The 46,332-nt window shown below is 68.0% G+C and carries 48 protein-coding genes and 2 pseudogenes; 31 read left to right on the plus strand and 19 right to left on the minus strand.

Annotated elements, in window-relative coordinates:
• Nucleotides 1–97: 97 nt before the first annotated feature.
• Nucleotides 98–415, minus strand: a complete 318-nt coding sequence (locus tag ACSHSS_RS21565) for a hypothetical protein (protein WP_261532395.1) — start codon at nt 413–415, stop codon at nt 98–100.
• A 396-nt stretch (nt 416–811) separates the two neighbouring features.
• On the opposite strand from ACSHSS_RS21565, the gene ACSHSS_RS21570 reads away from it, so the two are divergent.
• From ACSHSS_RS21570 to groL, 3 genes are all read left to right on the plus strand, one after another.
• Complete coding sequence (locus ACSHSS_RS21570; RefSeq protein ID WP_006397622.1) at nt 812–1,462, plus strand: hypothetical protein; 651 nt, start codon at nt 812–814, stop codon at nt 1,460–1,462.
• Between the two features lie 161 nt (nt 1,463–1,623).
• The gene (locus ACSHSS_RS21575) at nt 1,624–1,941 is read left to right on the plus strand and encodes a co-chaperone GroES (protein WP_006404526.1); all 318 of its coding nucleotides are present in this window, start codon (nt 1,624–1,626) and stop codon (nt 1,939–1,941) included.
• Between the two features lie 80 nt (nt 1,942–2,021).
• On the plus strand, nt 2,022–3,644 hold the full coding sequence (gene groL, locus ACSHSS_RS21580; RefSeq protein WP_006397624.1) for a chaperonin GroEL: 1,623 nt from the start codon (nt 2,022–2,024) through the stop codon (nt 3,642–3,644).
• A gap of 123 nt (nt 3,645–3,767) precedes the next feature.
• On the opposite strand, the gene ACSHSS_RS21585 is transcribed toward groL, so the two are convergent.
• Nucleotides 3,768–4,637, minus strand: coding sequence for an MBL fold metallo-hydrolase (locus tag ACSHSS_RS21585; protein ID WP_006410230.1), 870 nt, complete (start codon nt 4,635–4,637; stop codon nt 3,768–3,770).
• Nucleotides 4,638–4,708: 71 nt separating this feature from the next.
• Nucleotides 4,709–5,614, minus strand: a complete 906-nt coding sequence (locus ACSHSS_RS21590) for a manganese catalase family protein (RefSeq protein WP_105843519.1) — start codon at nt 5,612–5,614, stop codon at nt 4,709–4,711.
• A gap of 370 nt (nt 5,615–5,984) precedes the next feature.
• Between ACSHSS_RS21590 and ACSHSS_RS21595 the strand changes: the two genes are divergently transcribed.
• Complete coding sequence (locus tag ACSHSS_RS21595; RefSeq protein ID WP_060111940.1) at nt 5,985–7,322, plus strand: Nramp family divalent metal transporter; 1,338 nt, start codon at nt 5,985–5,987, stop codon at nt 7,320–7,322.
• 65 nt (nt 7,323–7,387) lie between these two features.
• Here the strand turns inward: ACSHSS_RS21595 and ACSHSS_RS21600 are convergent, their stop codons facing one another.
• Both ACSHSS_RS21600 and ACSHSS_RS21605 read right to left on the minus strand, forming a co-directional pair.
• Nucleotides 7,388–7,822: a hypothetical protein gene (locus ACSHSS_RS21600; protein ID WP_006397628.1), complete on the minus strand. Its 435-nt coding sequence runs from the start codon at nt 7,820–7,822 to the stop codon at nt 7,388–7,390.
• Nucleotides 7,823–8,148: 326 nt separating this feature from the next.
• The gene (locus ACSHSS_RS21605; protein ID WP_261532396.1) at nt 8,149–9,507 is read right to left on the minus strand and encodes an NAD(P)/FAD-dependent oxidoreductase; all 1,359 of its coding nucleotides are present in this window, start codon (nt 9,505–9,507) and stop codon (nt 8,149–8,151) included.
• Between the two features lie 103 nt (nt 9,508–9,610).
• Between ACSHSS_RS21605 and ACSHSS_RS21610 the strand changes: the two genes are divergently transcribed.
• Nucleotides 9,611–10,564 carry a LysR family transcriptional regulator gene (locus ACSHSS_RS21610; protein WP_006397631.1) on the plus strand — a complete coding sequence of 318 codons (954 nt, stop codon included), beginning with the start codon at nt 9,611–9,613 and terminating at the stop codon, nt 10,562–10,564.
• 27 nt (nt 10,565–10,591) lie between these two features.
• On the opposite strand, the gene ACSHSS_RS21615 is transcribed toward ACSHSS_RS21610, so the two are convergent.
• Nucleotides 10,592–10,771: a hypothetical protein gene (locus tag ACSHSS_RS21615; RefSeq protein WP_006397632.1), complete on the minus strand. Its 180-nt coding sequence runs from the start codon at nt 10,769–10,771 to the stop codon at nt 10,592–10,594.
• Nucleotides 10,772–10,967: 196 nt separating this feature from the next.
• Here ACSHSS_RS21615 and ACSHSS_RS21620 point away from each other — a divergent pair, with 196 nt between their 5' ends.
• The gene (locus tag ACSHSS_RS21620; RefSeq protein ID WP_035953593.1) at nt 10,968–11,906 is read left to right on the plus strand and encodes an AraC family transcriptional regulator; all 939 of its coding nucleotides are present in this window, start codon (nt 10,968–10,970) and stop codon (nt 11,904–11,906) included.
• 160 nt (nt 11,907–12,066) lie between these two features.
• Nucleotides 12,067–12,948, plus strand: a complete 882-nt coding sequence (locus ACSHSS_RS21625; protein ID WP_261532397.1) for an NmrA family NAD(P)-binding protein — start codon at nt 12,067–12,069, stop codon at nt 12,946–12,948.
• A 60-nt stretch (nt 12,949–13,008) separates the two neighbouring features.
• Here ACSHSS_RS21625 and ACSHSS_RS21630 read toward each other — a convergent pair whose 3' ends face one another.
• Entirely contained in the window at nt 13,009–14,205 is a 1,197-nt protein-coding gene (locus tag ACSHSS_RS21630; RefSeq protein ID WP_059940690.1) for a benzoate/H(+) symporter BenE family transporter, read from the minus strand.
• A gap of 116 nt (nt 14,206–14,321) precedes the next feature.
• A pseudogene (locus ACSHSS_RS21635) lies at nt 14,322–15,346 on the minus strand (fatty acid desaturase).
• A 326-nt stretch (nt 15,347–15,672) separates the two neighbouring features.
• On the opposite strand from ACSHSS_RS21635, the gene ACSHSS_RS21640 reads away from it, so the two are divergent.
• On the plus strand, nt 15,673–16,497 hold the full coding sequence (locus ACSHSS_RS21640; protein ID WP_105825140.1) for a phosphate/phosphite/phosphonate ABC transporter substrate-binding protein: 825 nt from the start codon (nt 15,673–15,675) through the stop codon (nt 16,495–16,497).
• Nucleotides 16,498–16,583: 86 nt separating this feature from the next.
• Here ACSHSS_RS21640 and ACSHSS_RS21645 read toward each other — a convergent pair whose 3' ends face one another.
• Together ACSHSS_RS21645 and ACSHSS_RS21650 are read right to left on the minus strand one after the other, a co-directional pair.
• The gene (locus ACSHSS_RS21645) at nt 16,584–17,339 is read right to left on the minus strand and encodes a GntR family transcriptional regulator (protein ID WP_105843512.1); all 756 of its coding nucleotides are present in this window, start codon (nt 17,337–17,339) and stop codon (nt 16,584–16,586) included.
• A 1-nt stretch (nt 17,340) separates the two neighbouring features.
• Nucleotides 17,341–19,029: a sigma-54-dependent Fis family transcriptional regulator gene (locus ACSHSS_RS21650; RefSeq protein ID WP_006397639.1), complete on the minus strand. Its 1,689-nt coding sequence runs from the start codon at nt 19,027–19,029 to the stop codon at nt 17,341–17,343.
• 124 nt (nt 19,030–19,153) lie between these two features.
• Between ACSHSS_RS21650 and ACSHSS_RS21655 the strand changes: the two genes are divergently transcribed.
• The 17 genes and pseudogenes from ACSHSS_RS21655 to ACSHSS_RS21735 all read left to right on the plus strand — a co-directional run bounded on the left by ACSHSS_RS21655 (nt 19,154) and on the right by ACSHSS_RS21735 (nt 33,112).
• The gene (locus ACSHSS_RS21655) at nt 19,154–19,546 is read left to right on the plus strand and encodes a phenol hydroxylase subunit (protein WP_261532399.1); all 393 of its coding nucleotides are present in this window, start codon (nt 19,154–19,156) and stop codon (nt 19,544–19,546) included.
• A gap of 16 nt (nt 19,547–19,562) precedes the next feature.
• Entirely contained in the window at nt 19,563–20,561 is a 999-nt protein-coding gene (locus ACSHSS_RS21660; RefSeq protein ID WP_261532400.1) for a phenol hydroxylase, read from the plus strand.
• Nucleotides 20,562–20,589: 28 nt separating this feature from the next.
• Nucleotides 20,590–20,859, plus strand: a complete 270-nt coding sequence (locus ACSHSS_RS21665; RefSeq protein WP_445545535.1) for an MmoB/DmpM family protein — start codon at nt 20,590–20,592, stop codon at nt 20,857–20,859.
• A gap of 38 nt (nt 20,860–20,897) precedes the next feature.
• Nucleotides 20,898–22,452, plus strand: a pseudogene (locus tag ACSHSS_RS21670) (aromatic/alkene/methane monooxygenase hydroxylase/oxygenase subunit alpha).
• A 67-nt stretch (nt 22,453–22,519) separates the two neighbouring features.
• Nucleotides 22,520–22,876, plus strand: coding sequence for a phenol hydroxylase subunit P4 (locus ACSHSS_RS21675; protein WP_006397644.1), 357 nt, complete (start codon nt 22,520–22,522; stop codon nt 22,874–22,876).
• A 25-nt stretch (nt 22,877–22,901) separates the two neighbouring features.
• Entirely contained in the window at nt 22,902–23,966 is a 1,065-nt protein-coding gene (locus ACSHSS_RS21680) for an NADH:ubiquinone reductase (Na(+)-transporting) subunit F (RefSeq protein WP_006413997.1), read from the plus strand.
• A 1-nt stretch (nt 23,967) separates the two neighbouring features.
• Nucleotides 23,968–24,324 (plus strand): 2Fe-2S iron-sulfur cluster-binding protein, encoded by a 357-nt coding sequence (locus ACSHSS_RS21685; RefSeq protein WP_006397646.1) that lies wholly within the window; start codon nt 23,968–23,970, stop codon nt 24,322–24,324.
• 17 nt (nt 24,325–24,341) lie between these two features.
• Nucleotides 24,342–25,286 (plus strand): catechol 2,3-dioxygenase, encoded by a 945-nt coding sequence (locus ACSHSS_RS21690; protein ID WP_060040118.1) that lies wholly within the window; start codon nt 24,342–24,344, stop codon nt 25,284–25,286.
• Nucleotides 25,287–25,310: 24 nt separating this feature from the next.
• Complete coding sequence (locus ACSHSS_RS21695; protein ID WP_217264255.1) at nt 25,311–25,760, plus strand: GlcG/HbpS family heme-binding protein; 450 nt, start codon at nt 25,311–25,313, stop codon at nt 25,758–25,760.
• Between the two features lie 76 nt (nt 25,761–25,836).
• Complete coding sequence (locus tag ACSHSS_RS21700) at nt 25,837–27,348, plus strand: 2-hydroxymuconic semialdehyde dehydrogenase (protein WP_261532401.1); 1,512 nt, start codon at nt 25,837–25,839, stop codon at nt 27,346–27,348.
• Between the two features lie 28 nt (nt 27,349–27,376).
• Nucleotides 27,377–28,159: a 2-oxopent-4-enoate hydratase gene (gene dmpE / locus ACSHSS_RS21705; RefSeq protein ID WP_200032105.1), complete on the plus strand. Its 783-nt coding sequence runs from the start codon at nt 27,377–27,379 to the stop codon at nt 28,157–28,159.
• A 40-nt stretch (nt 28,160–28,199) separates the two neighbouring features.
• Nucleotides 28,200–29,123, plus strand: a complete 924-nt coding sequence (locus ACSHSS_RS21710; protein WP_006397651.1) for an acetaldehyde dehydrogenase (acetylating) — start codon at nt 28,200–28,202, stop codon at nt 29,121–29,123.
• 55 nt (nt 29,124–29,178) lie between these two features.
• On the plus strand, nt 29,179–30,225 hold the full coding sequence (gene dmpG / locus ACSHSS_RS21715; RefSeq protein WP_176000876.1) for a 4-hydroxy-2-oxovalerate aldolase: 1,047 nt from the start codon (nt 29,179–29,181) through the stop codon (nt 30,223–30,225).
• Nucleotides 30,222–31,010: a 2-oxo-3-hexenedioate decarboxylase gene (gene dmpH / locus ACSHSS_RS21720; protein ID WP_176000875.1), complete on the plus strand. Its 789-nt coding sequence runs from the start codon at nt 30,222–30,224 to the stop codon at nt 31,008–31,010. The genes dmpG and dmpH overlap by 4 nt, the downstream gene beginning before the upstream one ends.
• A gap of 28 nt (nt 31,011–31,038) precedes the next feature.
• On the plus strand, nt 31,039–31,230 hold the full coding sequence (locus ACSHSS_RS21725) for a 2-hydroxymuconate tautomerase (RefSeq protein WP_006397654.1): 192 nt from the start codon (nt 31,039–31,041) through the stop codon (nt 31,228–31,230).
• 33 nt (nt 31,231–31,263) lie between these two features.
• The gene (locus ACSHSS_RS21730; protein ID WP_006397655.1) at nt 31,264–32,085 is read left to right on the plus strand and encodes an alpha/beta fold hydrolase; all 822 of its coding nucleotides are present in this window, start codon (nt 31,264–31,266) and stop codon (nt 32,083–32,085) included.
• A 124-nt stretch (nt 32,086–32,209) separates the two neighbouring features.
• Entirely contained in the window at nt 32,210–33,112 is a 903-nt protein-coding gene (locus ACSHSS_RS21735; protein ID WP_445545536.1) for a SphA family protein, read from the plus strand.
• 95 nt (nt 33,113–33,207) lie between these two features.
• Here the strand turns inward: ACSHSS_RS21735 and hndA are convergent, their stop codons facing one another.
• Nucleotides 33,208–34,158 (minus strand): 2-hydroxy-1-naphthoic acid nonoxidative decarboxylase, encoded by a 951-nt coding sequence (hndA, locus tag ACSHSS_RS21740; RefSeq protein WP_088621905.1) that lies wholly within the window; start codon nt 34,156–34,158, stop codon nt 33,208–33,210.
• Nucleotides 34,159–34,279: 121 nt separating this feature from the next.
• Between hndA and ACSHSS_RS21745 the strand changes: the two genes are divergently transcribed.
• Nucleotides 34,280–35,164, plus strand: a complete 885-nt coding sequence (locus tag ACSHSS_RS21745) for a LysR substrate-binding domain-containing protein (protein ID WP_176000874.1) — start codon at nt 34,280–34,282, stop codon at nt 35,162–35,164.
• 36 nt (nt 35,165–35,200) lie between these two features.
• Here ACSHSS_RS21745 and dbpA read toward each other — a convergent pair whose 3' ends face one another.
• From dbpA to ACSHSS_RS21765, 4 genes are all read right to left on the minus strand, one after another.
• Nucleotides 35,201–36,595 (minus strand): ATP-dependent RNA helicase DbpA, encoded by a 1,395-nt coding sequence (gene dbpA, locus ACSHSS_RS21750; protein ID WP_006397659.1) that lies wholly within the window; start codon nt 36,593–36,595, stop codon nt 35,201–35,203.
• Nucleotides 36,592–36,789, minus strand: coding sequence for a hypothetical protein (locus ACSHSS_RS21755; protein ID WP_006397660.1), 198 nt, complete (start codon nt 36,787–36,789; stop codon nt 36,592–36,594). The genes dbpA and ACSHSS_RS21755 overlap by 4 nt, the downstream gene beginning before the upstream one ends.
• A 441-nt stretch (nt 36,790–37,230) precedes the next feature.
• A complete protein-coding gene (locus ACSHSS_RS21760) occupies nt 37,231–37,818 on the minus strand; it encodes a DUF4410 domain-containing protein (RefSeq protein ID WP_039223232.1) in 588 nt (195 codons plus the stop codon).
• Between the two features lie 497 nt (nt 37,819–38,315).
• Nucleotides 38,316–39,245, minus strand: coding sequence for a LysR family transcriptional regulator (locus tag ACSHSS_RS21765; RefSeq protein WP_261532402.1), 930 nt, complete (start codon nt 39,243–39,245; stop codon nt 38,316–38,318).
• Between the two features lie 97 nt (nt 39,246–39,342).
• Here ACSHSS_RS21765 and ACSHSS_RS21770 point away from each other — a divergent pair, with 97 nt between their 5' ends.
• The 3 genes from ACSHSS_RS21770 (at nt 39,343) to ACSHSS_RS21780 (ending at nt 42,156) form a co-directional block, all read left to right on the plus strand.
• Nucleotides 39,343–40,566 carry a Zn-dependent hydrolase gene (locus ACSHSS_RS21770; RefSeq protein WP_261532452.1) on the plus strand — a complete coding sequence of 408 codons (1,224 nt, stop codon included), beginning with the start codon at nt 39,343–39,345 and terminating at the stop codon, nt 40,564–40,566.
• Nucleotides 40,567–40,723: 157 nt separating this feature from the next.
• Nucleotides 40,724–41,191 (plus strand): cupin domain-containing protein, encoded by a 468-nt coding sequence (locus ACSHSS_RS21775; protein WP_006397669.1) that lies wholly within the window; start codon nt 40,724–40,726, stop codon nt 41,189–41,191.
• Nucleotides 41,192–41,316: 125 nt separating this feature from the next.
• Complete coding sequence (locus ACSHSS_RS21780) at nt 41,317–42,156, plus strand: SDR family NAD(P)-dependent oxidoreductase (RefSeq protein ID WP_261532403.1); 840 nt, start codon at nt 41,317–41,319, stop codon at nt 42,154–42,156.
• A 118-nt stretch (nt 42,157–42,274) separates the two neighbouring features.
• On the opposite strand, the gene surE is transcribed toward ACSHSS_RS21780, so the two are convergent.
• From surE to ACSHSS_RS21795, 3 genes are all read right to left on the minus strand, one after another.
• On the minus strand, nt 42,275–43,054 hold the full coding sequence (gene surE, locus ACSHSS_RS21785; RefSeq protein WP_012217716.1) for a 5'/3'-nucleotidase SurE: 780 nt from the start codon (nt 43,052–43,054) through the stop codon (nt 42,275–42,277).
• A gap of 294 nt (nt 43,055–43,348) precedes the next feature.
• Nucleotides 43,349–43,648 (minus strand): AzlD family protein, encoded by a 300-nt coding sequence (locus ACSHSS_RS21790; RefSeq protein ID WP_261532404.1) that lies wholly within the window; start codon nt 43,646–43,648, stop codon nt 43,349–43,351.
• Nucleotides 43,641–44,375: an AzlC family ABC transporter permease gene (locus tag ACSHSS_RS21795; protein ID WP_006397673.1), complete on the minus strand. Its 735-nt coding sequence runs from the start codon at nt 44,373–44,375 to the stop codon at nt 43,641–43,643. Before ACSHSS_RS21795 ends, ACSHSS_RS21790 begins: the two co-directional genes overlap by 8 nt.
• A gap of 124 nt (nt 44,376–44,499) precedes the next feature.
• Here ACSHSS_RS21795 and ACSHSS_RS21800 point away from each other — a divergent pair, with 124 nt between their 5' ends.
• A complete protein-coding gene (locus ACSHSS_RS21800; RefSeq protein WP_261532405.1) occupies nt 44,500–44,958 on the plus strand; it encodes an Lrp/AsnC family transcriptional regulator in 459 nt (152 codons plus the stop codon).
• Nucleotides 44,959–45,089: 131 nt separating this feature from the next.
• Entirely contained in the window at nt 45,090–45,659 is a 570-nt protein-coding gene (locus ACSHSS_RS21805) for a hypothetical protein (RefSeq protein WP_006397675.1), read from the plus strand.
• Nucleotides 45,660–45,795: 136 nt separating this feature from the next.
• Here ACSHSS_RS21805 and ACSHSS_RS21810 read toward each other — a convergent pair whose 3' ends face one another.
• Nucleotides 45,796–46,128, minus strand: a complete 333-nt coding sequence (locus tag ACSHSS_RS21810) for a DUF2322 family protein (RefSeq protein ID WP_006397676.1) — start codon at nt 46,126–46,128, stop codon at nt 45,796–45,798.
• Between the last annotated feature and the right edge of the window lie 204 nt (nt 46,129–46,332).

Below are 46,332 nucleotides of genomic sequence, written 5' to 3' on the forward strand. Positions count from 1 at the left end.
TCCTCGGCTACGTCTGCGATGACCGCCGAGCCGAATAAATCAGCGTTTCCTTAAAGGAAATATTGCCGCGTGCCTGTGCCTGCGGCGCGCGGCGCATTCACGCGCTGCTTTCCGATACGCCGTCGTTGGCCGGGTTCGCGGCGATGCGCGCGTGCGGCGGCGGCGCATCGTCGGCCACGTTGACTTCGAGCGGCGGCGGACGTCGGCGTGCGGGCGCCGGCGGCGTCGGATCGAACGCGTCCAGCAGCGAGCGGCCGCGCGCGGTCAGATGCGCGCGCCGCGTACCGCCGGCGGCATGTTCGAGCATCACGAGCTGGCGTTCCAGCAACGTGTCCAGTTCGGCGCGGGTCATATCGAGCTGATCGGGCGCATGACGGACCAGCATCAGTGTCGCGAATTCGTGAGGGCTGAGCATGTTCGTCTCTCGGGTTCGATCGTCGGAAATGAACGCGGCGGCGCGCAGTGCAGCGACGTGCGCGGTTCGATCGGTCGGCGTTCGGCGTTCGGCGTTCGGCCCGTGGCGCGATCGCGGCAAGCGCAACGGCGCGCGCCGCACGGCGGTCGGCGCAGGAACGATGCGCCGGCTTGCGACACGAAGAGGGCGGGCGTGGCTCGTCGCGGGCTTCCGATCGAGCCGCGCGTCGAACGGCAACCGGACGACGCGTGACCGTTCGTCCGTCCGCGACCGCTTCGTCGACACACCGATCGAAACACGCAGCGCGCAAACAGCGGCTGCCTTGAGCGACACCTAAAATAGATCGGCAAACGCGAATTTCAAGAGGCTCTTCGACCCAGCACATACGGAGGCTTCATGGATCTATTCGACATCGTGGAAGAGCAGATGGACGCGATGCGGCTGCCGCTGTACGCGGTGACCGTGACGGCGGCGGCACGCGTGAACACGCCGCTGATCGCGATCCTGCACTGGCACGGCTTTCGGCGCGAAACGCCGCTCGAGTTGCCGGGCATCGCGATACCGCCGCGCCCCGTGCCGGGCTGCGCGATCCAGATCGGCAGCGCGTGGCACGCGTTCGAAGCGGTCGACGCGATGCTGCTCGACGCCGCGTGGCGGCTCGGCGCATGGGAGCTCGAACGCATCGAGCGGCGCGCGTGCACCGAGATCGGCGCGCCGGCATCCGAAGCGCTCGCGTGCCGCCAGGCATTCGGCGACTACGACAGCGGCGCACCGGCCGAGCACCATCTCGTCGACGGCGCGCCCGATCGCGGCGAGCTGATGCAGCTGGCCGCGCGCAAGGGCTACCTGCGGTGGATGTTCCGGCCCGTGAAGGGCGGGTTGTGGCGTGCCCTCGACGAGCGCGACGACACGCTCGACGCCGACGGCGGCCGCCGCCCGCCGTGTCCGATCGCGCCACGGCCGATCGTGCCGCGCCCGCGTCGCGTGGCCCGCGCGGCGCGCACCGTGTACCGCCTCGGCGACGTCCGCGGCATCCTGCTGCGCTGAAACATTTTGTTACGTATTCGCGATTCGTCGGCCTCTTGAAGCGCGCGGCGGGCGCCACTATTTCGCTTTCCGCCAATCGACGGCACGACCGCACGCGAGCCATGCGCCCCGCGTGCGCGGTCGGATTCCTTTTTGGTGATCTCATCGCTCAGGAGATGAAAATGCAGATTCGTCCCCTCTACGACCGGGTTATCGTCAAGCGAATCGAACAGCAGCGGACGACGGCCTCGGGCATCGTGATTCCCGACTCCGCCGCGGAAAAGCCCGAGCAGGGCGAAGTCATCGCAGTCGGCAGCGGCCGGCTGCTCCAGGACGGCTCGCAGCGCCCGCTGCAATTGAAGGTCGGCGACCAGGTTCTCTTCGGCAAATATGCAGGCCAGACCGTGAAGGTAGACGGCGAGGAACTGCTCGTGATGCGCGAAGAGGACGTGATGGGCGTACTCGAACCTGAATCGTCCGCCGCACGCAAGGCGGCCTGATCCCCCGATTCGACCGCGGCGCACGGCGCGCAGCCGGAGCGCGCGGCATTTCGTACAACGACATTATCCGGAGCAACAACATGGCAGCAAAAGACGTGAAGTTCCACGACGGCGCGCGTAGCCGGATCGTGAAGGGCGTGAACGTACTCGCCGATGCGGTGAAGGTGACGCTGGGCCCGAAGGGCCGCAACGTACTGATCGAGCGCAGCTTCGGCGCGCCGACGATCACGAAGGACGGCGTGTCGGTCGCGAAGGAAATCGAGCTGAAGGACCGCTTCGAGAACATGGGCGCGCAGGTGGTCAAGCAGGTCGCGTCGAAGACGGCCGACGTCGCCGGCGACGGTACGACGACCGCGACCGTGCTCGCGCAGGCGATCGTGCAGGAAGGGATGAAGCACGTCGCGGCCGGCATCAACCCGATGGACCTGAAGCGCGGCATCGACAAGGCGGTCGGCGCGGTGCTCGACGAGTTGCGCAAGCTGTCGCGTCCGATCGCGACCAACAAGGAAATCGCGCAGGTCGGCGCGATCTCGGCGAACTCGGACGAAGCGATCGGCAAGATCATCGCGGACGCGATGGAGCGCGTCGGCAAGGAAGGCGTGATCACCGTCGAGGACGGCAAGTCGCTCGAGAACGAGCTCGAAGTCGTCGAAGGGATGCAGTTCGATCGCGGCTACGTGAGCCCGTACTTCATCAACGATCCGGAGAAGCAGGCCGCCTATCTCGACGACCCGCTGATCCTGCTGCATGACAAGAAGATCTCGAGCATCCGCGATCTGCTGCCGATCCTCGAGGCCGCATCGAAGGCCGGCAAGCCGCTGCTGATCGTCGCCGAGGACGTCGACGGCGAAGCGCTCGCGACGCTCGTCGTCAACGCGATGCGCGGCATCCTGAAGGTCGCCGCGGTGAAGGCGCCGGGCTTCGGCGATCGCCGCAAGGCGATGCTCGAGGACATCGCGATCCTCACCGGCGCGACCGTCATCTCCGAGGAAACCGGCAAGCAGCTCGAGAAGGCCACGCTCGAGGATCTCGGCCGCGCGAAGCGCGTCGAGGTGCGCAAGGACGACACGATCATCATCGACGGCGCGGGCGATCCGGCGCGCATCGACGCGCGCGTGAAGGCAATCCGCGTGCAGATCGACGAAGCGACGAGCGACTACGATCGCGAGAAGCTGCAGGAGCGCGTCGCGAAGCTCGCGGGCGGCGTCGCGGTGATCAAGGTCGGCGCGGCCACCGAAGTCGAAATGAAGGAGAAGAAGGATCGCGTCGACGATGCGCTGCATGCGACGCGCGCGGCCGTCGAGGAAGGGATCGTGCCGGGCGGCGGCGTCGCGCTGCTGCGCGCACGCGCGGCGCTCGCCGACATCAAGGGCGCGAATGCCGACCAGGACGCCGGCATCCGGATCGTGCTGCGCGCGCTTGAAGCGCCGCTGCGCGTGATCGTGTCGAACGCGGGCGAAGAGCCGTCGGTCGTGATCGCGAAGGTGCTCGAAGGCAAGGGCAACTTCGGCTACAACGCGGCGACCGGCGAGTATGGCGATCTCGTCGAAGCGGGCGTCGTCGATCCGACCAAGGTCACGCGCACCGCGCTGCAGAACGCCGCGTCGATCGCCGGCCTGATCCTGACGACGGACGCGACCGTCGCCGACGCACCGAAGGACGAAAGCGCGGCGCCGGCGCCGTCGCCCGCCCTCGACTACTGAGCGGCGGTCTTACCGCCCGGTCTCGGCCCGCCGGCCTGTCGCCGGCCGGCGCGGCTCCCGTTCGGCGCACGCGGCGTCACACCCGCGCTGCGCCGTTTTTTTTCCTCACGTCGTACCGATACTTCACACGTCGTGCCGCGACGCGGGTACGCCGGCCGGCACGTCCGCCGCGCGATCCGCGAGCCGTTCGAACTCGGACGGATCGTGACTGCTGAACACCAGCACGCCGTTGCGGCGCTGCGCGAGCGCGCGCAACGCAGCCTGATTCGCGAGCCGCGCGCGGCGGTCCTTCTCCAGCATCCATTGATACATCCGCAAGCCGACATGGCATTGCGGATTCGCATTCATCTCGCGCGCGTCGAAGTACGCGTCGGCCGCGTTCAGCAGCCAGCCGTGCGCGGTCTCGATCGCGATGCCGGCATGCCCGAGCGTGTGGCCGCGCAGCGGAACGAGCAGGATCGACGGCGGCAGGCCCGCGAGCGCCTTCACGCCCGCGAAGCCCTGCCATGTCTCGCCGCCGTCCGGATACGTGCGCCACTTGCCGGACGTCGACCACTGCTGCGGACGGAAGCGCTGCCGATCCATCCAGGTGCGCTGCGCGGCCGCATACGCGCGCTCGGTTTCGAGCAGATGCACGGTCGCCTCTGGGAAATCGTCGAGTCCGCCCGCGTGGTCGAAGTCGAGATGGCTCAGCACGATATGGCGGACGTCGCGCGGATCGTAGCCGAGCCGTTCGATCTGCCGGATCGCGGTCATTTCCTCGCGAAACGCGGGACTCACGAGCCCGAGAAAGAACCGGCTGAGCCGCGAACGCGGATCGGCGACGTCGCGCAAGCCGAAGCCGGTATCGACGAGCACCAGCGAATCGCGCGTCTCGATCAATACGCAGTGGCATGCGAGCGAGCCGCGTTCGAAGATGCCGTGCCGACTGCCGTTCATCAGGCGCCCGCAGAGCGGGCACGTCGAGATGCAGTTCAGGTGATGGATCACCATGACGGTCGCTCCGCGGCGCGTACAGACGAGGCGGACGGCCGCATGCGCGGCCCGCCCGCTCGGCGCACGTGTCAGCTGCGCTCCGGCTTGTCGGCGTCCGGCGACTGCTCGACCGGCGCACCGGTGCCGAGCTCGGCACCGGTCGTCGGGTCGCAGTTCGGGTCCGAACGCAATCGCTGCGCGAGCGCGTCGATCGCCTCCGCCTGCTGCGCTTCGAGCATGCCTTCCGCGATGCCGGTGCCACCGTCCACCGCCGGCTCGGCCGGCCGCACTTCCAGATCGCCGCCGTGGTTCCACGGTCCGATCAGCGGTTCGGCGTCCGGCTGCATCCGGAAGTACACGCGATCGTACGGCTCCATCGGCGGCAGCTTGCCGGGCGGGAAGTTCGCATCGATCGCATACAGCGCCTTCTCGAACGACTTCTGATGCGAGACCTCGCGCGTCATCAGAAAGCCGAGCGCGTCGCGCACGTTCGGATCGTCGGTCACGTTGATCAGCCGTTCGTAGATGATCTTCGCACGCGCCTCGGCCGCGATGTTCGAGCGCAGGTCGGCCGTCGGCTCGCCGATCGTGTCGATGTACGCGGCGCTCCACGGCACCGCGCCCGAGTTCGTCAGCGGCGAGCCGGCGCCGTACAGCAGCTGCGTCACGTGGCTGTCGTTGCCCGCGCCGTTCAGCTTGCGGTACAGCTCCGCCTGCTCGTCGACCGCTTCCGCGAGTTCGCCCTTCGCGCCGCGATTCAGCATCGCGACGAGCGATCCGATCACTTCGAGGTGGCTCAGCTCCTCGGTGGCGATATCCAGCAGCATGTCCTTGCGGCCCGGATCTTCCTCGGTGATCGCCTGCGTGAAGTAGCGCATCGCGGCGGCGAGTTCGCCCTGCGGGCCGCCGAACTGTTCGAGCAGCAGGTTGGCGAGACCGGGGTTCGGTGCGTCGACTCGCACCGTGTACTGCAATCGGGTGTTGTGAATGAACATGGCATCTCCGTGTGAGTGGTCCACGCGTTTCGCGACGCCGATGCAGCACGAAGCGGTCCCGTCGCGGCCGGGCATACGGAATGCTTGCGTGACAACGATGCGCCGACGCGGGCTCGGGCAGCAGTCGTCACCGCTGCCGAACCGTATCGGAACGCGGCGCACGGTGCGTCGCGGGCGGAAGTCGCGAAGGGGACGAATGCGGCTGCTTTACGGCGTCCGTCGATTGCGCGTCGCGCGGCATTGCCGTCGCTACGTCGTCGCGCTGTCGTGCCTTTCGCGGCGGATTTTTCAAGTGCCTTGCATTTCCGGCGCATCGTAAGTGCCCGTTCGCGGCCGCCGCGTGCCGCCGCCCATTCCCGAAGGAGGGACGATGTCGACTGTCGGCCGTAATCCACTGACCGAGCGCACTGCGTCGGGCATCCGCGACGTGTTCGCCGGCAGGCGGCGCGGCCCCGGCACGCTGTTCCTGTTCGCGGGGCCGGCCGTGATCGCGTCGGTCGCGTATATGGACCCCGGCAACTTCGCGACCAACATTCGTGCAGGCGCGCAGTTCGGCTATGCACTGCTATGGGTCGTGCTGCTCGCGAACGTGATCGCGATGCTGTTTCAGTCGCTGTCGGCGAAGCTCGGCATCGTGACGGGCCGCAACCTCGCGGAGCTGTGCGCCGAGCACTTCCCGCGGCCGATCGTCTATGCGATGTGGATCGTCAGCGAACTGGCGGCGATGGCGACCGATCTCGCGGAATTCCTCGGCGGCGCGATCGCGCTGGCGCTGCTGTTCGAGCTGCCGCTGATCGTCGGGATGTTCGTCGTCGCGATCGTCACGTACGCGATCCTGCTGTTCGACCGGAACGGCTTTCGGCCGATGGAGATCATGGTCGGCGCGCTGGTCAGCCTGATCGGGCTCTGCTATCTCGCGGAGATGTTCATCGCGCCGGTGGACTGGGCGCAGGTCGCGATGCACGCGGTCGTGCCGCAGATGCCGCGCGGCGATGCGCTACTCGTGTCGGTCGGCATCGTCGGCGCGACGGTGATGCCGCACGCGCTCTATCTGCACTCGGGGCTCACGCAGCGCCGCGTGCCGGGGCTCGATGCGGCACAGCGCCGGCTGCTGGTGCGCTATTCGAACCTCGAGGTGATCGTCGCGCTGTCGGTGGCGGGCGCGATCAACATGGCGATGGTCATCATGGCGAGCGCCGCGTTTCATGCGGGGTTCAGCGACGTCGCGGAAATCGAGACCGCGTATCACACGCTGACGCCGCTGCTCGGCACGACGGCCGCCGCATTCTTTCTCGTGTCGCTGATGAGCTCCGGCATTTCGAGCTCCGCCGTCGGCACGCTCGCCGGACAGATGATCATGCAGGGCTTCGTCGGCTTCCGGATGCCGGTGTGGCTGCGGCGGCTCGTGACGATGGTGCCCGCGTTCATCGTCGTCGGCGTCGGTGTCGATGCGACGCAGGCGCTACTGATCAGTCAGGTCGTGCTGTCGTTCGTGCTGCCGGTGCCGATGGCGGCGCTCGTCTACTTCACCGCGCGTCGCGACATCATGGGCGACTTCGTCACGCGTCCGGCGATGCGCTGGACCGCAATCGCGGCCGCGGTCGTCATCGCCGTGTTGAATCTCGGCCTGGGTGTCGCGATGGTGCAGAACGCGACGTCGACGGACGCGGCCGCACCTGCTGCTGCGCACGGCGGCGCGTCGTCCTGATGGCGGGATGAAGCGGAGTCGGTGCGGCGTGCACGCCGCGTGACGGCCGACGGCGTGCTGCGCGCTCAGTGCACGCCGGCCGGCGCGATCGCGCGCACGGTGTCGGTGATGCGCATGCAATGCGACAGCCCGAAATTCTCGGCTTCGCGGCGTTCCGGTTCGCTGCTCGCGAGGGCGGCGGCACGCTCGGGCGGCACGCCGAGCGCCTGCAGCGCGACGTCGAACGGATGCTGATTCGCGGCGCGATCGCGCTGATCCGCATCGCTGACGACGACCGAGAAGCGGTCGAGATTCGCACGGCCGAACTGACCTTCGAACATGTCGCTGAGCCGCGCGGCCGGCAGCGTCGTGACGAGCCCGAGCCGATAGCCGTGCTCCGATGCACTGTCGAGCCACTGGATGATGGCATCGCGCTGATGACGCGCTTCGCGCGAATCGGGTGTCGCTTCGATTTGTTCGAATGCGGCGTCGAGTCGGGTGACGATGGCTTCGATGACCACGATGATTCCTCTCCAGAGACGTGACGGTCCGTTCGCTGACGGGAATGCCGAACACCTTAGCGTCGAACCGAAACGCCCAACCAATTAATCTTTTTACCCGACTCATAGGGTTCGGCTAATGAATGCCGGGCAAACGCAATGCCCGCGTGCCATGTGCCCGAATCGCATGTGTGATCGCGTCGTGCCTCGCATTGACGGGGTTCAATGTGATGCACACGAATCGTGCATGGCAACGGGGTGGCGAATTCGCCATGCGAAAAAAAGGGCGGCGTACCGTGCGACAGTCGCGGTACGCCGCCTTTTTTCGCATCGCGCACGGCGGTGCTTCAGTGCAGCTTGATCGACGGCTGATTGCGGCTTTGCAGCCAGTGGCTCAGCGACTGGAACAGTGCGCGCTTGATGCCGTACAGGCTGAACAGGTGCTTGCGATACAGGAACTTGTATAGCCCGATCGCGGCGAGCCCGTCGACGATCAGCGAACGCGAGTGCATGCCGAGTTCGGCCTGATAGACGGCGCCGGCATGCCCGAGCGACACGACCGTGCCGGCATCGCGGAACGTGAAGCCCGCGACCGGCTTGCCGGCGATGCGGCGCGCGAACGCCTGGCTCAGATAGACGGCCTGCTGATGCGCGACCTGCGCGCGCGGCGGCAGACAGCCGCTCGCGCCGTCCGACGGACACGCGGCGCAGTCGCCGAACGCGTACACGTGCGGATCGTCGGGCGTCTGCAGCGTATCGGTAACGATCACCTGATTCGACCGGTTGAGTGCGATGCCGTCGAGTTCGCGCAGGATCGCCGGCCCTGCGACGCCGGCGGCCCAGATGGTGATGTCGCTCGCGAGCCGTTCGCCGTTCGCGATCGTCACCGCATCGGCGCCGACTTCGGCGACGCGCGTATCGGTCAGCACCTCGACGTTCAGCGCGCGCAGCTGCGCGTGCATCTTGTCCGACAGCCGTGCATCGAGCGCCGGCAGAATGCGTGGCGCGCCTTCGATCAGACGGATCCGCACGTCGCGCGCGCCGTCGAGCGCCTTGAACCGATACGTCGTCAGCTGCTGGACCGCGTGACGCAGCGCGGCCGCCAGTTCGACGCCCGTCGCGCCCGCGCCGATCACGCTGATGCTGACCGGCGCGGCAGGCTGCGCCGGCTGCTGCTCGGCGCGATGGTTCGCCTTCGTGCAGGCCGCGAGAAACTTGCGGCGGAAGTCTTCGGCCTGATCGAGGTTTTCGAGCGGCAGTGCATGGCGCGCCGCGCCCGGCACGCCGAAGAAGTTCGTCACGCTGCCGACCGCGAGCACCAGATCGTCGTAGGCGAGCGTGCGCGCCGGCAGGATTTCGGTGCCGTCCGCGTCGTGCACCGCGCTGATCGTCGCGATGCGCGCCGCGCGGTCGACGCGTTGCAGTGCGCCCTGCACGAAGCGGAAGCCGTGCCGCTTCGCCTGCGCCGCGTATTCGATCGTGTGCGACGCCGGATCGCGATGGCCCGATGCCGCTTCGTGCAGCAGCGGCTTCCAGAAGTGCGTCGGATAGCGGTCGATGAGTACGACTTCGGCGTGGCCGCGGCGGCCGATCGTGTCGCCGAGGCGTGTCGCGAGATGCAGGCCGCCGGCGCCGCCGCCGACGATCACGATGCGCGGCACACGCGGTGCGGCGGGCGCGGCAACGAGAGGCGTGGTGTTGTCCATGTTCGGGCTCCTGCTGATGACGAATATCGGGATGACATTGCTCAGGAACCGACGATATAGTTTGGCAACCCATCGAACAATTCAATGTTTATAAGCGACTCATATGTATTCACTTATAGGAAAGACCGCGACGTTCCGGCAGCTGAAGGCGCTCGACATGATTGCGCGGCTCGGCAGCGTGTCGCGCGCGGCCGAAGAGCTGAACCTCACGCAGCCGGCCGTGTCGCTGCAGGTGCGGCTGCTCGAGGAGGCGGTCGGCGCCGCCTTGCTGCAGCGTGTGGGACGCGGCGTGCAGCTGACGGCGGCCGGCGAGATCGTCGCGCGCTATGCGCGCGAGATCCTGCATCTGTGGAGCGAAGCCGGTGACGAAGTGGCCGCGCTGACGGGCGATCTCGGCGGCACGCTGCGCATCGGCGCGATCACGACGGCCGAATACCTGATTCCGCCGTTGCTCGTGAAATTCACCGCGACGCGGCCGCACGTGAAGACGTACTTCAAGGTCGGCAACCGCGACGACATCATCCGGATGCTCGCGACGCATGAAATCGATCTCGCCGTGATGGGCAGCGCACCGAAGGAGCTGCGCACGCATGCGGTCGAATTCGCGAAGCATCCGATGGTGTTCGTCGCGGCGCCCGATCATCCGCTGATGCAGCGCAAGCGCGTCGCGCTGAAGGATCTCGAATCGGCGCATCTGCTCGTGCGCGAACGCGGCGCGGGCACGCGCTCGACGGTCGAGAGCCTGTTCAAGACCTCCGGCTACCGCTTCCATGTGGGCTCCGAACTGTCGAGCAACGAAGCGATCAAGCAGATGGCCGAGGCGGGGCTCGGTGTCGCGTTCCTGTCGCTGCATGCATGCGCGCTCGAACTGCGTACGGGGCTGCTCAAGCAGTTGCCGTTTCCCGGCAATCCGATCGAGCGCGAGTGGTACGTGGTCACGGTTGCCGACCGCCGCATCTCGCAGGTGACGGGGCTGTTCCGCGATTTCCTGATCCGGCAGGGCGCGCCGGTGATCGACGGCGCGACGAGCGCGTCGCACGAGCGGCGACGCAAGTGACGGGCGGGCGGCGGCGCGGGTTCCGTGTCAGCCGAGGCCGAAATCGTCGTTGCTATCGGGGATCGACGCGAGCAGCCGTTCGAGCCGATGCCAGCCGACGACGCGCGCACACCATTTGCCGATGCCCGCAAGCGGGCCGCCGGCGCGCGGCGCGGCGGCGCGCGACCGTGTCGCACAGGCGGCGCGGGACAGGCAACATTCACGCATGACGCTCTCCTTGGATGCCGGATACCGGATGCCGCGATCGTAAGCGGCACCGTGCGGGATCGCGCGCACGCGTGGATGCTTTGAGCAGAAACGGATGATTTTTTTGGGCGTGCGCCGCGCGGGCCGTGCGGGGCCGGCACGCGTTCCGAAAACGCGTCACAATGCGCGATCGACATCCGTTCTCGGGAGAGCCGCCATGAGCGACCCGATTCACACGGCAGCGCCGGACGACGGCGTGCCGGTCAGCCTGCGCTCGAGCCGCGGCCGCGGCTGGCGCGGTTTCGGCGCCGCGCTGCTCGGCATTCGCGCGGGAACGTACCGGATTCCGGCGGCCGACCATCACCGGATCGGCGTGCATGTCGGCGCGCCGGTGCGCGCGGACTGCGCGTGCGACGGCCAGCGCATGACGCGCATTCAGGCGCACGGCGACATCGACGTGATTCCGGCCGGGCTGCCCGGCCGGTGGACGGACAGCGCCGACTGCCGGATCCTGCACATCTCGCTCGACGACGCATTCGTGCGCCGCACGGCCGAGCAGCTCGAACTGACGCCGTCGCGCGCGCAGATCCGCCGCCGGATGCAGGTGCGCGATCCGCGGCTGCAGCACATCGCGTGGGCGATGGCGGCTGAACTCGACGCGGAAGAGGCGTCGGATCCGCTATACGCGGAGAGTCTGTGCACCGCGCTCGTCGCGCGGCTGGTCGATGCGCAGCCGCAGTTTCGCGAGCGGCGGCGGATGCTGTCGCCGCAGGCGGCCGCACGTGTCATCGACTATGTCGACGCGCATCTGGACCGGCGTCTGACGCTTGCCGAACTCGCGGCGCTCGTGTCGATCAGCGTGCCGCATTTCAAGGTGCTGTTTCGCGAGACGATCGGGATGCCCGTGCATCAGTACGTGGTGCGGCGGCGCGTCGAGCGCGCGAAGGCGCTGCTGCTCGAAGGGCGGCTCACCCTCAGCCAGATCGCGCTCGAAGCGGGCTTCGCGCATCAGAGCCATATGGCGAACTGGATGAACCGCGTGCTCGGCGCGACGCCCACGGAAATCGCGCGATCGGGCGGGCGCGCGACGACGCTGCGGCTCGTCGACGATCGCGACGGCGAAGAAGCCGCGGAAGCGAACGCGCCGCAACGGTAGCGTTCGATGCGGCCGGCTTCGGGCTTCGCCGCCGCGCCGGCCGCTGCGACGATCCGCACCCGATATCGTCATCGTTTCCTGTCGCGATCATCCGTTCATGCGCGCCACGCGCGCCGCGCGGCCCGACAATCGCCGCATCTTCTCCCGACAGGAGCGAAACATGTTCGTGATCTTCGGTGCATCGGGCCATGTCGGCCTGGCGACGGTAACGGCGCTGCGGGCGGCCGGCCATCCCGTGCGTGCGGTGTTGCGCGAGCCGCGCGGCCGCGAGCGCTTCGCGCAACTCGGCTGCGATGTCGCGATCGCGGATCTCGCCGATCCGCGCGCGGTGGCCGCCGCGCTCGACGGTGCGCATGCGGTGCAGATGCTGTGTCCGGTGCCGGCGCGCGACGCCGATCCGGCCGCGACGATGGCGCACACGATCGAGGTCGCCGTGGAGGCGCTCGGCGCGCATCCGCCCGACGTGTTGCTGGCGCTGTCCGACTATGGTGCGGAACTCGAGGGCAACACCGGCATCACGCGCGTGTTCCGCAATTTCGAGGCACGACTGAAAACGGTTCCGACGCAACTGACGCTGCTGCGCTCGGCCGAGCATCTGCAGAACTGGGCGCGCATGCTGCCGGTGGCGCTCGCGACCGGCGCGCTGCCGAGCCTGCATCATCCGGTCGATCGCATGTTTCCGGCGGTCTGGGCACCCGACGTCGGCGAGATCGCCGCGCAACTGCTGACCGAACACGTCGAGCCGGCGAGCGCGCCGCGCATCGTCAGCGTCGAAGGGCCGCGCCGCGTCAGTGCGCGCGACATCGCGGCGGCGCTCGGCGCGGCAGCCGGACGCGACGTCGTCGCGCATCCGCTACCGCGCGACGCATGGACGCCGACGCTGCTGCGCGCCGGGCTCAGCGCGCGTCATGCGGAACTGATCGTCGATTTGTACGACGTGCACAACGCGGGCCGGATCGATTTCGAACCCGGTTCGGAGCGGCGCTTCGGCACGACGATGCCGGCCGATGCGCTCGCGGCGCTGCTGCGTGCGCATGCGTGAGCGTGGGCGGCGCGTACGTGAGGCAAGCCGCGCCGCGCGTACCGATGCGGCGGCGCGGGCCTATCGGCGCACGCGGTTCAGCACCGCATACGACAGCGAGCCGATCACGATCCCCCAGAACGCGGAGCCGAGCCCGAGCCACGTCATTCCGGACGCCGTCGCGAGAAACGTGATCAGCGATGCCTCGCGATGGCTTTCGTCCTCGAAGATGCCGTGCACGTTGGCGCCGATCGCGCCGATCAGCGCAAGCCCGGCGAGAATCGCGACGAACGCCTTCGGCAGCGCGAAGAACACCGCGACGATCGAGCCCGCGAAAATCCCCGCGATCAGATAGATCAAGCCATTCGCGATGCCCGCGACGTAGCGGCGGTCCGGGTCCTCGTGCGCGTCCTTGCCGGTGCACAGTGCGGCGGTGATCGCCGCGACGACGATCGTGATGCCGCCGAAGCACGCGACGACGAGCGACATGATGCTCGTCGCGGTGATGATCGGGCGAGCGGGCGTCTGATAGCCCGACACGCGCAGGATCGTCATCCCCGGCAGGAACTGGCCCGTCAGGCTCACGACGACGAGCGGCAGCGCGAGGCTCAGCGTCGTGCCGAGCGTCCATTCGGGCGCGATGAATATGGGCCGCGCGATGCTCGGCGATACGAGCGCGAGATGCGTCATGCCGAGCAGCATCGCGAGCGCGGCGCCCGTGAGCAGCACGAGCACGATGCTGTAGCGCGGCAGCAGCCGCTTGAAGATCACGTACGCGGCGATCATTCCGAATGCGAGCACCGGCTGCGCGGAGGCTGCCGCAAACGCGTGCATGCCGAACGGCAATAGGATGCCGGCCATCATGCCGCACGCGATGCCGCGCGGGATGTGGCGCACGAGCCGATCGAAGTAGCCGCTGATGCCGATCAGCAGGATGATCAGCGCGGCCGTGATGTACGCACCGACCGCCTGATTCAGCGTCAGCTGCGGAAACAGTCCGACGAGCAGTGCCGTACCGGGCGCCGACCACGCGGTGACGACCGGCACTTTCAGCTTCCAGCTCGCGAACAGCCCCGACACGCCTGCGCCGATCGAGATCGCCCATACCCACGACGTGACCATCGCGTCGGACGCGTGTGCGGCCTGCGCCGCCTGGAAGAAGATCGCGAGCGGGCCCGCGTACGAAATCAGTACCGCGAGAAAGCCGGCGGTCACGGCGGAAACGGACCAGTCCTGGCCGATCGCGCGCGGCGCGCTGGTCGGGGTATTCGGTTGCATTGTCGTCGGGGAATGGCGGCTCGGCGCGTGGAAGGCGATCGGACCGATCGTGGCTGGTGCGACGAGGTGCCGTCATTCTGGGCGCTGCCGCCGAAATTGACAATTCCCGACTGCGCTTACGTGCTGATCTGCAGATACCCGTCGACGGCCGCGATGCGCGCGCCGCTGCCCGTCGACAGCTACGCCGTGCCCTGATCGAACGGATGGACCGGCGCGTCGGTCGGCCGCCACGCGTGGCGCAGCAACAGTTCGGCATAGCCGCGGCGGATCACGAATCCGTCACACTTTTGCCGGTACGCGTCGCGGCGCATCCGGTAGGCGCGCGGCAGGTCGTACCACGGTAGCGCCGGTAGATCGTGATGGACGAGATGGTAGTTGTTGTTCAGGTACAGCAGGCGCATCGCGAAACCGGCCTCGTTGATCGCGATGCGCGCCTTCGGATGGCGCGCGGCGCGATGCTCGTAGAGCGAGCGGATCATCGCGAGCGAGTGCGCGGGCCACGTGACCGCAACCAGGTAGTACCACCACGGCACGCCGATCGTGCGGTCTAGCCAGACGAGGAGTGCCGCGACGCATGCGACGTGCATCGCCCACATCGGCAGGTCGCGCCATTCGCCGCGCCGGAACGCCGCGCACGCGTCGCGCAGCATCGCCGCGACGCTCGTCGGCGGCCCGACCAGCAGCCGGCCGACGAACGTATTGCGTGCGCTCGACAGCACGCGGCGCCAGCGCGGCAAGCGCGCCCAGCACGCGCGCGACACATAATTCGTTTCGGGGTCGATGCCCGGCACGGTGAGATCGTCGTCGCGATGATGGCGCAGATGCGTCTCGCGATAGACCGTATCGGATACCAGACCGTGAGCGGCGGATAGCCGAGCAGTTTGTTCACATGGATCGAACGCGTCGGGTGGCCGTGCAGCAGTTCGTGCTGCAGCGACAGATGCCATGCGCCGAGCAGGATCAGCGGCGGCGTCGCGGCCGCGAGCGACAGCGCGTGCGCACGCACGGCCAGCAGCACCGCGAGCCAGCCGCCGTAGATGGCCACGATCAGCAGCCAGGTCGGCCATTCCGTGCGGGCAGTGAAACGTGTGCGGAGCGCGGCGATCGCGCGCGCGTGGTCGACGTCGAAATATTCGGCCATGGTGCTGAAGCGCAGCGGCCGCGAAGCCGGCTGCGCGCGATGGCGCGGCCCGGGCGGCCGAACGAAATCATCGGAAGGACGGAACGGGACAACGTCGTCGTGCACCGCCGTGGTGCGCGATGGCGCGTCCGCAAGGTTCCGAACGTAACGCAGCAAACGTTGCGTGGCCAACCAATCGATTGGCATTTGCTTATCGTGCCGGGCGCGCAAAGCTTCGCACCGCGGCCGTGCGACGCGCGCGAGACGCACCTGCAAATGCACCCCGTGCATCGAAATTCGGGATCGCACGTAGTCTCGCGACGTATCCGTGTGCGTAGAATGCCCGCATGAGCCAATGGACCGCCGCACTGCCGATGTATAACGTGACGCCACACCACGCTGCGCTGTGGCTTGCATTGCTGCGCGATGCGCTCGATGCCTTCGCGAAGGCCGGTGGCCCGGCCGACGTCCGCGTGCTGCACGAACCGTTCGGCGATCTGCTCGCGCTGTGGCGGCGCGGCGATCTGCTGCTGTCGCAGACCTGCGGGTTTCCCTATCGGATGCTCGGGTTGCGCGACGCGGTGCAACTGATCGCGACGCCCGCTTTCGACGCCGAGGGCTGCAGCGGCGCCGAGTATCGCAGCGTGCTCGTCGTTTCGGCGCGCGTACATGATGGCGGCGTCACGACGCTCGCCGCATGTCGCGGCCTGCGTGCGGCGTGCAACGGCGCGGATTCGCACAGCGGGATGAACGCGTTCCGGCACGCGGTGGCGCCGCATGCGCACGACGGCCGGTTCTTCGGTTCGGTCACGTCGTTCGGTTCGCACCTGAACGTGCTGCGTGCGCTCGGCGCCGGCGAAGCCGATTGCGCGGCGATCGACTGCGTGACGTTCGCCTATGTGCGCGATGCGCTGCCGGCGTTGTTGAACGACGTGCGCGTGATCGACATGACGGCGCCCGCGCCGGGATTGCCGTTCATCGCGTCGCGCGCGCTCGGCGATGCGCAGGCCGACGCATTGCGCGACGCGCTCGCGAGTGCGGTGAAGGCCGATGCCGCGCGTGCGCGCGCCTTGCGGCTGCGCAGTTTCGAACGGTTGTCGCCGTGCGATTACGACGTGATCCAGCGCTTCGCGCAGGACGCGGCCGTGCACGGCTATCCGGCGCTCGCGTGAGCGCCTGGACGCGCCGTCGGAGTGATGCTTACTCGTCCATCAGCCTGATTTTCAAGCGCTTGCCCCGTGCGTTTACCGGCCGCCGCCTAAAACGGCAGCGCACCGGGCGGCGCGTTGCGCACGACCGCGAGCGTCGCGCCGATATGGTCTTCGAGCGCGAGTGCCGCGCGCGCATCGGCGCGCCGCATCGCGGCTTCGAACAGGCAGGTATGTTCCGCATGCACGTCGCGTTTCGAATCGCCGAGGCCGATGCACACCCGCCGGTAGCGTTCGCTCTGCTGCGACAGCATGCGCAGGATCAGATAGGTCCACGGCGTCGCGGCCGCCGAGATCAGCGCTTCGTGAAAGCGCCGGTTGCACGCTTCCCAGGCGGTCCGATGCTCGATCGACACGGGCTGCTCCCACGCCGACAGCATCTCGAAGCTTTGTCGCACTCGCTGCTCCCACGCGGCATCGCCCGAGCGCACCGATTCGCGCAGCGCGTCGACCTCGATATGAATCCGCAGCCGCGTGATCGCCTCGAGATCGGCGACCGACATCGGCGTCACGCGGAATCCGCGCTGCCCTTCGGCGACCACCAGCGCATCGCTGACGAGCCGCGTCAGTGCCTCGCGCAGCGTGCCCGCACCGACGCCGTATACGTTCTTCAGATGTTCGACGCGCAGTTTCGCGCCCGGCGGGTAGTGCCCTTCGACGATATGCTGCCGCAGCTGATGGTAGGCGTGCTCGCTCAGCGTGCGTGCATGCGGCTCGATCGCGTCGTCGTCGGCGGGAACGGTCGCGCCCGCCGCATCGTCCGGCAGAGAATCGGCCCGCGGATAGTCGGGCAGGATGGTGTTCATGTCACGCGTCCTCCTGGTCCTGTTTGCGGTTCAGGCGATAGCTGAGCTGCGCGCGCGTCAGACCGAGCAGGCGCGCGGCGGCCGACAGGTTGCCGTTCGCACGGTCGACCGCTTCGTGCAGCAACGCGCGTTCGAGCCCGTCGAGGCCGCCGCCGCCCTGCAACTGGTCGAGCAGGCTGCCGCAATCGATCGTCATCGTGGGCGCCGGCCGGATCTGCCCTGCGCGGTCGACCGTGGCGCCGCCCGGCAGCCCGACGCCGGGGAACAGGTCCTTCGCGTCGACGGCGAGGTTGGGCCGCGACAGGATCACCGCGCGCTCGATCAGGTTCTCCAGTTCGCGCACGTTGCCGGGCCAGCGGTAGCTGCGCAGCGCGTCGTAGGCATAGTCGGTCAGCTTCGGCGCGGGCTTGCCGTGCAGCGACGCGAAGCGCGCGAGCATCGCGTCGGCGAGCAGCACAATGTCGTCCTGCCGCTCGCGCAGCGGCGGAATCGTTACCGGGTAGACGTTGATCCGGTAATAGAGATCGGCGCGGAAGCTGCCGTCGCGCACGGCCTGTTCGAGGTCGCGGTTGGTCGCCGCGACGATGCGGACGTCGACCTTGCGGCTGTCGGTCGCGCCGAGCCGTTCGACCTCGCCCTCCTGCAGCACGCGCAGCAGCTTCGCCTGTACGTCGAGCGGCAGCTCGCCGATTTCGTCGAGGAACAGCGTGCCGCCGTCCGCGCGTTCGAAGCGCCCGGCGCGCGCGGCCTGCGAGCCGGTAAACGCGCCTTTCTCCGCGCCGAACAGCTCGGATTCGATCAGCGAGTGGGGAATCGCCGCGCAATTGATCGCGACGAACGGCTTCGCGGCGCGTGGGCTGAGGCAGTGCAGCGCCCGCGCGAAGCGCTCCTTGCCGACACCGGTTTCGCCTGTCAGCAGCACGGCGACCTTGGTCGGCGCGGCCGTCTCCAGCAGCGTGTAAGCCGCGCGGAACGCATCGGAGCGCCCGACGAGCCGGGTCCGCTCGTCGTCGGGCGAGATCTCGAGACGCAGCGATTCGACCTCGGTCTGCAGGTCGCGAATCGTATTGATCAGCGAGTCGGCCTTGAACCACGACGAGATTTCGTCGGCGTCCGGCCATTCCTCGGCCGGCTTGCCGACGATCGTGCAGTGCGGATCGTGCATGCCGACGCAGGTCGTCTCCTTGAACAGGATCTCGCGGCCGATGAAGGCGCTCGTGTAGCCGGTCGCATAGCCGATCAGCATCCAGCACACCGGCTCGGGCTGCGGGCCGAACGTGCGCAGATGTACGTCGGCTTCCCATGAATGTTCCCAGCGGTATTCGCAATGGAACGCGCCCGTCGCCGGATCGGCATCGAATCGCAGCGGCGTGACCTGCACAGCGCCTTCGAGCATGTGCAGTTGCGGACCGACATGGAACATGTCGAACAGCGACGCGCCGCTGCGGATCTCGCGCGCGAGCGCCGCGTCGCGCTCGCCGGCCGCGAAGCCGACGCGCGTGAAGAACCGCCGCGTCTGCGCCGGCCCGACGCTCTCCATCAGTTCCTGACGCAGCGTGGCCAGCGCGCCGGCGTGCAGCAGCACCATCCGCTGGCCGGCGAGCCAGATGCGGCCGTCGCTCGCCGAGAAATGGATCAGCTTGCGCAGGTCGGCATCCGACGGCAAAGGGGGCAGGCTGGACCGCGTCATGTCGTCTCCGTCGAGATATCTCGTGATTTTTCGGAATCCTGCTGCCGGTCGCCCGACCGCGGCGGCGATTTGATCATTTGAGCAAATGCCCGAAGCCGGGTTGCTGAAATGATGAAGAAGGCCGGTGGATCAAGGGTTTGGTGCGGCGATCCGGAGCAGGTTGCCATTCTGGTTAACCGGCATTGTGCTTCGCGAATCCGAATTTTGGCTCAGGGCTTTCCCTGAATTATCGAGATTTTTTACGGTGATCGATGCGCGTGGCACGGTTGCTGCATTGAAGTGCGGCATGGAGGCGACACCGATCATGGATCACACGACAACCGATAAACGCCCGTTCGATCCGGGTTGCAAGTACGTCCGGGTAACGGGCACCCACCCCCGAGGCTTCGTCGAATTCGAGCTGTCGATCGGCGGCGCACCGGAATTGTTCGTCGAGCTGACCTTGCCTCCTGCCGCCTTCGACGCGTTCTGCCGAGAGCAGCGCGTGACGCGGCTGAACGACGAAGCGAACCCATGACCTTGAGGAGCAGGAAGTGACCATCGAGCTGAAGACAGTCGACATCAAGCCGCTGCGGTACACCTTCGCGCACGTGGCGCGGCAGATCGGCGGCGACAAGACGGCGACACGCTACCAGGAAGGGATGATGGGCGCACAGCCCCAGGCGAACTTCCACTATCGTCCGACCTGGGATCCCGATTACGAGATCTTCGACGCGTCGCGCACCGCGATCCGGATGGCGAACTGGTATGCGCTGAAGGACCCGCGCCAGTTCTACTACGCATCGTGGGCGACCGCCCGCGCACGCCAGCAGGACACGATGGAAGCGAACTTCGAGTTCGTCGAATCGCGCCGGATGATCGATCTGATGCCCGACGACGTGGCCGCGCATGCGCTCGACATCCTCGTGCCGCTGCGCCACGCGGCGTGGGGCGCCAACATGAACAACGCGCAGATCTGCGCGCTCGGCTACGGCACCGCGCTGACCGGCGCCGCGATGTTCCATGCGATGGACAACCTCGGCGTCGCGCAGTACCTCACGCGCCTGGCGCTGTCGATGGCCGGCCCCGACACGCTCGACGCGGCGAAAGCCGCGTGGCAGATGGACGACGCGTGGCAGCCGCTGCGCCGCTATGTCGAGGATACGTTCGTCGTCGCCGATCCGATCGAACTGTTCGTCGCGCAGAACCTCGCACTCGACGGCCTGCTGTATCCGCTCGTCTACGACCGTTTCGTCGACGAACGGATCGCGCTCGCCGGCGGCTCGGCGGTGGCGATGCTGACGGCGTTCATGCCTGAATGGCACGCCGAATCGAACCGCTGGATCGATGCGGTCGTCAAGACGATGGCTGCCGAATCCGACGACAACCGCGCATTGCTCGCGCGCTGGACGCACGACTGGGCCGCGCGCGCGGCCGACGCGCTGGCGCCGATCGCCGCGCGCGCATTGCGCGACGCAGGCGGCGCGGCGCTCGACGAAGCGGGCGAGCAGTTCCGCGCGCGCATCGACAAGCTCGGCCTCGCTCTGGGCTGACGCTCATCCTTCAACAGGGGAAACACGCATGTCCAACGTATTCATCGCCTTTCAGGCCAATGAGGAGTCCATACCGATCGTCGAGGCGATCGTCGCGGACAACCCGAACGCGGTGGTCGTCGAATCGCCCGGCATGGTGAAGATCGATTCGCCGAACCGGCTGACGATTCGCCGCGACACGATCGAGGAACTGACCGGCGCGCGCTTCGACCTGCAGCAGATCCAGGTGAACCTGATCACGCTGTCGGGCCACATCGACGAGGACGACGACCAGTTCACGCTGAGCTGGTCGCACTGAAGGCCGCATCTCGCGCCACCCCAATATCGGAGACACGCATGGACACGCCAACGCTCAAGAAAAAGCTGGGCCTGAAGGACCGCTACGCCGCGATGACGCGCGGCCTCGGCTGGGAGACGACCTACCAGCCGATGGACAAGGTCTTCCCGTACGACCGCTACGAGGGCATCAAGATCCACGACTGGGACAAGTGGGTCGATCCGTTCCGGCTGACGATGGACGCGTACTGGAAATACCAGGGCGAGAAGGAAAAGAAGCTCTACGCGGTGATCGACGCGTTCACGCAGAACAACGCGTTTCTCGGCGTGACCGATGCGCGCTAGCTACATCAACGCGCTGAAGCTGTTCATCCAGGGCGTGACGCCGCTCGAGTATTACGCGCATCGCGGCTTCGCGCACGTCGGCCGGCACTTCACCGGCGAAGGTGCGCGCATCGCGTGCCAGATGCAGTCGATCGACGAGCTGCGGCACTACCAGACCGAAACGCACGCGATGTCGACGTACAACAAGTTCTTCAACGGCTTCCATCACTCGAACCACTGGTTCGATCGCGTGTGGTACCTGTCGGTGCCGAAGTCGTTCTTCGAGGATGCGTACTCGGCCGGCCCGTTCGAGTTCCTGACCGCGGTCAGCTTCTCGTTCGAATACGTGCTGACGAACCTGCTGTTCGTGCCGTTCATGTCGGGCGCCGCCTACAACGGCGACATGTCGACCGTGACGTTCGGCTTCTCCGCGCAGTCGGACGAGTCGCGCCACATGACGCTCGGCATCGAGTGCATCAAGTTCATGCTCGAACAGGATCCCGACAACGTGCCGATCGTGCAGCGCTGGATCGACAAGTGGTTCTGGCGCGGCTACCGGCTGCTGACGCTGGTCGCGATGATGATGGACTACATGCAGCCGAAGCGCGTGATGAGCTGGCGCGAATCGTGGGAGATGTACGCGGAGCAGAACGGCGGTGCGCTGTTCAAGGATCTCGCGCGCTACGGCATCCGCGAGCCGAAGGGCTGGCAGGACGCGTGCGAAGGCAAGGACCACATCAGCCACCAGGCGTGGTCGACGTTCTACGGGTTCAACGCGGCGTCGGCCTTCCATACGTGGGTGCCGAGCGACGAAGAGATGGCGTGGCTGTCCGCGAAGTACCCGGATTCGTTCGACCGCTACTACCGTCCGCGTTTCGAGTACTGGGGCGAGCAGGCGAAGGCCGGCAACCGCTTCTACATGAAGACGCTGCCGATGCTGTGCCAGACCTGCCAGATCCCGATGCTGTTCACCGAGCCCGGCAACCCGACGAAGATCGGCGCGCGCGAGTCGGACTATCTCGGCAACAAGTTCCATTTCTGCAGCGACCACTGCAAGGAAATTTTCGATCACGAGCCGCAGAAATACGTGCAGGCGTGGCTGCCCGTGCATCAGATCTACCAGGGCAACTGCTTCCCGCCCGATGCCGATCCGCGCGCCGAAGGCTTCGATCCGCTCGCCGCAGTGCTCGACTACTACGAGGTGGAGATGGGGCGTGACAACCTCGACTTCGACGGCTCGGAAGACCAGAAGAACTTCGCCGCATGGCGTGGCCAGGCCACGCGCAACTGATCGATACGCAACCTCGAACGAGACCGGCGCACGCGCACACGCGAACGCCGGCCGACAGGAGACAAGCATGGCCGTCATCGCACTCAAACCCTACGACTTCCCGATCAAGGACGCGGTCGGGAATTTCCCCGCGCCGCTGCTGTACGTGTGCTGGGAAGACCACCTGATGTTCCCGGCGCCGTTCTGCCTGCCGCTGCCGCCGGACATGCCGTTCGGCGCACTCGCGCGCGACGTGCTGCCGCCCGCCTACGGCTATCACCCGGACTTCGCGAAGATCGACTGGGATCGCGTCGAGTGGTTCCGGTCCGGCAAGCCGTGGACGCCGGACGCGTCGAAGAGCCTGGCCGACAACGGCCTCGGGCACAAGGACCTGATCAGCTTCCGCACGCCGGGCCTCGACGGCCTCGGCGGTGCGTGCTTCTGATCGCCGTACGGACGGGCGAACCATCATGAGCCATCAACTTACCATCGAGCCGCTCGGCGTCACGATCGAGGTCGACGAAGGGCAGACGATGCTCGACGCGGCGCTGCGCCAGGGCATCTACATTCCGCACGCCTGCTGTCACGGGCTCTGCGGCACCTGCAAGGTCGCGGTGCTGGACGGCGAGACCGATCTCGGCGACGCGAATCCGTTCGCGCTGATGGACTTCGAGCGCGAGGAAGGCAAGGCGCTCGCATGCTGCGCGACCTTGCAGGCCGATACGGTGATCGAGGCCGACGTCGACGAAGATCCGGACGCGGAAATCATCCCGGTCAGGGACTTCGCGGCCGACGTCACGCGCATCGAGCAGCTGACGCCGACCATCAAGTCGATCCGGCTGAAGCTGTCGCAGCCGATCCATTTCCAGGCGGGCCAGTACGTGCAGCTCGAGATTCCCGGGCTCGGGCAGAGCCGTGCGTTCTCGATCGCGAACGCGCCGGCCGACGTCGCGGCCACCGGCGAGATCGAGCTGAACGTGCGGCAGGTGCCGGGCGGTCTCGGCACCGGCTATCTGCACGAACGGCTCGCGACCGGCGACCGCGTGCGCCTGTCGGGCCCGTACGGCCGCTTCTTCGTGCGCCGCTCGGCCGCGCTGCCGATGATCTTCATGGCGGGCGGCTCGGGTCTGTCGAGCCCGCGCTCGATGATCGCCGACCTGCTCGCGAGCGGCGTCACCGCGCCGATCACGCTGATCTACGGGCAGCGCAACGCGAAGGAGCTCTATTACCACGACGAATTCCGCGCGCTCGCCGAACGCTATCCGAACTTCACGTACGTGCCGGCGCTGTCGGAAGGCGCGGCCGATGCCGGCGACGGCATCGCGCAGGGCTTCGTGCACGACGTCGCGAAGGCGCACTTCAACGGCGACTTCTCGGGTCATCAGGCCTACCTGTGCGGGCCGCCCGCGATGATCGACGCGTGCATCACCGCGCTGATGCAGGGCCGCCTGTTCGAGCGCGACATCTTTCACGAGAAGTTCATCTCGGCGGCCGACGCGCAGCAGACGCGCAGCCCGCTGTTCCGCCGGGTGTGACATGGACACGAGCCGCGTGTGCGGAACGGTGACGATCGCGCAGACCGACGAGCGCTATGCGTGCGTCGGCGGCGAATCGCTGCTGGCCGGAATGGCGAAGCTCGGCCGGCGCGGCATTCCGGTCGGCTGCCTGAACGGCGGCTGCGGTGTGTGCAAGGTGCGTGTGCTGCGCGGTGCGGTGCGCAAGCTCGGGCCGATCAGCCGCGCGCATGTGAGCGCCGACGAGGAGGACCAAGGCTATGCGCTCGCGTGCCGCGTGGCGCCGGACGGCGACGTCGAACTGGAAGTGGCCGGCCGCCTGAAGAAACCGTTCTTCTGCGGCACGGCCTGCGCCGACGCGCCGGTTTTCAAAAAGTAATCTGGAGGAGACTCACCATGGGTGTGATGCGTATTGGTCATGTCAATCTGAAGGTGATGGACATGGAGGCGGCGCTGCGGCATTACGTGCGCGTGCTCGGCATGCAGGAGACGATGCGCGACGCGGCCGGCAACGTCTACCTGAAGTGCTGGGACGAGTGGGACAAGTATTCGCTGATCCTGTCGCCGTCCGACCAGGCCGGGCTCCGGCATGCCGCCTACAAGGTCGAGCACGACGCGGACCTCGACGCGCTGCAGCGGCGCATCGATGCCTACGGAATCGCGACCGAGATGCTGCCGGAAGGCACGCTGCCGGGCGTGGGCCGCCAGTTGCGCTTCCTGCTGCCGAGCGGGCACGAGCTGCGCCTGTTCGCGAAGAAGGAGCTGGTCGGCACGGCGGTCGGCTCGCTGAATCCCGATCCCTGGCCGGACGACATTCCGGGCTCGGCCGTGCACTGGCTCGACCACTGCCTGCTGATGTGCGAGCTCGATCCAGAAGCGGGCGTGAACCGCGTCGAGGAGAACACGCGCTTCATGGCCGAATGCCTCGACTTCCACCTCGCCGAGCAGGTGATGGTCGGCCCCGGCAACACGATCCAGGCCGCGACGTGGATGTTCCGCAGCACGACGCCGCACGACATCGCGTTCGTCGGCGGCCCGCGCAACGGTCTGCATCACATCGCGTTCTTCCTCGACGACTGGGCCGACGTGCTGAAGTCGGCCGACGTGATGGCGAAGAACAAGGTGAAGATCGACGTCGCGCCGACGCGCCACGGGATCACGCGCGGCACCACGATCTACTTCTTCGATCCGAGCGGCAACCGCAACGAGACCTTCGCGGGGCTCGGCTATCTCGCGCAGCCCGACCGCCCCGTCACGACCTGGACCGAGGAGCAACTCGGGCGCGGCATCTTCTTCCACTCCGGTGAGCTGAACGAAGCGTTCACGACCGTCTACACCTGATCAACGGCACAGGAGCGCAACGTCATGGCTCGCAACGATTCGACCCGCAGCGTCGCCACACGTGCGATCGACTGGCCCGCCGCGTCGCATGCCGCGCAGGCAGCGGCGCAGGCCGCCGAGCGCCTCGGCGTGCGCGTGAACGTCGCCGTCGTCGACGCGGGCGGTCTGCTCGCGGCCTTCGTGCGAATGCCCGGCGCGCCGCTGCATTCGATCGACATCGCGATCGACAAGGCGTACACGGCCGCGAGCTTCGGCTTGCCGACCGGTGCATGGCACGACGCGCTGGCCGCGCATTCGGAGGCCGTGCGGCAAGGGCTCGTGCTGCGCGCGCGGTTCGTCGCGTTCGGCGGCGGGTTGCCGATCGTCGAGGACGGCGTGCGGATCGGCGGCATCGGCGTGTCGGGCGGCAGCGAGGCGCAGGACGAACGCTGTGCACGCGCGGGCCTCGACGCCGTCGGCCTCGGCGGTACGTGACGGACGACGGGGCACCGCAAACATTGTTCTCGGGAGCACACCCGATCACGGATTCACGTTTATCGGCAGACACATCATGTACGACACGGAATCGATCGCCGCGACACGCGGCCCCGCCGGCGGGCAGCCGGAACCGCGGCGAGTCCGCCACTTCATCGACGGCGAGTATCGCGCGGGCGAACGCTGGTTCGACAAGCGCTCGCCGCTCGACAACACGCTGATCGCGCGCGTCGCCGAGGCAAGCTGCGCCGATGTCGATGCGGCCGTGCAGGCGGCGCGCGCCGCGCTCGCGGGCCCGTGGGGCAGCCTCAGCGTCGCGCAGCGCGTCGAGTTGCTGTATGCGGTCGCGGACGGCATCACGCGCCGCTTCGACGACTTCCTCGAAGCCGAGGTCGCCGATACCGGCAAGCCGGTGAGCCTCGCCAGCCATATCGACATCCCGCGCGGCGCGGCGAACTTCAAGGTGTTCGCCGACGTCGTGAAGAACGTGCCCGGCGAGACCTTCGAAATGGCGACGCCGGACGGCGCAGGCGCGCTCAACTATGCGATCCGCCGGCCGGTCGGCGTGGTCGGCGTGATCTGTCCGTGGAACCTGCCGCTGCTGCTGATGACGTGGAAAGTCGGGCCCGCGCTCGCGTGCGGCAACACGGTCGTCGTCAAGCCGTCCGAGGAGACGCCGCAGACGGCCGCGCTGCTCGGCGAGGTGATGAACGCGGCGGGCGTGCCGCGCGGCGTCTACAACGTCGTGCACGGCTTCGGGCCCGCGTCGGCCGGCGAATTCCTGACGACGCATCCGGGCGTGAACGCGATCACGTTCACGGGCGAGACGCGCACGGGCGCCGCGATCATGAAGGCCGCGGCCGACGGCGCGCGGCCGGTCAGCCTCGAGATGGGCGGCAAGAACGCGGCGATCGTGTTCGCGGATTGCGATTTCGACGCGGCCGTCGAAGGCACGCTGCGCTCGTGCTTCGCGAACGCGGGGCAGGTCTGTCTCGGCACCGAGCGCGTCTATGTCGAGCGCCCGCTGTTCGAGCGTTTCGTCGCCGCGCTGAAGGCCGGCGCCGAAAGCCTGCGGCCGGGACGGCCGGAAGCGGACACGACCGGCATCGGGCCGCTGATCAGCCACGAGCATCGCGACAAGGTGCTGTCGTATTACCGCAAGGCGATCGAGCTCGGCGCGACCGTCGTGACGGGCGGCGGCGTGCCCGACATGCCGGCCGAGCTGCGCGACGGCGCGTGGGTGCAGCCGACGATCTGGACCGGCCTCGACGACGATTCGCCGATCGCGCGCGAAGAAATCTTTGGGCCATGCGCACTCGTGATGCCGTTCGACACCGAGGCCGAGGTGATCGGCCGCGCGAATGCGAATGCATACGGGCTGTCCACCGCGATCTGGACCGCCAACCTGTCGCGCGCGCATCGCGTTGCCGCCTCGATCGAGGTCGGCATCGCATGGGTCAATTCCTGGTTCCTGCGCGATCTGCGCACCGCGTTCGGCGGCACGAAGCAATCGGGCATCGGCCGCGAAGGCGGCGTGCATTCGCTGGAGTTCTACACGGAACTGCGCAACGTCTGCATCAAGCTCTGATCCCTTTTCTCCTGACCGGAAGATTCATATGGACTCCACGTTGATCACCACGCTGGGCGACCGGCTGTACGACGCCATGACGTCGCGTACGCCCGTCGCGCCGCTGACGTCGCAGCACGAAGACCTGTCGGTCGACGACGCCTACCGGATCCAGCAGCGCTTCGTGCAGCGCCGCACGGAAGCAGGCGAGACCGTCATCGGCAAGAAGATCGGCGTCACGTCGAAGGCCGTGATGGACATGCTCGGCGTGTACCAGCCCGATTTCGGCTACCTGCTGTCGGGAATGGTGTACGGCGAAGGCGAATGCATTGCGCTCGACACGCTGATCCAGCCGAAGGCGGAAGGCGAGATCGCGTTCGTGCTGAAGCGCGACCTGCTCGGCCCCGGCGTGACGAACGCGATGGTGCTGGCCGCGACCGAATGCGTGATGCCGTGCTTCGAGATCGTCGATTCGCGGATCCGCGACTGGAAGATCCGCATCGGCGACACCGTCGCGGACAACGCGTCGTGCGGCGTGTTCGTGCTCGGCGACAAGGCGGTGAGCACGCGCCGCGTCGATCTCGCGACCTGCGGGATGGTGCTCGAGAAGAACGGCGACGTGATCGGCACGGGCGCGGGCGCGGCGGCGCTCGGCTCGCCGGTGAACGCCGTCGCGTGGCTCGCCAACACGCTCGGCCGCCACGGCATCGCGCTGCGGGCCGGCGAGGTGATCCTGTCCGGCGCGCTCGCCGCGATGGCGCCGGTCGCTCCCGGCGACAACTTCCGCGTGTCGATCGGCGGTATCGGCGCGTGCTCGGTGCGGTTCGCGTGAGCGGCGCCGTTCCCATTCACTGGCAAACAAGGACTTCACCATGACCCGAAAAATCCGTTGCGCGCTGATCGGCCCCGGCAATATCGGCACCGACCTGCTCGCCAAACTGATGCGCAGCCCCGTGCTCGAACCCGTGTGGATGGTCGGCATCGATCCCGATTCCGACGGCCTGAAGCGCGCCCGCGAGCTTGGCCTGAAAACCACCGCGGACGGCGTCGACGGCCTGCTGCCGCACGTGCAGGCCGACGGCGTGCAGATCGCGTTCGACGCGACGAGCGCCTACGTGCATGCCGAGAACAGCCGCAAGCTGAATGCACTCGGCGTGCTGATGATCGACCTGACGCCGGCCGCGATCGGCCCGTACTGCGTGCCGCCCGTGAACCTGAAGGATCACATCGGCTCGGGCGAGATGAACGTGAACATGGTCACCTGCGGCGGCCAAGCGACGATTCCGATGGTGCGCGCGATCTCGCGCGTGCAGCCGGTCGCGTACGGCGAGATCGTCGCGACCGTGTCGTCGCGCTCGGTCGGGCCCGGCACGCGCCGCAACATCGACGAATTCACGCGCACGACGGCGGCGGCCGTCGCGCAGGTCGGCGGCGCGAAGCAGGGCAAGGCGATCATCGTGATCAACCCGGCCGAGCCGCCGCTGATCATGCGGGACACCGTGCACTGCCTGACCGAGGACGCACCCGACGAAGCGCGCATCGTCGAATCGGTGCACGCGATGATCGCCGACGTGCAGCGCTACGTGCCCGGCTACCGGCTCGTCAACGGCCCGGTGTTCGACGGACGGCGCGTGTCGGTGTACCTCGAGGTCGAAGGTCTCGGCGACTACCTGCCGAAATACGCGGGCAACCTCGACATCATGACGGCCGCCGCCGCGCGCACCGCCGAGATGTTCGCCGAAGAACTGCTGGCCGGTCGCCTCGCGCTCGCGCCGGCCGCGCCGGCCACCGCGTGACGCGCGCCGCGGCGCGCCCGCGAATTTCGAACCCACGGACGAACAAGGAACGGCAATGAATCTCAAAGGCAAGCGAATCACCGTCCACGACATGACGCTGCGTGACGGCATGCACCCGAAGCGTCACCAGATGACGCTCGACCAGATGCGCTCGATCGCGTCCGGGCTCGACGCGGCCGGCGTGCCGCTGATCGAGGTCACGCACGGCGACGGGCTCGGCGGCGCATCGGTCAACTACGGCTTTCCCGCACACACCGACGCCGACTATCTCGGCGCCGTGATCCCGCTGCTCAAGCGCGCGAAGGTCTCGGCGCTGCTGCTGCCCGGCATCGGCACCGTCGATCACCTGAAGGAGGCGCATGCGCTCGGCGTGCATACGATCCGCGTCGCGACGCATTGCACCGAGGCCGACGTGTCGGAGCAGCACATCGCGATGGCGCGCCAGCTCGACATGGATACCGTCGGCTTCCTGATGATGAGCCACATGAACAGCCCGGAAGGGCTCGTGAAGCAGGCGAAGCTGATGGAGTCGTACGGCGCGAACTGCGTCTACATCACCGACTCGGCCGGCTACATGCTGCCCGACGACGTGAAGGCGCGCCTCGCCGCGGTGCGCGACGCGCTGCGGCCCGAGACCGAGCTCGGCTTTCACGGCCACCACAACCTCGCGATGGGCGTCGCGAACTCGATCGCCGCGATCGAGGCCGGCGCGAACCGGATCGACGGCGCGGCGGCCGGGCTCGGCGCCGGTGCCGGCAATACGCCGCTCGAGGTGTTCGTCGCGGTCTGCGAGCGGATGGGCATCGAAACCGGCGTCGACGTGTGGAAGATCCAGGACGTCGCGGAGGATCTCGTCGTGCCGATGATGGACTTCCCGATCCGCATCGATCGCGACGCGCTGACGCTCGGCTATGCGGGCGTGTACGGCTCGTTCCTGCTGTTCGCGAAGCGCGCGGGCGACAAGTACGGGATCCCCGCGCGCGACATCCTCGTCGAGCTGGGCCGGCGCGGGATGGTCGGCGGCCAGGAGGACATGATCGAGGACACCGCGCTGACGCTCGCGAAGGCGCGCGCGGAACAAGCGAAGCAGGTGGCCGCATGAACCTCTCGACCGACATCGTCGAATCGCTCGCCGCGCATCTCGACGACTGCATGCGCGACGCGCGCGACACGACCAAGATCACCGACCGTCATCCCGAGATGGACTGGGACGACGCATATGCGGTGCAGGATGCGATCCGCCGCCGCCAGCTCGCGCGCGGCGCGCGCATCGTCGGCTACAAGGCCGGGCTGACCTCGCACGCGAAGATGCGGCAGATGGGCGTCGACACGCCGGTGTTCGGCTTCCTGACCGACGTCTACGACCTGCCCGAAGGCGGCGAGTGCGACACGTCCGCCCTGATCCACCCGAAGGTGGAGCCCGAGATCGCGTTCGTCACGAAGGCCGAGCTGAAGGGGCCGGGCTGCCATATCGGCGCGGTGCTGGCCGCGACCGACTTCGTCGTCGCCGGCATCGAGGTGATCGACAGCCGCTACCGCGACTTCAAGTTCGATCTGAAGAGCGTGGTGGCCGACAACACGTCGGCTGCGCGCTTCGTCGCGGGCGGCCGCCCGCTTGCGGTGGACGGCGTCGACCTGCGCACGCTCGGCATCGTGCTCGAGAAGAACGGCCTGCCCGTCGCGTTCGGCGCCGGCGCGGCGGTGCTCGGGCATCCGGCCGCCGCGATCGCGATGCTCGCGAACCATCTCGGCGCGCGCGGCGAGTCGATTCCGGCCGGCAGCCTGATCCTGTCGGGCGGCATTACCGAGGCGGTGGCGGTCGAGGCCGGCGACAGCGTGACGCTGCGCGTGCAGGACATCGGCTCGGTCGGCCTGCGCTTCATCTGAACCCAGCACGACGAAACGGGAGGGCATCGTGCCGATAGCTCATCTGTACATCCTCGAAGGCCGCGACGACGACAGGAAGGAACGCCTGATCGCCGAGGTCACCGAGGCCATTCATCGCTCGCTCGATGCACCGGTCGAATCGGTGCGCGTGATCATCACCGAGATGCCGAAAGGGCATTTCGGGATCGGCGGGCAAAGCGCGAAGCGGCGCGGGCGCTGAGGCGCGCCGCGCGACAAACGACTGGGGAGCGTCATGTCAACCAACCCTGAAATCGGCCGCCGGATCGTTGCCGGCGGCATCGACACGAACTATCACGACCTCGGCGACGGCCCGCCCGTGCTGCTGATTCACGGCTCGGGGCCGGGCGTGACGGCTTACGCGAACTGGCGGCTCACGATGCCGGCGCTCGCGCGGCAGTTTCGCGTGATCGCGCCGGACATGGCGGGATTCGGCGAGACCGAGCGTCCGGCCGGCTACCGGTATTCGATGGACAACTGGGTCGACCACGCGCTCGGCCTGCTCGACGCGCTCGGCGTCGAGCGCGCGCACGTGATCGGCAATTCGTTCGGCGGTGCGCTGGCGCTCGCACTCGCGATTCGTGCGCCGGCGCGCGTCGGCCGGCTCGTGTTGATGGGCGCGGCCGGCACGCGCTTTACGCTGACCGAAGGGCTCGACGCCGTGTGGGGCTATACGCCGTCGATCGCGAACATGCGCGCGCTGCTCGACGTGTTCGCGTTCGACCGCACGCTCGTGAACGACGAGCTTGCGAAGCTGCGCTACGAAGCGAGCGTGCGGCCCGGCTACCAGGAGGCGTTCGCGAACATGTTTCCGGCGCCGCGCCAGCGCTGGGTCGATGCGCTCGCGAGCGACGAAGCGCAGCTGCGTGCGCTGCCGCACGACACGCTGATCGTGCACGGGCGCGAGGATCGTGTGATTCCGCTCGCGAGCTCGCAGAGGCTGCTCGAGCTGCTGCCGAACGCGCAGCTGCATGTGTTCGGGCGGTGCGGGCACTGGACGCAGATCGAACACGCGGCGCGTTTCAACCGGCTCGTCATCGACCATTTCAACGAGTAGTGCATCTGTGCAGGACGCGTTGCCGTCATATGTCGGATACGACGATGCGCGGCGGTAACGCGGCGGGTTTGCATCTGAATCGACATAAGAAAGTCACTCAGTACTACCAATATTGGAGACATCGATGAAACGAAAGGCTGCATTCGGAGTGGTCTCGCTCGCCGCGTGCGCGGGCATCGCGTTGAGCACCGGTGCATCGGCGACGGAGGGCGGCGGCGATACGATCGGCGAGGGCGCCGAGGCGTTCTTTGCGGGCGCGCTGCCGCCGGCCGGACTGTACGGGTTGCTGTACTACACGCACTACCATGCGTCGCGCTTCAACGATTCGCACGGCAACGGCTCAGTGCCGGGCTTCAAGCTCGATGCGGACGTGCTGATTCCGCGCGTGGTCTGGATGTCGAACCTGTCGGTGCTAGGCGGGCGCTACGGCGCCTATGCCATGCTGCCGATGGAGCATCTGGCGCTGGATGCCGGCGGCGCATCGTTCGACCGCACCAACCTCGGCGATCTGATCGTGAGCCCGGCGCTGATCGCATGGGGCGCGGGCGCGCTGCGCACGGTGGCCGCGATCGAATTCGTGTTTCCGACCGGCCAGTACGACATGCACGCGGCGCTGAACACCGGCAAAAACTACTACACCGCGCGGCCGGTGTTCGGCGTGACGTGGCTGCCGAACGACAAGGTCGAAGTGTCCGCGAAGATCACCTACAGCTTCAACTCGCCGAACAAGGACACGCACTACCACTCGGGAAACCTGTTCCATGTCGACTATTCGGCGAGCTATGCGGTGACGCCGAAGGTGCGTGTCGGGCTGTCGGGCTATTTCGTCAAGCAGACGACGGACGACATGCAGAACGGGCAGCCGGTCGCCGGCGACGGCTTTCGCGGGCAGACATTCGCGATCGGGCCGGGGATTCGCTATCAGTTCAGCAAGATCAGCGTGGAGGCGCGCGTCGTGAAGGAGTTCTTCGTGCGCAACCGGCCGGCGGGCGAGGCGGTGTGGGCGAAGGCCGTGATCCCGTTCTGACGGCGCGGGGCGGCTGGCCCGGCATGCGTGACGCCGCCGTGGCGGCGGGCGTCACGTTGCGCGTTGCCGCGTTGCCGCGTTGTTGTGTTGTTGCGTCAGCGCGCGAGCGCGGCGAGACGCGGGAACAGCGGCAGCGCGTTCGTGCGATGGATCGCGGCGTGCCGGTCGGCGTCCGGCGCGGGATACGCGTCCAGCGCAGCGGTGAACGACGTGCCGACGGACGCCGGCGCGTACGGGAAGTCGCTGCCGTACAGCACGCGATCGGGCTGCGCGAACGCGACGAGGCTGGGCAGCGCGGACGGCGCCGACAGCGCGGTATCGAAATAGAAGCGGCGCAGCAGGTCGAGCACCCCGTCGCGGTCCGGCACGTCGTGGCGCACGCCCGGCGCGAGTTCGGCGAAGCGATAGGCGGCATACGGCAGGAAGCCGCCGGCGTGCGACAGGATGATGCGCACGTTCGGGTAGCGCGCGATCACGCCGTTGAGCACCAGTTGCAGCGCCGTGCGGGTCGTGTCGAACGGGTAGTCGAGCAACGGTCCCGGGATGCCCGGCAGCATGTCGATCGCGGGCTTGGCCGGGTGGATGAACACGACTGCGCTGCGGCGGTCGAGCGCGGCCCACACGGGTTCGAACGCCGCATCGCCGAGATACGTGCCGCCGTAGTTGCTGAGCAGCACGACGCCGTCGGCGTTCAGCGCGTCGAACGCGTGCCCGATCTCGGCCAGCGTGCCGTCGACGTCGGGCAGCGGCAGCGTCGCGAAGTTGCCGAAGCGGGCGGGCCATTGCGCGACGAGGCCGGCCACGTATTCGTTGATGCGGCGCGCCATGTCGCGCCTGGCGCTGCCGTTCCAGCCCTGCACGCCCGGTGCCGTCAGCGACAGCACGCCGGTCTCGATCTCCAGCGAATCCATGAAGGCGAGCGCGCTTTCCGGGCTCCACGCCGGGCTGCGCCAGCCCGATGGATCGCCGCCGTGCGCCGGCAGTGCGTCGGCCCAGAACGGCGGCACGACATGCTGGTGAACATCGATACGGTGATGGTCGGTCATGATGCGCTCCTGTGAATACGGGCTGCGTCGCAGCGTTCGATCGACAGCATGCGCGCCGTTGATTTTTCGATCCAATAGATTAAATTTCGAGATTGATTGTTTTGCGTGATCAATCGAACGTATGGATCTTCGACATCTGCGCTACTTCCTCGCGGTGGCCGAGGAGGGGCATTTCGGGCGCGCGGCGGAGCGGCTGCATATCGTGCAGCCCGCGCTCAGCGTGCAGATCCGCGCGCTCGAGGACGAGCTCGGCACGGCGCTGTTCGTGCGCAGCACGCGCAAGGTGATGCTGACGGATGCCGGCCGGATGCTGGTGACCGAGGCGCGGCGCACGCTCGAGCAGGCCGAGCGCGCGAAGACGCTGATCCAGCGTGCCGCGCGCGGCGAGACGGGCGTGGTGCGGATCGGCTTCGTCGGCAACGCGGTCGCGACGGGCCGGCTGTCCGACGACCTGACCGCGTTTCATGCGGCCTGGCCCGACGTGGCGCTCGAACTGCACGAAATGGCGCCCGCCGCGCAGCAGGATGCAATCCTCGCGGGGCGACTCGACATCGGCTATTGCCCGGCGTTCGGCACGGCCTTCGATCCGAAGCTGTCGGTGCGAACGGTCGGCAACTGGGCGTGGCAGGTCGTGATGAGCGACCGGCATCCGCTCGCGAAGCGGCGCACGGTGCCGATCGCGGCGCTGATGGACGAGCCGTTCATTCTCTATGCGGCCGACGGCGACGACGAAGGGCAGCTCGCGATTCTGCGGCAGGTGCTCGGCCGCGCGCCGCGCGTCGCGCACAAGGTGAGCAGCACGCTGTCGGTGCTCGCATTGACGGGCGCGGGGCTCGGCGTGGCGCTCGCGCCGGCGCCGCTGAGCCGGATCGCGGCGCCGAACGTCGTCTATCGGAAACTCGGGAAGGGCGGCCCGCGGTCGGAGCTCGTCGTGCTGAGCCGGATCGGCGGGGAATGGGGAGCGGTGGAGCGGTATCTGGCGATGCTCGGCGAGCGCACCGCGTAAGCGCCGCGGCGGGCGCTCGCGCGGTGCGCGTCGGCGTCATTCGTCCATCAGCCGGACCTTGACGCGCTTGCCCTTGATCTTGCCCGCATTGAGCTTGCGCAGCGCGTCATGGGCGATACCGCGCTCGACTGCGACGTAGGTCGAGAACTCGGTCACGTTGATCTTGCCGATCTGCTTGCCGTCGAATCCCGCATCGCCGGTCAGCGCGCCGAGCACGTCGCCGGGACGGATCTTGTCCTTGCGCCCGCCGAGAATCTGCAACGTCTCCATCGGCGGCAGCAGCGGCGCGTCGCTTGCGGGCGTCAGTTCGGACAGCGGCCGCCATTCGACGTCGCGCTTCTGCGCCTGTTCGATCGCGCCGACGCGGCCCATCTCGTCCATGCTCGCGAGGCTCAGCGCCCAGCCTGCCTGATCGGCGCGGCCCGTGCGGCCGATCCGGTGCACGTGCACTTCCGGGTCGGGCGTCACGTCGACGTTGATCACCGCTTCGAGCTGGGCGATGTCGAGCCCGCGCGCGGCGACGTCGGTTGCGACGAGCACCGAGCAGCTGCGGTTCGCGAACTGGATCAGCACCTGGTCGCGTTCGCGCTGTTCGAGCTCGCCGTGCAGTGCCAGCGCGTGGAAGCCCTGCGCGTGCAGCACGTCGATCAGGTCGCGGCATTGCTGCTTGGTGTTGCAGAACGCGATCGTGCTGACCGGCCGGTAATGGTTCAGCAACATGCCCACGGCATGCAGCCGCTCGGTTTCGGTCACTTCGTAAAAGCGCTGACGGATCTTGCTGTCGTCGTGGCGCTCTTCGAGCTTCACTTCCTTCGGGCTGCGCAGGAACTGCTGGCTCAGTTTCGCGATGCCGTCCGGGTAGGTCGCCGAGAACAGCAGCGTCTGCCGCGTCGGCGGACATTGGCGCGCGACCTTGGCGATGTCGTCGAAGAAGCCCATGTCGAGCATGCGGTCCGCTTCGTCGAGCACGAGCGTATTCAGCGCATCGAGCTGCAGATTGCCGCGATCGAGGTGATCCATGATGCGGCCCGGCGTGCCGACGACGATATGCGCGCCGTGCTCGAGGCTTTGCGCCTGCGGACGCATCGGCGTGCCGCCGCAGAGCGTCAGCACCTTCACGTTTTCCTCGGCGCGCGCGAGGCGGCGCACTTCCTGCGCGACTTGGTCCGCGAGTTCGCGCGTCGGGCACAGGATCATCGCCTGCACGTCGAAACGGCGGGCGTCGAGGCGCGACAGCAGCGCGAGCGAGAACGCGGCGGTCTTGCCGCTACCCGTTTTCGCCTGCGCGATCAGGTCGTGGCCGGCCAGCGCGATCGGCAGGCTCGCGGCCTGGATCGGCGTCATGTCGACATAGCCGAGCTGCTCGAGATTGGCCAGCATGGCGGGCGTCAGCGGCAGCGTGCTGAACGGCGTGGCGGTCGGTTGCGTCAAGACAGGTCTCCGAGGTAGGGGCGGCCTTCCATTTGCTCGTAGACGACATTGCCTTCGTCGTCTTCGAAGCGTTCGACATAGTTGCGGGCGCCGCACAGCGGGCAGCGGAACAGCAGGCCCTGGCCTTCGTCCTTGATCACGACGTCGGACGTCTCCCACTGCGTGCCGCAGCTCTGGTTTCGGCAGGTAAACACGGTCTTTCTCCAGCTGAATTCGGTTGAGGGCGCCCGGGCGGGCGTGGCAGCGAAGCGCGGCGCTCGCGCGGCTCGGGCGCGGGCCGCACCGGCGGTCGCGCGGACCGCGTCGATGCAGAGGGTGGATCGGGTGGCGACGGCGTCGCACGTGCCCGCAATTCTAGCGGATGCCGGGGGCGGTAGCGGGGAACGGTGCCGCACGAGCGGGCGGAGACGATCGGTCGTGTGCGGCCGAGGACCGGCGAACCGTTGCGGGTGGCGGGCTTTCCGCTTCGTGCCGTCGTTCGGCACGATCGCGCGGATCGGCTGCTGCCCTTCAGGCTGTTGCCTCGGAGAAGCGCATCGCGCGCCGCGAACTCGGCCAAGTGCGTCGAGCGACGAACCGGCAGCCTCGGAGGCGCCCGGCGGGCCGCGATGGCGCGATCCGCCGGACGTTCGGTATTACAGCTTCGACTTGCCCGTTGCAGCGGCGGCCTGCTGTGCAGCGGTGGCCGGATCGAGCGTCGCGAGCGTCTGCTCGGTGAACTTCTCGTACAGCCAGTCCATGCGCATGCTGTCGATGCCGGCGATGCCGCCGAGCGCATACGATGCCGACACCTTGAAGCGGTCGACCGGACGATTGTCGGCATCGGCGAGCGTCACGGTGCCGTTCACATGATCGTTGCCGGCCATGAAGCCGAACATGACCGCGGAAAAGCTCGACCGCACGCGAATGCCGGTGACTTCGACGTTCAGGTGCATCGCATCGGGCGAATCGGCTTTCGCGAGCAGCTTGCGCGCGTCCAGGGCGGTTTCGAGCTTCTCCTGCAGCTTTTTCGCGTCGAACTTCAGGTTGTCTTTCAGTTCTTCCCGCGCGGTGTCGTCGAGCGTGACGTTCACGATCACGGGTTTCGTACCGAAGTGCGTCGTCGACGCGGTGACGGGCGCCCCGGCCGAGGTGCTCGCGTCGCGCGTCACGCTGCTTGCGCAGCCCGACAGGAAGCCGATCGTTACGCATGCCAGCGCGGCATGACGGAAGAGGGATTTCATCATTGGGTCTTTTGGTCTTGTGATTGGGATTGTTTGAACAGGCTGGGTAGCCGGAACTGAACCTAACACGCCGCGATTCGATTCAATTCGTCGAAAAGACGGGGAAGTTTGGCGCTGGATTGGGTATGTGTTCATCGCGGTGCGGGCGCGCTGGTGATGGCGTACGCTTGTCGCCTGCGTGTGGCGTCTGCTCGCTGCGGCCCATGCGCTCCAAAGCCGTTTGCATGGCGGCGTGCAGCCGCCGCCGAGCTCCATGCGGCTCGGCGCGCCGCCCGGTCTCGCGAGGTGCCCCGGCATGCCGCCAGCGGCCCGCCGTATTGAAGCGTCGGCTGCGACCGCATCGATCGTCGTCTCGTCGCGTGGGCAGCCCGCGTCGCGCGGCCGTGGGGCCGCATGCCCGTGTGTGCCTCCGCGCTCCGTGCCTCATGTGCGCCGTGCGCCGCGTGGCCCGTGCGCGCTCGCCGTCGCCCGTGCCCACCTCCCTCCGCCCACGCAGATCACACGCCGTCGCCGCCGCCCTCGCCACCCGACACCTCGGCCGCGGCCGCCTTCAAACAGTCGATCAAGCGCAGCGCGGCCGGCGTCAGCAGCGCGTGCCGCCGCATCACGATCGCGACCGTCAGCGTCGGCAGCGGCTCGGCGAGATCGAGCACGACGAGCCGGCGCGAGCCTCGCTCGACGTCGGCGAGCGGCCGCGCGAAGACGCCGAGCGCATCCGTCCGCGACACGAGCCCGAGCGTCGCCGCGAACGACGGGCAGTGCACGATCCGCTTCGGCATCTCGATCCCGCGCGGAACGAAGATCGACCGGATCAGATCGTCGCCGCCGTCCCCGTAGCGCGGCACGCACCAGCGCGCGTCGCCGAGCTCGCGCAGCGACCGCGCGCGGGCCAGCCGATGCCGGCTGCGGGCGACCACGACGAACGCGGTGCGGAACAGCGGAATGCTCGCGAATTCGTCGGCGTCCGGCAGCGCGTCCGACAGCTGATGCGTGACGATGAAATCGAGCGAACCGTCGCGCAGTCGCGCGAGATCGGTCGCAGTCAGCGCGTCGTCGATATTGACCGTCGCGCCGGGCAGCGCGCGCGTGAACGCATCGAAGGCGTGCGGCAGGATCGTCAGCGCGACGGTCGGGCTGACCGCGATCGACACCGAGCCGGTCGTGCCGAGCCGCAACTGCTCGATTTCGTCACGCGTGCGCTGGATCTCCTCGACGATGCGCCGCGCGCGAATCGCGAACGCGCTGCCGTAATCGGTCAAGGCGACGCCCTTGACGCTGCGCATCACGAGCGGCACGCCGAGCTCGCCTTCGAGCTCGCGCACGATGCCGCTGACGGCCGGCTGCGTGACGCCGAGCGCGCGGGCGGCGCCGCGGATCGTGCGGTGCTCGGCGACGGCGAGGAATGCATTGAGCTGCTTGAGCTTCATCGGGGTGACAAGAAGAAGTTATCGTGCGCAAGAAACTCTTGGATTTTCCTTATCGGATCGAGTGTATATGCTCGGGGCTTTTCAGGAGCGACTGGCGATGGTGCGCGTCAACCAGCAACGACTGTGGGATTCGCTGATGGAGATGGCAACGATCGGCGCAACCGCGCGCGGCGGCAGCTGCCGGCTCGCGCTGAGCGACGACGAGGTGCGCGGCCGGCGCCGCTTCATCGCGTGGTGCGAGGCAGCCGGCTGCGAGATCCGCATCGATCCAATCGGCAACCTGTTCGCGCGGCGGCCCGGCACGGAGCCCGACGCGCCGGCCGTGATGTGCGGCAGCCACCTCGACACGCAGCCGCTCGGCGGCCGCTTCGACGGCGTCTATGGCGTGCTCGCGGGCCTCGAGGCGATCCGCACGCTGAACGAGCACGGCATCGCGACGCGGCATCCGATCGACGTCGTCGCATGGACGAACGAAGAGGGTTCGCGCTTCACGCCCGGCATGATGGGTTCGGCCGTCTATGCGGGCAAGCTCGACCTCGACGACGCGCTCGCGCGGCCCTGCATGCACACCGGCGTGCGGCTCGGCGACGAGCTCGAACGCACGGGCTTCGCGGGCCCTGCGCGCGAGCGGCAGATGCCGAAGGCGTACTTCGAAGCGCATATCGAGCAGGGGCCCGTGCTCGAGAATGCAGGCGTGCCGATCGGCGTCGTGACCGGCGTGCAGGGCATCGTCGAACTCGACGTCACGGTGACCGGCTTCGAGTCGCATGCCGGCACGACGCCGATGAGCGTGCGCAGGGACGCGATGGGCGTCGCGGCCGCGATGATCGCCGCGATCGTCGAGCACGGGCACGGCTTCGATGCCGATGCGCGCGTGACGGTCGGCCATCTCGCGTGCCAGCCGAATTCGCCGAGCACGATACCGGGGCAGGTGCGCTTCAGCGTCGACGTGCGTCATCCGTCGCGCGCGGCGCTGCAGCGGCTCGTCGCCGACATCGGCGCGATCTGCACGCAGCGCACCGCGCTGCGCGGCACGCACGTGGATGTGCAACTCATCGCCGAGTACGACCCGATCGCGTTCGACGCGGCATGCATCGAACGCGTGCGGCAGGCAACGATCGCGGCCGGCTATCCGTATCTCGAGATGTTCAGCGGCGCCGGGCACGATGCGGTGAACCTGTCGTACGTCGCGCCGAGCGCGATGGTCTTCGTCCCGTGCAAGGCCGGCCTCAGCCACAACGAGGCCGAGGACGCAGATCCCGTCCATCTCGCGCAAGGCGCGTCGGTGCTCGCGAACCTGCTTGTCGACTGCGCGCGCTAGGACGCGGCCGCATGCCGGCGGCGGCGGCCGTGAAGGCGGTGTCGCGACACGCGCGAAATCGCGACGCGCGCCAAAAAATGGCGGACAATCGTCGGCGGCCGGCGCCATGCCGGCCCGTCCGTTCAACCGCTGCATTCCCGACGCTTGCGAGATCCCCATGTCGACGACACCCCCGCGGGAGCTGCTGAAGGCTGCCGACATCGCGAAGATGGAACCGACACGCGCGGTTCATCCGCTCAATCCCAATGCCGTGCGGCTGCGCAAGCCGCTCGGCGATCTGACCGGCATCACGCAGCTCGGCTTTCATCTGATCACGTTGATGCCGGGCCACGAGTCGGCCGAATATCACCGGCATCTGTACGAGGAAGAGTGCGTCTACGTGCTGTCCGGTAACGGCACCGTGACGATCGGCGAGCGCCGCGAAGCGGTCGGCCCCGGCGATTTTCTCGGCTTCGCGCGCGGCGGCGAAGCGCATACGCTGCAGAACACCGGCGATACGCCGCTCGAACTGATCGTCGTCGGGCAGCGGCTCGAGCATGACGTCTGCGAATACCCGCGGGTCGGCAAGCGCCTGTATGTCGCCGGGCCGCTCGAAGACTTCGTCGACTTGCCGACACAGCCGTAACGCGCTCGCGCGATGGCGCCGGCCGCACGATGTGCGACGCGCGCGCTGCCGCGATCGCACCCAGGAGTCGCGCGGCGGTGCGCGTCGCGCTTATGATGCGGAATCGCCATCCGCAGGGTTCCGCCATGGACACGCCCCACCCGCCGACGCACGCCCCGATCCCCGACACCGAACTCGAAGCCGAGGCCGACGCCGAAGTCGAAACCTCCGTCGAGCCGCGCGCGTCGCGCGTGCATCGGCCGGTTGCGCTCGTCACCGGATCGACGTCGGGGATCGGCGCGGCGATTGCGCGGCGCCTCGCCGCGGACGGTTACGCGGTGGTCCTGCATTCGCTGCGGTCCGTCGAGACGGGCCGCGCGATGGCGACCGAACTCGGCGCGGCATACGTGCAGGCCGATCTCACCGACGATGCCGAACGCGTGCGGCTGATCCGCGATGCGCTCGCGGTGCACGGCCGCCTCGACGTGCTCGTCAACAACGCGGGCATCAGCCGCACGATCGCGCACGACGATCTGGCGGCCGCGACGCCCGAGGTATGGCGCGAGCTGTACGAGATCAACGCGATCGCGCCGTTTCGGCTCGTCGCCGAAGCGCAGCCCGCGCTGCTCGAAGCGGCGTCGCACGGCCGTGCCGGCTGCGTCGTGAACGTCAGTTCGCACGCGGGCGTGCGGCCGAAGGGCGCGTCGATTCCGTATGCGGCCGCGAAAGCGGCGCTCAATCACACGACGCGCCTGCTCGCGCGCACGCTGGCGCCGGCCATCCGCGTCAATGCGGTCGCGCCGGGCCTCGTCGATACGCCGCTGACGGCCGACTGGACCGACGCGCAGCAGCTCTGGCGCGAGCGTGCGCCGATGCGCCGCGCGGCGACGCCGGACGACGTCGCGCAGACGGTCGCGATGCTCGTCGCGTCCGACTACGTGACGGGCGAGATCGTCATGCTCGACGGCGGATTGAATCTGACGTAGCGGGGCGCCGCCGGCTGCCGGTCCGCTAATCGGGGGCGTAGCGCTGTCTGCTGCGGCCAGGATCGGCGGCTGTGTCTCGCTCCGGTCGATGAGCCCTCGCCCTCGCCCGACCGGCGACTCAGCCGATGCTCGAGCGCAGCCGCGCGAGCGCGTGATCATGTGTGCGTTCGAACTTCAGCGGCGTGACGGAAATGAAGCCTTCGCCGAGCGCGACCGTTTCCGAATCGGCGTCGTCGTCGCGCGGCGCGCGCGCGAGTTTCAGCCAGTGATACTCGATGTCGCGCGGATCGCGCCCGGACACGATTTCGACGCCCTGCAGCGTGCCGGCGCCCTGATTCGTCGCCTTCAGGCCGCGCACGTCCTGCGCCGGTCGCGCGGGGAAGTTCACGTTCAGGCACACGTCGCTGTCCCAGCCGGCCGCGACGAGCCGGCGGACGACGTCGGGCGCATGCGCAAGCGCGGTGTCCCACGGCACCGCGTGCCGATCGGTGAAGGCCTGGCTCAGCGCGATGGCCGGCACGCCGAGCAGCATGCTCGTCATCGCGGCGCCGACCGTACCCGAGAACACGGTCTCGGTGCCGAGATTGGCGCCGCGATTGACGCCCGACAGCACGGCGTCGGGCCGCGCGTCCTTCATCAGATGGCTGACCGCGATCGCGACGCAGTCGCCGGGCGTGCCGCGCACCGCGAAGCGGCGGTCGTCCTTGCGATGCACGCGCAGCGGCTCGTGCAGGCTCAGCGAGTGCGACGTGCCGCTCTGGTCCTCGGCCGGCGCGACGATCCACACTTCGCGCGCGAGCTGCGCGGCGACGCGTTCGAGCACGGCGAGACCGGGGGCGTCGAATCCGTCGTCGTTGGTGAGCAGGACGCGATCGAACAGCGGGCGGGTTTCTTGCATCGGAACGTTCCTCGTGGAGATGGGGCTGCGGACATCGTCGCCGCGTGCGCGGGCGGCCGGCCGGGGCCGCGCGCCGCGTGTGCGGCGAAGCGACGGATTGCCGAAGAGTATGACGCAGCGCGCGCAGGTCCGGCGTGCGGCAGCGCGCAGCGCTTCGTTGCGCGCCGAGGCACGCACGTCTCGGCGCGCATGCGGCGCGATGCCGCCGATGTGAAAACGGGCGCTTGCGCGCCCGTCGTCGGATGGACCGCTGGACCGCTGGACCGATGACCGGCCGCGGCGGGCCTGCGTGCGCTAGCCGAGCAGGTGCCGCAGCACGCCGGCCGCCACGACGCCGATCGCGACGGTCGGCAGGATCGACAGGCGCGTGGCCGCGACGATCGTGATGCCGAGCGCGAGCAGGTCGGCCGGACGCGTCGACACGAACGCGGGCGCGATCACGGAGATCAGCACGCAGCCCGGCACGTTCTCCATGACGGCTGCCATCCGCCGGCTCAGCGGGCGGTTGCGCAGCATCACGTAGCCGAGGATGCGCGACAGGTAAGTCGTCGACGCCATCAGCACGATCGTCGCGACGGTGCTGAAATCAGGCATCGCGCGGCTCCCACCACAGCGCGGCGATCAGCCCCGCGCACGCGCCCGCCGCGACGTACCAGGCGCCCGGCACGGCCAGATGCGTGGCCGCCGCGACGACGAGGCTCACGAACCACGGCCGGCTCGCGCGCAGGCCCTTCCACATCCCGCGCAGCAGCACGAGAAACACGGCCGTGAACGCCATGTCGAAGCCGTACTGTTCGACGTTGCCGATCGTCGGCCCGACGGCGGCGCCGAGCGTCGTCATCGAGATCCACGTCAGGTAGAGCCCGGCGCAGATCCCCGCGTAATACGGGACGCTGATGTGCGTGTCGGCGCGCGAGCGCGTATCGGCAAGCGACATCGCCCAGCTCTCGTCGCACATGAAGAACAGCGCGGCGAACGCGCGGCGGCGCGGCAGGCGCCGGATATACGGCGCGAACGCGGCGCCCATCAGGATGTGACGCGAATTCACGAGAAACGACATCGCGACGATCAGCGCGATGTGCGGCGGCGACGTCCACAGATGGATCGCCGCGAATTCCGAGCCGCCGCCGAAGTTCAGGCCCGTCATCATCGGCACCTCGAACAGGCTCAGCCCTTTTTGCGCGGCCTGCGCGCCCAGCACGAGCGCGAACGGCACGAAACCCAGCATGACGGGCAGCGCCGCGCGCAAGCCGCGGCCCATCTCGGCGACATGGGCGGGCCGCTCGCGCAGCCCGGACGACGTTGAAACGCTACTGCTCATTACTCCTCCTTCGGGGGAGGGATTGTCTGCTTTTTTGACTCGAATCGGGTTGCGTTGTCGCCATGTTTTTCGCAGAATTTGGCATCGAACGTGCAATACGCAAATTTTTTGGAATCGGGTGCCAATGAAGCTTGACGCAATCGACCGGCGGATCCTGACCGCGCTGCAGCGCGACGGCCGCATGCAGAACGTGCAACTCGCGCAGGAGGTCGGGCTGTCGCCGTCGCCGTGCCTGCGGCGCGTGCGGCTGCTCGAGGAAGCGGGCGTGATCGAAAAATACGTGGCCGTGCTGAACCCGGCGAAGGTCGGCAAGGGGCTGACGATCTTCACGCGCGTGTGGCTGAAGGGGCAGGACGCGGAGACGGTGAACCGCTTCGCCGAGGCGGTCCAGCAGATGCCGGAAGTCGTCGAATGTCATCTGATGGCGGGCGACTGCGACTTCCTGCTGCGCGTCGTCGCGGCCGACATCGACGACTACCGCCGCTTTCAGATGGAATATCTGACGCGCATTCCGGGCGTGCTCAGCGTGAAGACCGACATTCCGATGCAGAAGATCAAGCTGACCTCGGCGCTGCCGACGTAGCGGCGCGCGGTGCGTTCACGGAAAGTGCGCCGAACGCCCGATACACTGATGCAACGCGACGCCGCCGCGGCGATGCCGCGCAGGCGCCGCGCGGTAGCGAAACGCCCCTGCCTTTTCCTGTCGAGCGAAACATGCAGCCCGTGAACAGTCCGTGGAATTCGCTGGAAATCGTGAAGCTGGTGCTCGGCGTGCTGACGCCGCTGTCGGTGGCCGGCCTCGGCTGGCTGGTCGCGCGGCGGCTGAAGCGGCTCGAGCTCGTGCAGTGGACCAACCAGAAGCTGATCGAGAAGCGGCTTGCGCTGTACGACGTGGTCGCGCCGCAACTGAACGCGCTGCTGTGCTTCTACACCTGGATCGGCTACTGGAAGGACATCTCGCCCGACGACGTGATCCGCGCGAAGCGCGAGCTCGACCGCACGTTCCATCTGTATCGCTATCTGTTCGACGACGACGTGTACGACGCGTATCACGCGTACATCCACGCGCTGTTCGAGATGCATACGGGCGCAGGCCGCGATGCGCGCATCCGTTCGCTGATCCACGGGCCGGACGGCGATCGCAGCGTGCACGGCACGTACGACTGGAAGCCCGGATGGTCCGAGCGTTTCGCGACGGACAACGTCGAAGACAAGGCCGACGTGCTGCGGCACTACACGCGGCTGATGGAGCGCCTGCGGGTGGCGCTCGGTGCGAATCGCTGATCGGGATGGTGGCGCGCGGCGAGCAGTGCGCGGCGAGCGGCGAGCGGCGCGTGACGCGTGCGAGGCGCAAGTGGCCCGCCGCCGCGCACGGCACGCACCGCGTTCCTGCGTGCCGGCCGCCGCGGTGCCGCGACGCTCAGCCCTTCGCGACGACGTCGATGCGCAGCGCTTCGCCGCCCGCGACGATCGCGAGCAGCCGATCGACGTTCGGATGCGCGCCCGGGCGATTGCGCGCGTCGGCCGTATGTTCGGCGAACACCGCGAGGCCGTGCTCGGCCGCTTTCGCGTCGAGCGTGCCGAACGTCTGCTTCAGATAGTGGTACACGGCGAGCGAGCCCTGCTTGCCCGGCTGGTTCTCGATGCTGGCCACCACGTCGCCGTTCGCGGCGACGAGATCGATGCGTGCGATGCCGTCGATGGCCGGCAATTGCGCGAGATTGTCCTTGAAGACTGCGGTCGGTTGAATCACTGAAAACACTCCGTCGGTTCATGAGGGGCAACGCGGGCCGTATCTTATCCGATCGCACGCGACGCGCGCGCCGGCGCGCGGCCGCCGCCCGACGTGCGCCACGCGAGCGCCGCGCAGCCGAGCTGCACGATGCTGCCGGCGCCCATCGCGATCCTTAGCAGGCTGCGGAAATACCCAACGGGCGCAGCTTCGCTGCTGACGCAA

This window comes from Burkholderia sp. BC1, from assembly GCF_052683555.1.

Excerpts from the sequence above, each read along its gene's own strand:
- ACSHSS_RS21795 (WP_006397673.1), bottom strand. The coding sequence starts at position 44,375 with ATGAGCAGTAGCGTTTCAACGTCGTCCGGGCTGCGCGAGCGGCCCGCC.
- ACSHSS_RS21615 (WP_006397632.1), bottom strand. The coding sequence starts at position 10,771 with ATGCGTGAATGTTGCCTGTCCCGCGCCGCCTGTGCGACACGGTCGCGC.
- dmpH (WP_176000875.1), top strand. The coding sequence starts at position 30,222 with ATGAACCTCTCGACCGACATCGTCGAATCGCTCGCCGCGCATCTCGAC.
- ACSHSS_RS21775 (WP_006397669.1), top strand. The coding sequence starts at position 40,724 with ATGTCGACGACACCCCCGCGGGAGCTGCTGAAGGCTGCCGACATCGCG.
- ACSHSS_RS21745 (WP_176000874.1), top strand. The coding sequence starts at position 34,280 with ATGGATCTTCGACATCTGCGCTACTTCCTCGCGGTGGCCGAGGAGGGG.
- ACSHSS_RS21735 (WP_445545536.1), top strand. The coding sequence starts at position 32,210 with ATGAAACGAAAGGCTGCATTCGGAGTGGTCTCGCTCGCCGCGTGCGCG.
- ACSHSS_RS21605 (WP_261532396.1), bottom strand. The coding sequence starts at position 9,507 with ATGGACAACACCACGCCTCTCGTTGCCGCGCCCGCCGCACCGCGTGTG.
- ACSHSS_RS21590 (WP_105843519.1), bottom strand. The coding sequence starts at position 5,614 with ATGTTCATTCACAACACCCGATTGCAGTACACGGTGCGAGTCGACGCA.
- hndA (WP_088621905.1), bottom strand. The coding sequence starts at position 34,158 with ATGACCGACCATCACCGTATCGATGTTCACCAGCATGTCGTGCCGCCG.
- dmpG (WP_176000876.1), top strand. The coding sequence starts at position 29,179 with ATGAATCTCAAAGGCAAGCGAATCACCGTCCACGACATGACGCTGCGT.
- ACSHSS_RS21780 (WP_261532403.1), top strand. The coding sequence starts at position 41,317 with ATGGACACGCCCCACCCGCCGACGCACGCCCCGATCCCCGACACCGAA.
- ACSHSS_RS21695 (WP_217264255.1), top strand. The coding sequence starts at position 25,311 with ATGGCTCGCAACGATTCGACCCGCAGCGTCGCCACACGTGCGATCGAC.
- ACSHSS_RS21770 (WP_261532452.1), top strand. The coding sequence starts at position 39,343 with ATGGTGCGCGTCAACCAGCAACGACTGTGGGATTCGCTGATGGAGATG.
- ACSHSS_RS21595 (WP_060111940.1), top strand. The coding sequence starts at position 5,985 with ATGTCGACTGTCGGCCGTAATCCACTGACCGAGCGCACTGCGTCGGGC.
- ACSHSS_RS21685 (WP_006397646.1), top strand. The coding sequence starts at position 23,968 with ATGGACACGAGCCGCGTGTGCGGAACGGTGACGATCGCGCAGACCGAC.
- ACSHSS_RS21760 (WP_039223232.1), bottom strand. The coding sequence starts at position 37,818 with ATGAAATCCCTCTTCCGTCATGCCGCGCTGGCATGCGTAACGATCGGC.
- ACSHSS_RS21630 (WP_059940690.1), bottom strand. The coding sequence starts at position 14,205 with ATGCAACCGAATACCCCGACCAGCGCGCCGCGCGCGATCGGCCAGGAC.
- ACSHSS_RS21800 (WP_261532405.1), top strand. The coding sequence starts at position 44,500 with ATGAAGCTTGACGCAATCGACCGGCGGATCCTGACCGCGCTGCAGCGC.
- ACSHSS_RS21690 (WP_060040118.1), top strand. The coding sequence starts at position 24,342 with ATGGGTGTGATGCGTATTGGTCATGTCAATCTGAAGGTGATGGACATG.
- ACSHSS_RS21665 (WP_445545535.1), top strand. The coding sequence starts at position 20,590 with ATGTCCAACGTATTCATCGCCTTTCAGGCCAATGAGGAGTCCATACCG.
- dmpE (WP_200032105.1), top strand. The coding sequence starts at position 27,377 with ATGGACTCCACGTTGATCACCACGCTGGGCGACCGGCTGTACGACGCC.
- ACSHSS_RS21680 (WP_006413997.1), top strand. The coding sequence starts at position 22,902 with ATGAGCCATCAACTTACCATCGAGCCGCTCGGCGTCACGATCGAGGTC.
- ACSHSS_RS21710 (WP_006397651.1), top strand. The coding sequence starts at position 28,200 with ATGACCCGAAAAATCCGTTGCGCGCTGATCGGCCCCGGCAATATCGGC.
- ACSHSS_RS21620 (WP_035953593.1), top strand. The coding sequence starts at position 10,968 with ATGAGCGACCCGATTCACACGGCAGCGCCGGACGACGGCGTGCCGGTC.
- groL (WP_006397624.1), top strand. The coding sequence starts at position 2,022 with ATGGCAGCAAAAGACGTGAAGTTCCACGACGGCGCGCGTAGCCGGATC.
- ACSHSS_RS21645 (WP_105843512.1), bottom strand. The coding sequence starts at position 17,339 with ATGAACACCATCCTGCCCGACTATCCGCGGGCCGATTCTCTGCCGGAC.
- ACSHSS_RS21625 (WP_261532397.1), top strand. The coding sequence starts at position 12,067 with ATGTTCGTGATCTTCGGTGCATCGGGCCATGTCGGCCTGGCGACGGTA.
- ACSHSS_RS21565 (WP_261532395.1), bottom strand. The coding sequence starts at position 415 with ATGCTCAGCCCTCACGAATTCGCGACACTGATGCTGGTCCGTCATGCG.
- ACSHSS_RS21610 (WP_006397631.1), top strand. The coding sequence starts at position 9,611 with ATGTATTCACTTATAGGAAAGACCGCGACGTTCCGGCAGCTGAAGGCG.
- ACSHSS_RS21805 (WP_006397675.1), top strand. The coding sequence starts at position 45,090 with ATGCAGCCCGTGAACAGTCCGTGGAATTCGCTGGAAATCGTGAAGCTG.
- surE (WP_012217716.1), bottom strand. The coding sequence starts at position 43,054 with ATGCAAGAAACCCGCCCGCTGTTCGATCGCGTCCTGCTCACCAACGAC.
- ACSHSS_RS21790 (WP_261532404.1), bottom strand. The coding sequence starts at position 43,648 with ATGCCTGATTTCAGCACCGTCGCGACGATCGTGCTGATGGCGTCGACG.
- ACSHSS_RS21585 (WP_006410230.1), bottom strand. The coding sequence starts at position 4,637 with ATGGTGATCCATCACCTGAACTGCATCTCGACGTGCCCGCTCTGCGGG.
- ACSHSS_RS21700 (WP_261532401.1), top strand. The coding sequence starts at position 25,837 with ATGTACGACACGGAATCGATCGCCGCGACACGCGGCCCCGCCGGCGGG.
- ACSHSS_RS21730 (WP_006397655.1), top strand. The coding sequence starts at position 31,264 with ATGTCAACCAACCCTGAAATCGGCCGCCGGATCGTTGCCGGCGGCATC.
- ACSHSS_RS21575 (WP_006404526.1), top strand. The coding sequence starts at position 1,624 with ATGCAGATTCGTCCCCTCTACGACCGGGTTATCGTCAAGCGAATCGAA.
- ACSHSS_RS21650 (WP_006397639.1), bottom strand. The coding sequence starts at position 19,029 with ATGACGCGGTCCAGCCTGCCCCCTTTGCCGTCGGATGCCGACCTGCGC.
- ACSHSS_RS21675 (WP_006397644.1), top strand. The coding sequence starts at position 22,520 with ATGGCCGTCATCGCACTCAAACCCTACGACTTCCCGATCAAGGACGCG.
- ACSHSS_RS21570 (WP_006397622.1), top strand. The coding sequence starts at position 812 with ATGGATCTATTCGACATCGTGGAAGAGCAGATGGACGCGATGCGGCTG.
- ACSHSS_RS21765 (WP_261532402.1), bottom strand. The coding sequence starts at position 39,245 with ATGAAGCTCAAGCAGCTCAATGCATTCCTCGCCGTCGCCGAGCACCGC.
- ACSHSS_RS21640 (WP_105825140.1), top strand. The coding sequence starts at position 15,673 with ATGAGCCAATGGACCGCCGCACTGCCGATGTATAACGTGACGCCACAC.